General features: G+C 48.4%; 49 protein-coding genes (2 of these 49 cut by a window edge). 29 read left to right on the top strand and 20 right to left on the bottom strand.

Annotated features, from left to right (window positions below):
* The 3 genes from pqqC to pqqA form a co-directional block, all read right to left on the bottom strand.
* A protein-coding gene (gene pqqC, locus ACXAG2_RS15805; RefSeq protein ID WP_474868492.1) for a pyrroloquinoline-quinone synthase PqqC crosses the window boundary here: on the bottom strand, positions 1-19 show its 5' end (the start). The gene continues 737 nt to the left of window position 1, outside the view; 19 of the gene's 756 nt are visible here — the first part of the coding sequence; its start codon is at positions 17-19; the stop codon falls past the left edge of the window.
* A 15-nt stretch (positions 20-34) separates the two neighbouring features.
* Positions 35-958: a pyrroloquinoline quinone biosynthesis protein PqqB gene (pqqB, locus tag ACXAG2_RS15800; RefSeq protein WP_474868490.1), complete on the bottom strand. Its 924-nt coding sequence runs from the start codon at positions 956-958 to the stop codon at positions 35-37.
* 153 nt (positions 959-1,111) lie between these two features.
* A complete protein-coding gene (gene pqqA / locus ACXAG2_RS15795) occupies positions 1,112-1,183 on the bottom strand; it encodes a pyrroloquinoline quinone precursor peptide PqqA (RefSeq protein ID WP_083273040.1) in 72 nt (23 codons plus the stop codon).
* A 574-nt stretch (positions 1,184-1,757) separates the two neighbouring features.
* Here pqqA and ACXAG2_RS15790 point away from each other — a divergent pair.
* The 6 genes from ACXAG2_RS15790 to minE all read left to right on the top strand — a co-directional run bounded on the left by ACXAG2_RS15790 (position 1,758) and on the right by minE (position 7,969).
* Positions 1,758-1,976, top strand: a complete 219-nt coding sequence (locus ACXAG2_RS15790; protein WP_474868487.1) for a hypothetical protein — start codon at positions 1,758-1,760, stop codon at positions 1,974-1,976.
* Positions 1,977-2,389: 413 nt separating this feature from the next.
* On the top strand, positions 2,390-4,267 hold the full coding sequence (locus tag ACXAG2_RS15785; RefSeq protein ID WP_474868484.1) for a DUF885 domain-containing protein: 1,878 nt from the start codon (positions 2,390-2,392) through the stop codon (positions 4,265-4,267).
* A 263-nt stretch (positions 4,268-4,530) separates the two neighbouring features.
* A complete protein-coding gene (locus ACXAG2_RS15780) occupies positions 4,531-5,937 on the top strand; it encodes a zincin-like metallopeptidase domain-containing protein (RefSeq protein WP_474842747.1) in 1,407 nt (468 codons plus the stop codon).
* A gap of 197 nt (positions 5,938-6,134) precedes the next feature.
* On the top strand, positions 6,135-6,875 hold the full coding sequence (gene minC / locus ACXAG2_RS15775; protein ID WP_474868482.1) for a septum site-determining protein MinC: 741 nt from the start codon (positions 6,135-6,137) through the stop codon (positions 6,873-6,875).
* A gap of 30 nt (positions 6,876-6,905) precedes the next feature.
* Positions 6,906-7,715: a septum site-determining protein MinD gene (gene minD / locus ACXAG2_RS15770; RefSeq protein WP_119502091.1), complete on the top strand. Its 810-nt coding sequence runs from the start codon at positions 6,906-6,908 to the stop codon at positions 7,713-7,715.
* Entirely contained in the window at positions 7,715-7,969 is a 255-nt protein-coding gene (minE, locus tag ACXAG2_RS15765) for a cell division topological specificity factor MinE (RefSeq protein WP_119502090.1), read from the top strand. The genes minD and minE overlap by 1 nt, the downstream gene beginning before the upstream one ends.
* Before the next feature lie 3 nt (positions 7,970-7,972).
* Here the strand turns inward: minE and ACXAG2_RS15760 are convergent, their stop codons facing one another.
* The 3 genes from ACXAG2_RS15760 to ACXAG2_RS15750 form a co-directional block, all read right to left on the bottom strand.
* Complete coding sequence (locus tag ACXAG2_RS15760) at positions 7,973-8,575, bottom strand: acyl carrier protein phosphodiesterase (protein WP_474868479.1); 603 nt, start codon at positions 8,573-8,575, stop codon at positions 7,973-7,975.
* A 54-nt stretch (positions 8,576-8,629) separates the two neighbouring features.
* On the bottom strand, positions 8,630-10,177 hold the full coding sequence (locus tag ACXAG2_RS15755; RefSeq protein ID WP_474868476.1) for a S10 family peptidase: 1,548 nt from the start codon (positions 10,175-10,177) through the stop codon (positions 8,630-8,632).
* Between the two features lie 73 nt (positions 10,178-10,250).
* On the bottom strand, positions 10,251-11,555 hold the full coding sequence (locus ACXAG2_RS15750; RefSeq protein ID WP_474868472.1) for a M20/M25/M40 family metallo-hydrolase: 1,305 nt from the start codon (positions 11,553-11,555) through the stop codon (positions 10,251-10,253).
* Positions 11,556-11,896: 341 nt separating this feature from the next.
* Between ACXAG2_RS15750 and ACXAG2_RS15745 the strand changes: the two genes are divergently transcribed.
* The 7 genes from ACXAG2_RS15745 (at position 11,897) to ACXAG2_RS15715 (ending at position 20,935) form a co-directional block, all read left to right on the top strand.
* The gene (locus ACXAG2_RS15745) at positions 11,897-12,625 is read left to right on the top strand and encodes a class I SAM-dependent methyltransferase (protein WP_474868470.1); all 729 of its coding nucleotides are present in this window, start codon (positions 11,897-11,899) and stop codon (positions 12,623-12,625) included.
* An 87-nt stretch (positions 12,626-12,712) separates the two neighbouring features.
* Positions 12,713-13,342: a uracil phosphoribosyltransferase gene (upp, locus tag ACXAG2_RS15740; RefSeq protein WP_349588219.1), complete on the top strand. Its 630-nt coding sequence runs from the start codon at positions 12,713-12,715 to the stop codon at positions 13,340-13,342.
* Between the two features lie 736 nt (positions 13,343-14,078).
* Positions 14,079-16,898, top strand: coding sequence for a TonB-dependent receptor plug domain-containing protein (locus tag ACXAG2_RS15735; protein WP_474868466.1), 2,820 nt, complete (start codon positions 14,079-14,081; stop codon positions 16,896-16,898).
* A gap of 30 nt (positions 16,899-16,928) precedes the next feature.
* Positions 16,929-18,527: a M20/M25/M40 family metallo-hydrolase gene (locus ACXAG2_RS15730; protein ID WP_474842732.1), complete on the top strand. Its 1,599-nt coding sequence runs from the start codon at positions 16,929-16,931 to the stop codon at positions 18,525-18,527.
* A gap of 56 nt (positions 18,528-18,583) precedes the next feature.
* Positions 18,584-20,182 carry a peptidase dimerization domain-containing protein gene (locus tag ACXAG2_RS15725; protein WP_474868463.1) on the top strand — a complete coding sequence of 533 codons (1,599 nt, stop codon included), beginning with the start codon at positions 18,584-18,586 and terminating at the stop codon, positions 20,180-20,182.
* Positions 20,183-20,201: 19 nt separating this feature from the next.
* Positions 20,202-20,342 carry a hypothetical protein gene (locus tag ACXAG2_RS15720; protein WP_474868460.1) on the top strand — a complete coding sequence of 47 codons (141 nt, stop codon included), beginning with the start codon at positions 20,202-20,204 and terminating at the stop codon, positions 20,340-20,342.
* Between the two features lie 236 nt (positions 20,343-20,578).
* On the top strand, positions 20,579-20,935 hold the full coding sequence (locus ACXAG2_RS15715) for a hypothetical protein (RefSeq protein WP_474868458.1): 357 nt from the start codon (positions 20,579-20,581) through the stop codon (positions 20,933-20,935).
* A gap of 64 nt (positions 20,936-20,999) precedes the next feature.
* Here ACXAG2_RS15715 and ACXAG2_RS15710 read toward each other — a convergent pair whose 3' ends face one another.
* On the bottom strand, positions 21,000-22,433 hold the full coding sequence (locus ACXAG2_RS15710; RefSeq protein WP_474868455.1) for a hypothetical protein: 1,434 nt from the start codon (positions 22,431-22,433) through the stop codon (positions 21,000-21,002).
* A 237-nt stretch (positions 22,434-22,670) separates the two neighbouring features.
* Complete coding sequence (locus ACXAG2_RS15705) at positions 22,671-23,528, bottom strand: LysR family transcriptional regulator (RefSeq protein WP_474842722.1); 858 nt, start codon at positions 23,526-23,528, stop codon at positions 22,671-22,673.
* Positions 23,529-23,664: 136 nt separating this feature from the next.
* On the opposite strand from ACXAG2_RS15705, the gene glyA reads away from it, so the two are divergent.
* From glyA to ACXAG2_RS15690, 3 genes are all read left to right on the top strand, one after another.
* Entirely contained in the window at positions 23,665-24,912 is a 1,248-nt protein-coding gene (gene glyA / locus ACXAG2_RS15700; RefSeq protein ID WP_474868558.1) for a serine hydroxymethyltransferase, read from the top strand.
* A gap of 169 nt (positions 24,913-25,081) precedes the next feature.
* The gene (locus ACXAG2_RS15695; RefSeq protein WP_474868452.1) at positions 25,082-26,110 is read left to right on the top strand and encodes a LacI family DNA-binding transcriptional regulator; all 1,029 of its coding nucleotides are present in this window, start codon (positions 25,082-25,084) and stop codon (positions 26,108-26,110) included.
* Positions 26,111-26,564: 454 nt separating this feature from the next.
* Positions 26,565-29,069, top strand: a complete 2,505-nt coding sequence (locus ACXAG2_RS15690; protein WP_474868449.1) for a TonB-dependent receptor domain-containing protein — start codon at positions 26,565-26,567, stop codon at positions 29,067-29,069.
* A 109-nt stretch (positions 29,070-29,178) separates the two neighbouring features.
* Here ACXAG2_RS15690 and ACXAG2_RS15685 read toward each other — a convergent pair whose 3' ends face one another.
* The 6 genes from ACXAG2_RS15685 to ACXAG2_RS15660 form a co-directional block, all read right to left on the bottom strand.
* Positions 29,179-29,316, bottom strand: a complete 138-nt coding sequence (locus ACXAG2_RS15685; RefSeq protein WP_474847813.1) for a hypothetical protein — start codon at positions 29,314-29,316, stop codon at positions 29,179-29,181.
* 111 nt (positions 29,317-29,427) lie between these two features.
* Entirely contained in the window at positions 29,428-31,005 is a 1,578-nt protein-coding gene (locus ACXAG2_RS15680) for a serine hydrolase (RefSeq protein WP_474868447.1), read from the bottom strand.
* A gap of 127 nt (positions 31,006-31,132) precedes the next feature.
* Positions 31,133-31,723 carry a thymidine kinase gene (locus ACXAG2_RS15675; RefSeq protein ID WP_474868445.1) on the bottom strand — a complete coding sequence of 197 codons (591 nt, stop codon included), beginning with the start codon at positions 31,721-31,723 and terminating at the stop codon, positions 31,133-31,135.
* A gap of 7 nt (positions 31,724-31,730) precedes the next feature.
* The gene (locus tag ACXAG2_RS15670; protein ID WP_474868442.1) at positions 31,731-32,252 is read right to left on the bottom strand and encodes an EAL domain-containing protein; all 522 of its coding nucleotides are present in this window, start codon (positions 32,250-32,252) and stop codon (positions 31,731-31,733) included.
* Positions 32,227-32,664 carry a hypothetical protein gene (locus ACXAG2_RS15665; protein ID WP_474868440.1) on the bottom strand — a complete coding sequence of 146 codons (438 nt, stop codon included), beginning with the start codon at positions 32,662-32,664 and terminating at the stop codon, positions 32,227-32,229. The genes ACXAG2_RS15670 and ACXAG2_RS15665 overlap by 26 nt, the downstream gene beginning before the upstream one ends.
* A 192-nt stretch (positions 32,665-32,856) precedes the next feature.
* A complete protein-coding gene (locus ACXAG2_RS15660; protein WP_474842711.1) occupies positions 32,857-35,100 on the bottom strand; it encodes an acyl-CoA dehydrogenase in 2,244 nt (747 codons plus the stop codon).
* A gap of 291 nt (positions 35,101-35,391) precedes the next feature.
* Between ACXAG2_RS15660 and ACXAG2_RS15655 the strand changes: the two genes are divergently transcribed.
* The 7 genes from ACXAG2_RS15655 (at position 35,392) to ACXAG2_RS15625 (ending at position 42,365) form a co-directional block, all read left to right on the top strand.
* Entirely contained in the window at positions 35,392-37,665 is a 2,274-nt protein-coding gene (locus tag ACXAG2_RS15655) for an efflux RND transporter permease subunit (RefSeq protein ID WP_474868438.1), read from the top strand.
* A complete protein-coding gene (locus ACXAG2_RS15650) occupies positions 37,662-38,459 on the top strand; it encodes an outer membrane lipoprotein-sorting protein (RefSeq protein WP_303572986.1) in 798 nt (265 codons plus the stop codon). The genes ACXAG2_RS15655 and ACXAG2_RS15650 overlap by 4 nt, the downstream gene beginning before the upstream one ends.
* Positions 38,428-39,663 carry a hypothetical protein gene (locus tag ACXAG2_RS15645; RefSeq protein WP_474868436.1) on the top strand — a complete coding sequence of 412 codons (1,236 nt, stop codon included), beginning with the start codon at positions 38,428-38,430 and terminating at the stop codon, positions 39,661-39,663. Before ACXAG2_RS15650 ends, ACXAG2_RS15645 begins: the two co-directional genes overlap by 32 nt.
* A gap of 18 nt (positions 39,664-39,681) precedes the next feature.
* The gene (locus ACXAG2_RS15640) at positions 39,682-40,254 is read left to right on the top strand and encodes an outer membrane beta-barrel protein (RefSeq protein ID WP_119502070.1); all 573 of its coding nucleotides are present in this window, start codon (positions 39,682-39,684) and stop codon (positions 40,252-40,254) included.
* Positions 40,255-40,336: 82 nt separating this feature from the next.
* Positions 40,337-40,594 carry a DUF3081 domain-containing protein gene (locus tag ACXAG2_RS15635; RefSeq protein WP_474847823.1) on the top strand — a complete coding sequence of 86 codons (258 nt, stop codon included), beginning with the start codon at positions 40,337-40,339 and terminating at the stop codon, positions 40,592-40,594.
* 120 nt (positions 40,595-40,714) lie between these two features.
* A complete protein-coding gene (gene lpxL, locus ACXAG2_RS15630) occupies positions 40,715-41,644 on the top strand; it encodes an LpxL/LpxP family Kdo(2)-lipid IV(A) lauroyl/palmitoleoyl acyltransferase (protein WP_474868433.1) in 930 nt (309 codons plus the stop codon).
* Between the two features lie 106 nt (positions 41,645-41,750).
* Positions 41,751-42,365 (top strand): TcpQ domain-containing protein, encoded by a 615-nt coding sequence (locus ACXAG2_RS15625; RefSeq protein WP_474868430.1) that lies wholly within the window; start codon positions 41,751-41,753, stop codon positions 42,363-42,365.
* A gap of 61 nt (positions 42,366-42,426) precedes the next feature.
* Here the strand turns inward: ACXAG2_RS15625 and glnE are convergent, their stop codons facing one another.
* The gene (gene glnE, locus ACXAG2_RS15620; protein WP_474868428.1) at positions 42,427-45,294 is read right to left on the bottom strand and encodes a bifunctional [glutamate--ammonia ligase]-adenylyl-L-tyrosine phosphorylase/[glutamate--ammonia-ligase] adenylyltransferase; all 2,868 of its coding nucleotides are present in this window, start codon (positions 45,292-45,294) and stop codon (positions 42,427-42,429) included.
* 97 nt (positions 45,295-45,391) lie between these two features.
* On the opposite strand from glnE, the gene ACXAG2_RS15615 reads away from it, so the two are divergent.
* Positions 45,392-46,303 (top strand): DUF350 domain-containing protein, encoded by a 912-nt coding sequence (locus ACXAG2_RS15615; protein WP_119502065.1) that lies wholly within the window; start codon positions 45,392-45,394, stop codon positions 46,301-46,303.
* 2 nt (positions 46,304-46,305) lie between these two features.
* Here ACXAG2_RS15615 and ACXAG2_RS15610 read toward each other — a convergent pair whose 3' ends face one another.
* Positions 46,306-46,656 (bottom strand): GIY-YIG nuclease family protein, encoded by a 351-nt coding sequence (locus ACXAG2_RS15610; RefSeq protein WP_474868426.1) that lies wholly within the window; start codon positions 46,654-46,656, stop codon positions 46,306-46,308.
* Between the two features lie 23 nt (positions 46,657-46,679).
* Between ACXAG2_RS15610 and hldE the strand changes: the two genes are divergently transcribed.
* Both hldE and ACXAG2_RS15600 read left to right on the top strand, forming a co-directional pair.
* Positions 46,680-48,107: a bifunctional D-glycero-beta-D-manno-heptose-7-phosphate kinase/D-glycero-beta-D-manno-heptose 1-phosphate adenylyltransferase HldE gene (gene hldE, locus ACXAG2_RS15605; RefSeq protein WP_474868424.1), complete on the top strand. Its 1,428-nt coding sequence runs from the start codon at positions 46,680-46,682 to the stop codon at positions 48,105-48,107.
* A 106-nt stretch (positions 48,108-48,213) separates the two neighbouring features.
* Entirely contained in the window at positions 48,214-49,311 is a 1,098-nt protein-coding gene (locus ACXAG2_RS15600; protein WP_474868423.1) for an XrtA/PEP-CTERM system-associated ATPase, read from the top strand.
* Between the two features lie 101 nt (positions 49,312-49,412).
* Here ACXAG2_RS15600 and ACXAG2_RS15595 read toward each other — a convergent pair whose 3' ends face one another.
* From ACXAG2_RS15595 to ACXAG2_RS15580, 4 genes are read right to left on the bottom strand one after another with little or no spacing between them, the layout of a single operon-like run.
* Positions 49,413-51,092, bottom strand: coding sequence for a porin family protein (locus tag ACXAG2_RS15595; RefSeq protein ID WP_474868422.1), 1,680 nt, complete (start codon positions 51,090-51,092; stop codon positions 49,413-49,415).
* Entirely contained in the window at positions 51,058-51,969 is a 912-nt protein-coding gene (locus ACXAG2_RS15590) for an XrtA-associated tyrosine autokinase (RefSeq protein WP_474868420.1), read from the bottom strand. The genes ACXAG2_RS15595 and ACXAG2_RS15590 overlap by 35 nt, the downstream gene beginning before the upstream one ends.
* The gene (locus ACXAG2_RS15585; RefSeq protein ID WP_474868417.1) at positions 51,969-53,543 is read right to left on the bottom strand and encodes an XrtA system polysaccharide chain length determinant; all 1,575 of its coding nucleotides are present in this window, start codon (positions 53,541-53,543) and stop codon (positions 51,969-51,971) included. Before ACXAG2_RS15585 ends, ACXAG2_RS15590 begins: the two co-directional genes overlap by 1 nt.
* 25 nt (positions 53,544-53,568) lie before the next feature.
* Positions 53,569-54,156: an XrtA/PEP-CTERM system exopolysaccharide export protein gene (locus ACXAG2_RS15580; RefSeq protein ID WP_474868556.1), complete on the bottom strand. Its 588-nt coding sequence runs from the start codon at positions 54,154-54,156 to the stop codon at positions 53,569-53,571.
* 198 nt (positions 54,157-54,354) lie between these two features.
* On the opposite strand from ACXAG2_RS15580, the gene ACXAG2_RS15575 reads away from it, so the two are divergent.
* The 3 genes in view from ACXAG2_RS15575 to ACXAG2_RS15565 are tightly spaced (at most 54 nt apart) and all read left to right on the top strand, a layout consistent with a single transcriptional unit that may run on beyond the window.
* The gene (locus ACXAG2_RS15575; protein WP_474868416.1) at positions 54,355-55,767 is read left to right on the top strand and encodes a TIGR03013 family XrtA/PEP-CTERM system glycosyltransferase; all 1,413 of its coding nucleotides are present in this window, start codon (positions 54,355-54,357) and stop codon (positions 55,765-55,767) included.
* Between the two features lie 54 nt (positions 55,768-55,821).
* Complete coding sequence (gene xrt / locus ACXAG2_RS15570) at positions 55,822-57,267, top strand: exosortase (RefSeq protein WP_474868414.1); 1,446 nt, start codon at positions 55,822-55,824, stop codon at positions 57,265-57,267.
* 5 nt (positions 57,268-57,272) lie between these two features.
* On the top strand, positions 57,273-57,671 hold the 5' portion of the coding sequence (locus tag ACXAG2_RS15565; protein ID WP_474868412.1) for a GNAT family N-acetyltransferase. It continues 681 nt past the right edge of the window; the window shows 399 of its 1,080 coding nt (coding positions 1-399); it begins with the start codon at positions 57,273-57,275; its stop codon lies beyond the right edge, outside the window.

The following is a 57,671-nucleotide window of genomic DNA, read 5'->3' as shown; positions in this document are numbered from 1 at the left end:
ACCACGGCTGTGCTGTCATTGTCAGTCCTCAGCGTTAAAGCGTAATGTGCATGCCATCGTAAGCAAGCTCAATATGATTGTCTTCGAGGTATTGGTGTGCAGATGAGTCTTCATCCAGTACCGGATTTGTATTATTGATATGGATGAGTACCTTGCGCTCTATGTTGAACCGGTTCAGCAGGGCAACTGCACCGTCTTCACCATTTACCGGCATATGGCCCATCTGCGTTCCCAGACGGTTACTGAATCCGTTTTTAATCATTTCATCGTCAAGCCATAACGTGCCGTCAAACAATACACAATCCGCTTTATCCAGCATACTCTCTACCAGCGGATTTGCCTGAACACAGCCGGGAGCATAGAAAACCGATTTGCCGGAACGGGTATCTTCTATATGCAGGCCGATATTGTTGCCCGGCACAATGTTATCCCGGTATGAGGAATACGGCGGCGCATTTGAAGCCAGCACGACAGGATGAAAACGAAGACCATCAGCACCTTCAGGTGTAAAAGCACTGTCGTACTTTGTATCAATTCCGTGGCGTTGAAGTCCGCCGTGCCAGTGTTTAAGCATCGTGAAAAGAGGAAATGCACCGGTTAAATCTTCATAGACCACGTCAGTGCAATACACCGGCAGCGGCAAACCTTCCCGCAGCGTCAGTAATCCGGTTGTGTGATCAATCTGACTGTCGGTAAGCACAATAGAACGGATAGATGTGCCGCGCTGCTGCTCAGGGTCCGACGGCCACAGTTGAGGTGTTTGATTGATTTGCTGGCGCAGGTCGGGAGACGCGTTGATCAGCACCCAGTCTGTGCCGTTGGAAGAAACCGCTATGCTTGACTGCGTGCGGGCAGACGCATTAATTGAATTCTGCCGTAGCCCTTTGCAGTTTTTGCAGTGACAATTCCACTGGGGAAATCCACCACCGGCACCGGAACCTAAAACGAGAATTTGCATACTTCACCTTTACCGTCTTAGCGTCATATAAGAGGAACAAAAAAGGCTGCCAGTGGCAACCTTTCATCAGGGTGTCAGTCAGCAACGCTGAATGTCACCGGCACCACACCAAAGACCTGCTACTGATATCAACAGCCTGCCTTTGCAGTGCTATTAACGGTTTTTGATGTACAGAGTAACTTCAAAACCTAAACGCATTTCAGTATATTGAGGCTTAGTCCACATGGGGCGGCTCCTGTTTTTATTAACGATGATTTAACATTCGCAATCATTATAGAAAACGACTTTTGGGAAAAAAATCCTACTTTGGCACTAGTTCCCTGATGCTGACTGCTACTTTGGGAGGAAGGCGTTGTCACCTTGCTCTCATGCTTTAACCGTGCCGTTGGCTGTATTGGCTAAGCAGTTTTTTCACGGGGCAATCTGACTGTATGTATCAAATATAGCATCAGGCAAATAGCTTTCCACATCATTATGCTCTCCTACATCGTTACGAAAGGTCTGGAATAAAAGATCCGCCCCTTGCTTTTCGTGAGCTCCTGTTATTGATATAACTTCCGGTTAGATCCAGGGAAGAAATTAATCTCAAACTATCACTGAAAAAATCTATCATTACTCTTGAGATCTTTCTTGAGATAGATCAAAAATTGACCTGTCGGTTTTTGTTAATTTATAAGGAGCCCAAGTTCCGGAACAGGGATTGTCCAGTGGCAATAAATTAGGTAAATAAATCTTTTCTATGATGTGATCTTTCGCAGGTAGTGAGACGAAAGAATAGGATTCTACCCGGAGAGTAAAAATGAGTATTCCTGTTATCCGTCCGACCCTTGCCGATCAGGCGTTACGTGTTGAACAATCACACATCTGGCTTCATTGTTTCCGCACATGTGCCAAGTGTGAATCTCTGTCTGATACGCTTACTGCCTATGATTTTAATGATGGCAGCCGTTTGATCCTTGATTCAAGCCATCCCTTTCCTCAACCTGTAAAAAGTAAGGCAGTTTTACGTATCGCCTGATTTTCTTTCCTCCAACCGGTTATCTTAACCGGACTGACTTTGAGGTTGTCGTAGTGGTAAACATTCTGTTTACCGTACCTCATTGTCCAATGGTGTAGCCCAAAACAATTCCTGCTGCCTGCCTTCCGGTAGACATACCATTTGAAAAATCCTACGCTGATTTTATCCGGACTGATGCCTTCATTACTGTTTATTATTTCTGAAATTACCTTGGAGATATATTGAAAGTTTACAGGGTGGGTTTCAAATTCTGTTCTCTTTTCCAGTTTTATCCGGGTACTCTGTCACTTTGCCTGATCTGACACACAATAAAGCGTGATTACGCTGACTTAATAATCCTTTGAGATCAACTGCACGGTAAGTGGCAGGGTGATCAGTCACAATAGACAGAATAATTATAAACGGGAGAAACCATGAAACTCACACCTGTGTACACAGCATTACTGGCAGCGGGCCTGCTTGCCGGTTGTAATGAATCTCAGACTCAGGCAACCGAAACTACCGGCGTCACCTCTGCACAAAAACAGGCGGCAGAAATGGCATTGTCTGAAACGGCGAACACTTACACGATTGCGTTTCTGACACAACAACCGGCTTTGTCAACGATGCTGGCATTGACGCCGGAGCAGGCTGGTGGTCCGTACAACAATAAGTTTCCAGACTACACTGCAAAAGGGATGGCTGCGCTGCAAAAAAGCATGGCAGAAGGCTCTGCGGCCCTTAAAGACATTGATCCGGCAGGGCTGACAGCAGAGGCGCAGACACACCGTAACATTCTAATTAATATCTTTGACTACTATACCGGTGATACCCGTTTCCCTGCAGGCTACATTGATACCTGGGGCGGTCATCTGCCTTATATCATCAACCAGATTTCCGGCCCGTTAATCGACATGCCAAAGCTTATGCAGGTACAACAATCTGTAAGTAATGAGCAGGAAGCTGACGCTTACATCAGCCGCCTGGAGAAAATGGGTGAGTTCGCTGACGGCGTTGTGGCTAAGTTTAAAGCTGACGAAGCGAAGGGCATCGTTTTACCTAAAAAACTGCATCCGAAGACCATCGCTTTTTTTAATAATTTTCTCGCCAGTGAACCTGCAGATCATGAACTGGTAAAAACCTTCGCAGAAAAGCTCACACAAGCAGAAGGCATTGATGATAAGCAACGTGAAGCGCTGGTGGCAAAGGCAACCGAACTGGTGACAACGGTTGTTTATCCGGCGTGGAACCGGGCCCGCGATGCGGTGCTTGAGAGCGAAGCACATGCAAGTAAAAGTGACGGTATCTGGGCACAACCGGGGGGCGATGAGTTTTATGCTCATGAAATCCGCTTCCTTGGCGATTCTGTGTGGACGGCAGATGAAATTCATCAGACCGGTCTTGATGAAGTTGACCGGATTTCAGCACAGATGGACACCATTCTGAAAGAAAATGGCTACAGTGAAGGAACGGTGGGGGAGCGGATGATTGCCCTTGCCGGCTTGCCAGGTCAGGTATTTGATGCCACGGACGAAGGGCGTGGTGCGCTGCTGGATTATCTGAATGATGAAATTGATGCAGTGATGGCAAAAGCGCCTTCATTCTACGGCACTATTCCGGAGCAGGCAGTCGAAGTACGCCGTATTCCACCGGTTTCGGAAGCGGGTGAAGCGGGCGGTTTTTACTCGCCGCCTTCCCTGGATGGCGCACGTCCCGGGATTTACTGGATAAACCTACGTGATATGGAAGCGGTGCCGAAATTCGGCCTGAAGACGCTGACTTATCATGAAGCCGTGCCGGGGCACCATTTCCAGATCGCGCTGAACATGGCGCAGGAAGACATAGGTCTGATGCGTCAGAATGCGCCTTACAATGCGTATGTTGAAGGGTGGGCACTGTACTCTGAATACGTTGCCGCAGAGTATATGGGCATGTATGAGGATGATCCGCTGGGGGATTTAGGACGTCTGCAGGCTGAATTGTACCGTGCGGTGCGCCTTGTTGTTGATACCGGCCTGCATCACAAGCACTGGACCAGAGAACAGGCGATTGATTATTTCCATAAAACTACCGGTACATCTTTATCTGATGTTGTGCCTGAAATCGAGCGTTACATGGCATGGCCGGGTCAGGCACTCGGGTATAAGTTGGGCATGCTCACCTTTGTCAAACTGGAAAAAGAAGCAAGGAATGCATTAGGTGACAAATATGACATTAGAGAATTTCATGATGTTGTGCTACTGCCCGGTGCACGACCCATGGCAATGGTGAAAAGCGATGTTGAAAAGTGGGTGGAGTCGAAAAAATATTAATTAAAACATTGCGTTGGATTTAATTGAGGCCGGACTTGTTCCGGCCTTTCTCATTTCTGCGCTTCAGAATGTCACCGGAAATCACCGGTTTTCCCGCAAAAAAACGGGTATGCGTACTTATTAGTATCTACATCTGATTATCATTTTGTATATCGAACACCCATAAGGGTCTGGCTACACTCCGGCCATATCAGGAAAACGACCGTTCCCGGTGGAGCATCGTGCATCAATGCCTGAAGAGAAGATAAAGAAGGATGTAGCCCATGTTGACATTATCGCAGTTTCGAAACAGTTACCCGCTGCAACTGGAATGTTCCCTAGCAACGGGAAGCAGTCCGAAAACATTATTGCGGCTGTCTGCGAAATACAATGGCCGTGATCCTTTCAGACGCTTCGTCGAACAAACGGCGACCAGTAACCGGCCAATCCATTTTTTAGGCAATGACCGGAGCCTGGACGCCAGCGTGGCGAACTTAAGTGAGATAAGTAAGCAGATTGCAGACATTGAAGAATGGCTGGGTTTATCTTATCAGGACATTCTGAAAAAGATTTCGGGTGCATACAGTGATACACCGGTGAGTAAAATTTTTGATTTACAGGCACCGGGAAAGTGGGAAGGTGTAACCCGCAGTGAAATGCAGACATTACTGAAAGAGCTGCATTTCTGGGTGGTGTATATCAACGATCTGGACATTGTCCGTAAAGACGTGAGTTCCGCAAAGAGCTTACATTACTTCTTGCGGCGCCATCCGGTAGGAAGTTGTCAGACACTGGCTGATGTTGTGCTGTTAAACAATGACAGCTGGGATCTGGATGAAACCCGCTATCAGGATATTCTGGCTGATTTAATCGCCAGAGATGACGACTGTATTTTGCGCTGGATAGAACAACCTGAACCGGTAGCTCATTTTAATATCCGCTCAAAAGTGCCTTATAACTCCATGCTGACCTGGGTCATGTTGTCGCTGACGTCACGGACCTACGGCTATACCAGTAATTTGTGGGGCACTAAAATTCAGTGGAAAAAACAGGGCTTTAAATTACGCAAAGATGCGAGGCCGTCACCGGTATTTCATTACTATTCCATGCCGTCGGCAGAATTGTCGTGGGGAGAGGGCGATGAAGGGGCTGCGCAGAAAGGTCGCCGTATTTCATTGGTTTACAATGCCAGTGAGCTGGTGGATTACAAAGGCATGCCCTACGAAGAAGGATTCGTTGAACCCTTATCCACATTGAAGAACCGGATAGACAGATTGAATGTGGATATCAGGGAAGGTGACGAGCCCCGTTTCCACCCGCAGGAAGATTATATCGAAATGCCGCCTGAAACCGGACTGTATGCCAAGCATGTCACAGAAGCCTGGTATCAGGCCATCTTACCGTTACTGATCCGCTGGGCCGGTCATCAGAAACGGCTGGATGTGGGACGACATTTGCTGAACCCGGTGCAGTACGACGCCTATTCCACACTGGTCACAGAGGTCGCCACGTCGAATTTGTCAGCGCGCTTTGGTCTCGACAGAAAGCCATGCCAGACCAGTGTTCAGCGTATTGGTAACTGGCTGGACGAATTGCCTTCCAAAGAGCGTTTCGCGGTTGTAGCCAGTGCATCTGAGTGTGCAAACCGCCTTTGTCACTATCTCTTCCCTGACAACCGTCAGGAAGACTAAAATAGCCTGTGCAGCCACTCTTCATGGTGGTTGCACGGACTTATTTGCTATTTTTGGCGTTTTTTTGTCCGTTTATCGTATTTTTCCCGGAGTTTGTATTGCCGTAGAACGGGAATTTGATAGAGTTGTGCAATCTGTCACCGCCTTGTCATTTCTGGCTTGCAGCGGGATAATAACGATAATTCAGGATGCGCTTCATGTCACAACAGTGCTTTCGTATGAAAGGCACCACGCTTACCAGTATTGTACTGGAAGTCCTTCATTTCGAACCGGATGAATTTGACACGCAACTGGCGACGAAAATTGCCAGTGCGCCACATTTTTTCACCCGTTCTTCGCTTATTCTCCATCTCAACGCTACAATGTCGGCAACAGAGTTCGAGTTGCTGGTTGCTTTATGCCGCCGTCATCAGCTACAGCCGATGGCGATAAAGGGTGAAACCGACGGGTTAAAAGCGACGATAAACGATCTTGGTCTGGCTGATATCAGTCAGAGTAAGTTAAGTGAGCGTTCACTGACAGAAGCAAAGCCCGCCGAACCGGAACCGGAGCAGACGCCTGAGCCGGTCACTGAAACCGTAACAATCACCAAAACCACAGAAGTACTTAAGCCGGCAAAAATTGTTGCCCGCCCTGTACGCTCCGGACAGCAGGTGTATGCGGATGGCAGTGATCTGGTGATACTGGGCGCCGTAAGTGAAGGGGCTGAAATCCTGGCGGACGGAAATATTCACGTCTACGGTACCCTGCGCGGTCGCGCGCTGGCGGGCGTAAAAGGTAATACTGAAGCACGAATTTTTTGCCAGAACATGGAAGCTGAGCTGGTATCTATCGCCGGCAGATTCGTGATGCAGGAAAACATACAAAATAAGTGCTGGAAACAACCAGCGCAGGCATATTTAGATGCAGATGCACTTCTTATAGAAGCATTAACCTAACGCAGTGCAGACGCTATTGGGGAATAGTAAATGGCTAAAATTATTGTAGTAACTTCAGGAAAGGGTGGGGTTGGCAAAACAACGTCCAGCGCCGCCATTGCTACAGGTCTGGCACTGGCCGGACACAAAACCGTGGTGATAGATTTCGATGTGGGTTTACGGAATCTTGATCTGATCATGGGCTGCGAGCGACGTGTGGTGTATGACTTTGTTAATGTCATTAATAAAGAAGCCACGCTGAATCAGGCACTGATTAAAGACAAACGTACCGACAACCTGTACATCCTGCCTGCGTCACAGACCAGAGACAAAGATGCACTGACAATGGAAGGTGTCCAGAAGGTACTTAACGATTTATCCGAAGATTATGACTTTATCATTTGTGATTCGCCGGCAGGTATTGAGCAGGGCGCGCAAATGGCACTTTACTTTGCTGATGAGGCTATCGTGGTTACCAACCCGGAAGTCTCTTCAGTGCGGGATTCTGACCGTATCCTGGGTATTTTACAGAGCAAATCTATGCGTGCAGAACAGGGTAAATCAGTGAAAGAGCACTTGTTGCTGACCCGTTATAACCCGCAACGTGTTGCCACCGCAGAAATGCTGAGTGTTGCTGACGTGGAAGAAATTCTGGCCGTTCCGCTGCTGGGTGTTATTCCGGAGTCTGAGGCGGTTCTGAAAGCGTCTAACCAGGGTACACCGGTCATCCTTGATGATGAATCGAATGCCGGTCAGGCTTACTCTGACGCGGTTCGGAGACTGCTGGGCGAAACGGTAGAGCACCGCTTCCTGGACGTTCAAAAGAAAGGTTTCTTTAAGCGACTGCTGGGAGGTAAATAATGGGTATTTTCGATTATCTGCTGAAAAAAGGTAAGCCTAACACTGCCGCAGTAGCCAAGGAACGCTTGCAGATCATCGTCGCCCATGAGCGCCGTAAACGTTCTCAACCGGATTACCTGCCAATGATGCAGCAGGAAATTCTGCAAGTTATCCGCAAATATGTGCAAATTGCTGATGATGATGTATCGGTGCAACTGGAAAACAGTGACGACTGCAGTGTACTGGAACTGAATATCACTCTGCCTGAGAATTAAATCTCAGACGTTATCGAAGTGAAGGGCCTCCGGGCCCTTTTCTTTTATGTGCTTTCTGAGTGCTTCAAAAAATGCCGGAAAATCTGCAAGCAATGTGTCGTAAACCGGCAATATTTCCTCAAGACTGTTTTCAAACCGGTGTTTAAACCGTATGCGGGATGCAGTGCGGTTCAGTGCCATGCTCACCCCGTCCAGTGAGGCATACACATCCAGCCAGCGATTGTTAATCATACTGCCGGTAACCTGCTGCATGCGTGGTGGCATTTGTCCGGTCCGCTGACCCAGCAGGTGGTATCTGTCAGCGCAGAAGTCGTCAAAAGATTGCTGTGAAAATTGCCTCCAGTGGCAAATCAGAAAGTGGTCAAATAACACGTCCAGGGTTATACCGGCAAACCGTCGCCTTTCAGGGCTGAATGTTTTCTTTATGTCCCGTACCCAGGGGTGACTGTCAGTAAATTTATCTACGGCCATGTGATTACGCAGGGCAATATAAACCGGAGCTGGCAGTGAGGTGGTATCCAGTCCTTTCTGAAAATCTCCCAGCAGGTTGCCAAAACAGGAGTCGGGTGTGGGACGGGCAAGAAAAAGGTGAGCGAGATAGTTCATCTGAGGCGTAGTGAATAACAGCCATTCCTGTTAAGGAATGGCTTCACAGTTGTCTCAGCGGTCGTATTTTGCTGCCTGGTCTTTAGCCGGCAGGCTGTCGCTGATAAATGTCCGGATGTCATCGTTGGCGGTTTTCAAATCTTCGTATCGTAAATACATCATATGGCCACTGCGATAACCTTTAAAGCGCAGACGGTCTTTCATTTTGCCACTCGGGTCTAACTGAGTCATGGTGTATTTGGCATCAAAGTAATTGGTGGCGCCGTCGTAATAACCCGACTGAATCATCACGTTCAGGTACGGATTTGTTGCCATGGCCTGACGTAAATCTTTACCGGTGTGATTGTTCTCACGATCCCAGGGATGCACCGGACCAAACATATTGTATTTGGTGTCAGTCACAAACTTCAGATCATTGCGGAGATAGTCGTTAATCGCCGGAGTGAAAGAATGCAGCCAGGATGTCAGTTCAGCGTTGTAGTCCGGCCCGTCACCCAGCTCTTTTTCATCAATACCCAGGTAACGACTGTCCAGCCGGCCAATGGTTTTACCTTCATCACGGAGCAGAGCTTTCCAGAAATACCAGGTGCTGACGTCGAGATTACTTTGTGCAATTTCCTGTTCGCTTAAACCGGAATACGCGGCAAATTGCTTAATAACCTGCTGTTTTTCGGATTCGTCGATCCATGCGCCTTTTGCCAGTGCCGGTAAAAGGGTATTCAGCGTCCAGGTTTCGACTTCCGGAAGAAACGCTTCAAGATCTTTGTTCTGGTATTCAGCCGCCAGTTTTTTGTGAAACCACGCTGCGGCAGCAAAATAGGGCAGGCGGTTAGCGGCTTCTACCGGTCCGTCGCGGTTAATGCCTAATTCTGTAGGAGAGACCAGAATCACGCCGTTCAGGTACATCCACTGCTGTTCCTGCAGCGCCAGCGCCAGTCCGGACACCCGGGTTGTACCATAGCTTTCGCCAATCAGGAATTTTGGTGAGCGCCAGCGGCTCTGACGGGAAACAAATGTATTGATCCACTCTGCCAGATATTTCACATCGGCATTAACGCCAAAGAATTGAGATTTTTGCTGCTCTTTTGACGGCATTTTGCCTTCAGCGTCAGGCAATACGCGGCTGTATCCTGTATTCACCGGATTCACATAAACGATGTCCGCCACATCCAGAATGGAGTAGGGATTGGTTTTCACACCGTAAGGTTGTAAAGGGTAGCCCTCTTCGTCGATATTCAGCACTTTCGGGCCGGTATAGGCGATGTGCATCCACACGGAAGCGGAACCCGGACCACCGTTAAAACTGATCACCAGCGGGCGTGTGGCAGTATCTTTTACGTCATTCCTCTGATAATAAGTATATTGCAAAGTGGCGGTGGGGTTTCCCTCTTCATCCCACACCGGTTGCATACCGGCAGTGGCCGTATAACTGACTTTCTCGCCGCGGATGGTGGTTTTATGCTTGGTTACGGTGGCGGATTCAACCGGAATGCTGCGTTTGGTTTCAACCGTTTGTTCTGCGGCCAGTGCAGGGGGAATGGCCAGTGTTGCTGACACGCCGAGTACCAGTGCCAGTGCGGAGACGGAACGACGAAGTTTCATAGTATTTCCTCTGTCTTTTTGTTGTTAGACGGGCGCTGTAACCGCGCCCTTTGTATTATTGTGACTTCTGTTTTTATTGCTGTTTCAGGCGGTACAGTAAAATGGCTGCCCGCTTGGACTGAGAAGGCAGTGCTTCAAGGTTGCCGGTTTCATTCACAGTATGACCCGCAGAACCGCTCATGCCCAGTCCGTCAATGGCCATTTCAACGTATGCTGAAGTAAAAGATACATCGGCGGCGCCTGCATTCAGCGGGTTGACCGGTGCCACTTTACCCTGACCTAAATCTTCACTGACATTGCTGTAAATTTCCAGCAGGGCTTTGTTACCGTCTGTTGGTGCCAGAGCGGGATATCCCTCACCGAATTCAATGGTACTTTGGGTTTTTGGCAGGGATGCCGCGACGATTTCCCGCATTTTATCTTTCACGTGGTTAACCTGGTCTTCCGAAATAGCACGGATATCCCCGGTGACAATGGTAGTTTCAGCCACTACGTTGTTCTTGCCAAAGGTGGTGCCGCTGTTTGCTTTGCGGTCGTGGGTGACGGCTGTTCCGCCCATGATACGGCCGGGATTATACGTCAGCAGTTCTTCGCTGCGCAGATCCGTATAGAAGGTGTTTAAAATTCGCGAAGCTTCATAAATAGAACCGGCACCCACGTTATCTTTAAAGATTTGAGAGGAATGAGAGGGAACGCCGGTAACAGTGAGCGTCCAGTCGATAGAGCCACGGCGTGAAATGTTTGCTGTGGCGGGGTTACCGTCACCATTTTCAAACCCGATTGCAATATCAGCCCATTTTGCACCGTCGGTCAGGGCCTTTTTCGACAATTCCAGCGGGCGGCCACTCAGTTCTTCATCACCGGTCATGACCACCAGAATATTCATGTTTTTCAGCTCACCGGCATCATGTAAGGCCCGCAAGGCTTGCAAAATAACCACATCACCGCCTTTCATATCAGCAATGCCGGGGCCCCGTGCCTGTGTGTCGCTGATTTTTTCGAAAGTCTGAAACGGGCTGTCCGGTTCGAATACCGTATCGAGATGTCCGATAAGCAGCATTTTTGGGCCCGTCCCGCCATTCAGTTCTGCAACCAGATGTCCGGCACGGCCAAATGCCGAACCGTCTTCAAAACGGGCATCAAAACCCAGTGCTTTGAATTCAGGAATAAGAACATCTGCCACTTTTTTCACACCGGCAAAATTCATCGTGCCGCTGTTAATATTGACGATATCTTCAAGCAACTTCAGGGCTGCGGGATTAGTTTTATCGATGTAGTCAGCGAGTTGCTGCTCTTTATCTGAAAGTGCTGCCATGGACTGGGTTGCAAATAAAGACAGACCGAGCAAAATAGCGTGTTTCTTAAAGCCCTTTTTCATAGTTCCCTTCTTTTCTTGTTGTGTGTGCAGATGCGCTGTGGCGACGTGGTTGTGCGCCACAGTGTAATCTGCCTAAGCTACCCAACAGAGGAACAGAAATGCAAAGCTTTAACGACTAACTTGCGAAAGTCTCCGGTGAAGCTAATTGTCCTCTGCAGCTAATGGGTAAAGTGATATTTCGCTGAAAGTCGCAGATAGCAGGGTAGCGCGTATTTAAATTTTTATTGAACTGTGTAATCTGGAACTCCGTAGCAATGTAAACAGGTAAACATTCAGGTGACCGTTTACCCGGCCCGGTTCACTCCGTTTTGGATGAAATCATCTACCCCCTCAGGATCGCAATGGATAGCATTAAGCTCGTAAAAAATACCAGGGAAGAAACCGCTGTTATTGAGGCGCATATTCGTGAAGTCGCAGGCACTACCGGTGAACTTAAAATACTGGAAGCCGGCTGCGGGCAAAAATGGCCTCTTAAGCTGGAAGGGATCCCCCGTCATATCACCGGCGTTGATATTGATGAGGCTGCACTGGCTCTGAGGCAGCAAATTCACGGCGATTTGCAGAATATCATCACCGGCGATTTGCGCGCTTTGTCTTTACCTGCAGCACATTTCGACGTTATTTATACTTCTTACGTGCTCGAACATATCGAGAATATCGATAAAGTACTGGAGAACTTCGCCTTGTGGCTGAAACCGGGAGGCGTTATCGTGATTAAAGTGCCGGACCGTGACACGGTTTACGGTTTTCTTGCCCGCCATACGCCGCACTGGCTCCATGTTGCCTATTACAGATATATAAAAGGTAAAAAGCATGCCGGTAAGCCCGGTCACATCCCTTATCCTATTGTTTACGATCCTCAGTTGTCCCGCTCCGGTATCAAGGCTTTTTGCGCAAAGCACCAGCTCACGCTATGCAAAGAAATGGGGAAGAATAATTACCTGCGAAAGCGGGCCAAAAAAGATAAGATTGTTCGTGTAGTGGCACAAATGATCAGTAAACTGTCAGGCAATAAGCTGGCCTGGCATTACAACGACATTATTTTTATCATTCAAAAACCAGCCAGTTAGTGCCATTATCCGGCTAACTGTTATGCGTGTTCTCAAGGGACACGCATGATGCCTTTTATCCATCATAGTCTTACTCAGGAGCACGTCATGGCTGTTCATGAAATCAAGCACCCGTTAATCCAGCATAAAATCGGTCTGATGAGAGAAGCGTCGGTCTCGAGTAAAGATTTTCGTGAATTAGCCAGTGAAGTAGGCAATCTGCTGACTTACGAGGCCACACGTGACTTGCCCACAGAAACAGCACAAATCGAAGGGTGGACCGGTGAGAAACTCAATGTTGAACAGATCAAAGGAAAGAAAATCACTATTGTCCCTATCCTGCGCGCTGGTCTGGGTATGCTGGACGGGGTACTACAGTTAATCCCGAATGCCCGTATCAGCGTGGTGGGGTTATACCGGGACGAGCAAACCCTTGAGCCAGTACCTTATTTTGACAAGGTCGTAAAAGATATTGATGCCAGGACCGCGCTGATTGTCGACCCCATGCTGGCCACCGGGGGCACGCTCATCGCGACTATCGATTTGCTGAAACAGAAAGGGTGTGAGCACATCATGGGGTTATTTCTGGTTGCTGCTCCAGAAGGGATTGAAGCTGTACAGAAAGTGCACCCGGATGTTGATATTTATACGGCATCCATAGATGAGCGGCTGAATGAGAAGGGGTACATCCTGCCTGGACTGGGGGATGCCGGCGATAAAATTTTCGGCACGCGGTAACAAATTGCTTAAAAGGACTTACCTGAGCTGATTTCTCTCTTATCTACGAATTCCAAAATGGTGCAAAAGAATCATTAATTTGAATAACTATGCCCAGTGCGGATGCTTTATTTACCTTCCAGTACCACGTTACTGACACAATTTGACGGGTTATACGATCAAAGGTGTCAGTATTTCCTCCTTTTAATTCTGTATTTCAACGCAGCATTAACGCCAGAGTTGTTAATTTTATCCCTATATTTAATATTTATTGATATATACATCCTAAAATTGGCCAGGTGTTACACTGTATCAGTATATCTTTGCCTCCTGTGCAATTTCATTAACGGTGCATCAAATGAGTGCGAATTATTCTTTAGTATAAAGTAAGCTAATTTGCACATAAGAATTTTTTATGCATTTTAATGTGCATAAACATTTTTAATTTCTGCATAAGTGACAATATTTATAAAACTTATATGTTGATCGTTTGTAAATAAGTCTTTCTTATGTTCGTAACGCGCTGAATTTACGAATATAAATCTTTATTCCCTTGTTAAAAATTCCATGCGAATAATTATTCTCTGATAAAAATTACTTAAATCAATGTTTTAGGTACGGCATGTGCAATACCTCTCCTGCAACAAGCACATTTACTGAGTAAAGCTGAAAAATAAACCGCGCCAGTTCTGTAGTCGGACGCACCTCAAATAATCAGCAGTTGAAAGCAAGCACAGCTTAAACAGGAGATACACATATGAAGGTGAACACCCCATTCCCCACCCGAAAACTTTATCTGGCGGTAGCGATTGCGAGCAGTTTGTCATCCCAGGCCTTCGCACAGGAAAGCGAAACGTCTGTACCGGCAGCAGAAGAACAAAAAGTTGAGTCCATTCAGGTGACCGGTTCACGGGTTTCCCGTGACGGTTACGATACCCCTACACCGGTTGCATCAATGTCTGAAGAAGATATTAATACCTTCGCACCCAACAGTGTGGCTGACTTTGTCAACACTATGCCGTCGGTATCAGGCAGTTCCACAGCCTCAACCAGTTCCGGTTCACTGAGTAACGGTGCTTCCGGTATTGCCGCATTAAACCTGCGGGCACTGGGAACAGGCCGTACACTGGTATTATTTGATGGTCAGCGTTCTGTGGTATCAGCGTCAACCGGTCAGGTCGACACAAACACATTCCCTCAGTCGCTGATCAAGCGCGTAGAAATCGTTACCGGCGGTGCCTCTTCTGTTTACGGTTCTGATGCCATCTCCGGGGTGGTGAACTTCATTCTTGATAAAGAGTACACCGGTTTTAAATCGCAGGTGGAATACGGCGAAACGACTTACGGCGACCGTGAAAACAGCAAAATCGTACTGACTTACGGTTCTGAACTGGGCAACGGCGATGGCCACCTGTTACTCAGTGGTGAGGTCTTCCGTGCTAACGGCATTCACTATACCACCCGTGATTATGCCGAGCAGGGCAACGTGGCGATGATCAATCCGGACACATCTGAAGGCGCGCCGTATTTCTATACCGGCAGCGGTATCGGTATTTCTAACTACACCCCGGGCGGTTTAATTGCGTCAGGCCCGCTGGCCGGCACATACTTCGGTGTTGACGGTGCGGTAGGTCAACTGGCAACCGGCGCAACATCCGGACAATGGATGCAGGGCGGCGACTGGGAATACACCACGTCGGGTATGCTCGGCACAAACTCTCTGGCAGCAGACCTCGACAGGAAAAACCTGTTTGGACGGTTAAGCTGGATGTTCGGTGAAACCGAAGTGTTCCTGCAAGGTTCTTACGCCGAGTATGAAGGCTTAAGTTACTACATAAATCCCACTACGAAAGGTGTGACCATTTACGCGGACAATGCGTATCTGCCTGAGTCTGTGGCTACCCAAATGGCTACCCTGGGACTGGATAGTTTCTCTTTGAATACCAGTAACGTGGATATGCCGGCATCAGGTTCGAATAACAAACGTGATACCACCCGTATTGTTGGCGGGGCAAAAGGTGAATTTGCACTGTCTGACAAGTACTTCCTGTGGGATGTGTATTACCAGCACGGTAAAACTAATACCGACGAACATATGACACCGACCTACAATACCTCACGTTTATCTCTGGCGACAGATGCTGTGGTTGACCCGGATACCGGTAATATTGTGTGTCGTTCTACGCTGACTGATCCTACAAATGGCTGTGTACCGCTGAACCGGATGGGTGTTGGCGTTGCAAGCGAAGAAGCACTGGCTTATGTACTGGGCCAGCCGCGTCGTAAACAGGAGTTTATCCAGGACGTTGCGGCAATTAACTTCAGTACATCCGATATCGACGGTTGGGCGGGCCCCATTTCTCTGGCTTTCGGTGTTGAGTACCGTAAAGAAGAAATGGATGGCTCGGTCGATGAGGAATATTCATCAGGCTGGAAGTACGGTAACTATAAAGTGACCGAAGGTTCTTACAATGTAAAAGAAGCCTACCTGGAAGCCCTGGTGCCGGTTATTGAAGATTTAGATTTTAACGGCGCTGTACGTTATACCGATTACAGTACCTCCGGCGGTGTGACCACCTGGAAAACCGGTTTCACATGGTCGCCAATTGACGATGCGACTTTCCGCATCACCAAGTCTAAAGATATTCGTGCACCAAATTTGTCTGAGCTTTATGCCGCAGGTACGGCACGTTCTAACTCGGTCACCATCAACGGCGCGTCTGTGCCTATGGTACAGAACCTTCAGGGTAACCCTAATGTGTCTCCGGAAGAAGCGGATTCATTTGGCTTAGGTGTGGTGTTACGCCCAAGTTTCCTGGAAGGTTTCTCTGCAACCATTGATTACTACGAAGTGGAAGTTGACGGTGTTATCGGTTATGTCACAGCAGATACTACCGCTGAATACTGTGTAGAGTACAGTGTTCAGAAGTACTGTGACAACATGATTTATGATGAGTCAGGTACGCTGCAAACCATTAACCTGCTGTACGACAACCTGAACTCCATGTCTGCTAAAGGTGTGGACTACGATGTGACTTACCGCTTCGCTATGGGCGATCTGTACAGTGGTATTCCCGGTGACGTAAAACTGCGCTTCCTGGCCACCAATTATCTTGAAGCCATCACCGATGACGGTACTACCGCCATTGACCAAGCGGGCTCAAACGCAGGCTCAACGCCGGACTGGAAGTTTCGTGCTTCTGTCACTTACGACCTGGACGATATGCGTTTTGACTTAACTGCCCGTGGCATCAGTGAAGGCACGTTAAGCAACGCATACATTGAGTGTTCAACAGATTGTCCGGTAAGCAGCGCGCCTTACTACACCATTAACGACAATACCGTAGCCAGCAAAGTGTTCTTCGATGCCTACGCATCAAAAACATTCAGCTTTGACAACACCGGTGACTTTGAACTGTATCTGCAAATTAAGAATCTGTTCAATACCGATCCTGCGGTTGTTACTTATCCGGCTTATCAGGGGTCTGAGAACCGTCCGGGCTATCTGGCAACAAACCGTTCTTTATATGACGTACTTGGCCGCGAATTCAAAATTGGCTTCCGTGTGAACATGTAATCAATGCCCGCAATGAAAAAGGAAAACAGAATGTTTAAAAGAAGCATGACAAGTGCGCTAATCGGACTTTCTCTGGCGGGATTGTCGCTGGCAGCAGATGCTGCCACCGGCATGTCGCAGAATGAGCGCATGGATGCGAAAAAAGCGTTAATTAAAGCCATTGACGGTAAAGCCAAACAGGCGCAAATCATGAACGATATGATTTTCAGCTTTGGTGAGCTTGGCTTTCAGGAATTCCAGACCTCGAAGTATTTAACCGACCTGCTGAAGGAAAATGGGTTTACTGTAGAGCAGGGGATTTCCGGCATCCCTACCGCCTGGATGGCAACCTGGGGTGAAGGTGAACCGGTCATTGCACTGGGATCAGACATTGACGGAATTCCTAAAGCGTCGCAGAAACCCGGTGTGGCTTACCATGATCCAATTATCGAAGGTGCACCGGGCCACGGTGAAGGGCATAACTCAGGTCAGGTGGTAAATATTATTGCCATTCTGGCCGTGAAAGAGTTCATGGAAGAACATGGCCTGAAAGGCACTATTAAAGTGTGGCCGGGCGTAGCAGAAGAGCAGTTGGGTACTAAAGCCTATTATGTTCGTGACGGCTACTTTAAAGATGTCGACGCCGTATTGTTCTCACACGTATCTAACGGTTTTGGCACAAGCTGGGGAGGCGGCCGCGGTAATGGCCTGATTTCTGTTCAGTACAACTTCTACGGTGAATCCGCTCACAGTGCCGGTTCACCCTGGCGTGGCCGCAGTGCGCTGGATGCTGTGGAGTTAATGGAAGTGGGTATGAGCTATCGCCGTGAGCACTTACGTCTGTCACAGCGTACGCACTCTATCGTGGTTGACGGCGGCGACCAGCCAAACGTTGTACCACCAAAAGCGAGCCGCTGGTATTTCTTCCGTGAAACCGACTATCCGCATATTAAATCCCTGTGGGAAATCGGTGACAAAATGGCAGAAGGGGCGTCATTGATGTCTAACACCACCTGGGACTCTGTTGTTCTGGGTTCTGCCTGGCCGCAGCACATGAATAAGGCCATTGCTGAAGACGCTTATGAGAATATCAAACTGGTAGGTATGCCAGAGTGGTCGGCTGATGATATTGCGCTGGCCAAAGCGTTGCAAAAAGAGATTGGTGTGGAGCCGGAAGGACTGAATACCGAAATTAATGAGCTGACTGATCCACCTGATCTTAAGAAGAACATGGGAGGCGGCTCAGATGATATCGGTGATATCTCCTGGCAGGTGCCCACCATTACACTGCGCTACCCGGCAAACATTCCTAACTTGCCTGGCCACAACTGGTCTAATGCTGTAGCGATGGCAACGCCAATCGCTCATAAAGGGGTAGTTGCAGGTGCGAAAGCTCAGGCGCTGACCTTATTTGACCTGCTTACCGATGAATCGCTGATGGATGCTGCCCGTGATTACTACGAGAACGTGCAGACCAAAGATGCCTCTTACACGCCGTTGTTGCGCGAACAGGATCAACCGGCCGTGCACCTGAACAAAGGTATTATGGCGGAGTTTAAAGGCGATATGTCTGAGTTTTATTACGACCCTGAAAAGTACGACACGTACCTTGAACAGCTGGGTATTTCTTATCCCACTGTACGCGAGTAACTGTCATAACGAATGCAGGCGGTATTGCCGCCTGCCAGATTTATTCAGGAGTGTTTATGAAACGTTTTTACCGTAATGCACTGACAGCGGCACTGTTATCTGCAGGCATGATGATGACCGCCTCTGCCACCACGCTGACAGAAGCGCAGCGGGATGCTGCGAAAACAGAACTGGTGAGTGCTGTTGATAAACAGGCCAAGCTGGCGCAGGTCATGAACGATATGATTTTCAGCTTTGGCGAGCTGGGTTTTCAGGAAACGGAAACTTCGGCGTATCTGACTAAATTTCTGACAGAGCAGGGTTTTGACGTAGAGCAGGGCATTTCCGGTATTCCTACTGCCTGGTATGCCAAATGGGGTTCAGGTAAACCGGTGATAGCGCTGGGCACCGATCTTGACGGTATACCTAAAGCTTCACAGAAGCCTGGTGTGGCTTATCACGATCCCATTGTAGAAGGTGCCCCCGGTCACGGTGAAGGTCATAACTCCGGTCAGGTTGTGAATATTATCGCCGCGCTGGCGATGAAAGATTACATGATCAAAAACAACATTGAAGGCACCATTGTACTCTGGCCGGGCGTTGCTGAAGAGCAACTGGCTACCAAAGCGTACTATGTTCGCGACGGTTATTTTGATGATGTGGATGCTGTGTTGTATTCCCATGTGGGCAGCGGCTTCGGTACTTTCTACGGTAATCCGTTTTTTTCCGGGCTGGTGTCGGTTAAATATAATTTTTACGGTGAATCTGCTCACAGTGCGGGTTCACCCTGGCGCGGACGCAGTGCGCTGGATGCGGTTGAGCTGATGAGCGTTGGCATGAACTACCGCCGCGAGCACTTGCGGATTGCGCAGCGCACGCACTCGGTGATTGTGGACGGTGGTGACCAGCCGAATGTTGTGCCACCCAAAGCAACCGCCTGGTATTACTTCCGTGAAATGGACTACCCCCATATTAAAGCGCTGTGGGAAGTCGGTGATAAAATGGCGGAAGGTGCAGCACTGATGACCAACACCAGTTGGGACTCGGTGGTAATGGGCACCGCATGGCCGGGCCATTTCAACAAACCCCTGGCGCTGGCAGCCTATGAGAATATCAAGAAAATAGGCATGCCTGAATGGTCGGAAGATGATCAGACGTTAGCGAAAGCGCTGCAGAAAGAAATTGGTTCAGAGGTTACCGGCCTGCCGGAAAAAGTGATGCCTATTTTTGAGCCGCCTCCGCTGGAAAAACTCACTGGCGGTGGTTCTGATGATGTGGGCGATATCGCCTGGACTGTGCCGACAATCTTTATGTTGTATCCGTCGAACATTCCAAATCTGCCTGGCCACAACTGGGCGAATGCGGTATCGATGGCAACGCCTATTGCCCATAAAGGCATTATTGCCGGCGCGAAAGCACATGCTATGACGATGGTCGATTTATTCACTGATCCGGCACTGTTGCCGCAGATGCAGGACTATTTCGATAACGTGCAGACCAAAGACGTGAAGTATCAGTCTTTACTCCGTGACGGCGATGAGCCGCAAATTAATCTCAACGAAAACATCATGAAGCAGTATCGCGGTGAAATGCGTAAGTTCTACTACGATCCTGAAAAGTACGACACCTATCTGGAACAGCTGGGCGTGTCGTATCCCATGGTGCGGGATGAGTAAATAAGAGGGAAATGCAGTGATGTCTGACAAGAACCGGACCGGATGCCCTCATTGCTTTGACCTTGAAAAAGAGGCAAGGGAAGTCATGTTTCTTGTCGGATTGATCCTGCTGATGATTTTTTTAACTTTTCCGCTGCCGCCGGCAATTGCGGCAGGATAAACAAAGCGATGCAGCGGAAAGATAACCGGGTCCACCACTTTAGTTAAAGCGGTAAGACGGCCCCCGCAGCGGGGGCATTTCATGTGTACGTGCTCTGTTGAGCGTTTCGGGCAACCATCTGGTTGCCTTTTTTTTACTTTTTTGTCACAAAATACCCGCCCGCGGGTTCTGGGGGGCTGTGAAATGGTTGTTCAGTGGTGCCATGATGGCCGGCCGCCGGCGCACTAACCGTATACATGAGCGCCAGTATTCCTCTGCGTTATATGCAGCACGAAGAGCGTAAAGCCGCTCTGAAAAAAGAGCGGAACAGAACCGTTACAGCGACGCTGATTGCCGGTGCGCTGTGGACAGCGGCCTATGAGTTTACAACGGGGTGGGCGGGGCCGGTTCTGATGTACCAGGTGATGATGGGCATCATCATTGTACAAACCATCAAGATGCAAAATATGATTCTGGCCGATCAACAATCTGCCGGGCAGGCAAGGCAAAGATCCGTCGGGGTATTTTGCGGACGGTTCGGACTCTATGCAGGATTACTGATGGGCAATGCTGCTATGTTCTACGGGTTGTATGAGAGCGGGAGACTCATTTAAGTCTCCTCAGCCAGACAGCTCAGCGACTTTGATGTACCTGTTTGCCTTAAACCAGCCTTATATGCTATTTATTTTTCGCCCATAAATTCTGATGCTTTTTAAAGCTGAAAAAGTTGAAGGGCTCCCAGAGACCGGGCACCAAATCATCGATGGCATCAGGGGTAAAGTTGCCCGACAACTGACTCATTATTTCACTCAACCTGTCTTTCCCCATACGCATTAACTTTTTCCGGTTGGCGGGAAAGTACAGGTTTCTTCCCTTAGGAATGATTTCTTGCGCACCGCTTGAAATGTACTTTTGATTTCTTGTTACCACTTTGCACAGAGGTTCTGCCGGATTAGGGGGATTGAGCCCAATCACGATGGCGCATTCATATTGATCTTTTTCCTGACCTTTTTCATTGACCGGAATATAGGTAACACCGAAACCTTGCGGGAAGTAACCTACAAGCTCAATGAAATCCTGAGCTAACTGTTTATTTAAGCCATCTTTTTTCGCAAGTTGCTCAATCAGCATATAACCTTTCGGCAAGCTTTTGCGCGAATAGTCTGATTTGGTTGAAAGTACAATAGAAACATAAATTTGTGGAATTTTAACTATCTCTCCCAGGCCTGTTTTGGAAACAAACGCGTCTTTTACTAATTGATACAGAAATTCGCCGGCGTCTTTATGGGTCTGGACGAACCGGTCTCTTTCTTCCTTATCATTTCCTACATAATCAGGTAGCCCTAAGCCTTCTGAAATGTATTTGAGCGTAAAATGGTAGTTAAGCTTCAACAGCGCTTTTCGTTGTGCGTCATCTAATAACCGGAATTCACTTAAATCACCATTCTCACCTTTGAGGATGGTTTGCGCGGCGGGACTCTGTAAGCCGATATCCTGCAAAAGTGCGGCAAGGATTAGGGGACGTCCCAGCTCAATTTTCCATTTATCACGCCAATAACGGTTTCCGCGAAAGCGGGATGCGGCTTCGCGATACTTCGACAGATATTTATTAGCAATAGTGTCGTGTGCCAGAAGCCTGTCGGCTAAGCGTAATGTCAGTACGGCCTTATACAAAGGCTTAAGGCGCATATGAAGGCGGGCAAAATTACCCGACGGGCCCCGGGTAAGCAACATCAGCGTTCCAAGCAGCTTTGCACTGGACTGCTGTGTTTCCTGCCAGTTGTCGCCTTCACAAAGTTCGATGATTTTTGTGCTTACGTCGTTCAACCTTTCTAAACGTGCAAGCCTTTCTTCTTTGAGTTTTTCTTTATGATTCTTTATTTGTCGTGCAAGTTGCTCTGCCAGTACTTTTCTTTTTTTATTTCCTTCAATTTTACTGAGTTGCGTTTTTAAATCTTCAACTTGCTTTTCCAGGGCCGGAGTAAGGGAAAAGTAATCACTGGCATCTTCGAAAACGGAGCCGAAGCCGGTTTCATGAGGGTAAATCATGTTGATGAGTTGTTTTACTTGCTGTGTGTAAATACTGTCGGGGTTCTGGCTTTGTGCGCTCACCGCTTTCCTTTCAATTACTTCTGCGAAATTGCCTGATGTTACTCTCAGCAATTCAAGGCAGACAGGGCTATGGGTACCTGAACTGACACCATGCCTTGTTTTTACTACCTTACTTCTTATCGGATTCCTGAATGATACCGGAAATTCCCACAGATTTTGCTAATTCTTTATTAACATGTAGTTGCTGCAATAATTCTCTATTAACAAGGTCGGAACGGGAGACTCTTTTAAGTCTCCTCAGCAGGCAGACAGTTCAGTCACCATGGTTTTGGCCAGCAGTTCTATGGCTTCAGAGCGTACTTTCTGCGGATTCACCAGACACACACCAATATGACCCAGCTCCGGTAGCGCGGGAGACGGGGACAAAATATGCAAGCCGTTCGGCACAGTACTTCTCGCCAGTACGGTAATGCCCAGTCCTTCATTGATGGCGGTCTGAATACCGTTGAGATCGCCGATGGTGTACACAATTTGCCACTGCTTACGGTGCTTTCCTAACAGGTTGGTTGCACGTTTTCGGTAAATACAGGGGGCCGGGGCGGCGATAATGGGCAGCTTTTCAGGAATGCTGTTAACAAAGCGCTGACTGCCAACCCACACCAGCTGGTCTGTCACGATGTAACCATCCTGGTCGGGATCGGGCATCTCCTGCAGTGACAGGATTAAATCAAACTGGTTTTTCAGTGGTTCACACAGCAAATCTTTACTCAGCGCACAGTGCACTTCCAGAGAGACTTCCGGATAAGACTGGGTAAACCGGCGAATGATCTTAGGCATCAGGGTCGTGGAAAATTCACTGGGGATCCCCAGTTTAATATTCCCGCTGACCTGAGGACGACCAAATTCAGCCATTGCCTGGTCATTCAGCATGAGTATTTTCATACCGAATTCCAGCAGCTTGCTGCCTGCCAGCGTCAGAGTAAGACGGTTGCCTTCGCGGGAAAACAGTTTTTCCCCCACCATTTCTTCAAGTTTTTTGATTTGCAGGCTGATAGCTGGTTGTGTGCGTTTTAAACGTTCCGCACATAAAGTGTAGCTACCCGTCTGCGCAATCGTCACAAATGAACGTAAGAAGTCCACGGACAAATTTTTCATGGCTACACTCCAAAATAAAAATAGGCAGGCAACCCTATTTTGGAAACTTATGGCTCTATTGTTTTTATTAATTTTATTTATTGCGATACCAGAATTAGCATAAAGAAAATCAAAACACAATGGAGTTATCATGAAGCTGCTGAATGAATCGCTGAATAATGTGGATCCTGAAATCGCTGCGGTAATCGAAAAAGAGACCCGGCGTCAGGAAGATCATATCGAACTGATCGCATCTGAAAATTACACCAGCCGGGCGGTAATGGTGGCACAGGGAAGTCAGTTAACCAACAAGTACGCTGAGGGGTATCCGGCGAAACGTTATTATGGCGGCTGTGAAGAAGTGGATGTTGCCGAACAACTTGCTATCGACCGCGCTAAAGCCTTATTCGGCGCAGATTACGCCAATGTTCAGCCGCACTCAGGCTCGCAGGCTAATGCGGCGGTTTACATGGCGTTGCTTTCTCCGGGCGATACCATTTTAGGTCTCAGCCTCGATCACGGCGGTCACCTGACACACGGTGCAAAGCCGAATTTTTCCGGTAAATTGTACAACGCTGTGCAATACGGTATTAACCCGGAATCCGGTGAAATTGACTATGAACAGGTTGCAGAGCTGGCAGAAATCCACAAGCCAAAAATGATTGTTGCCGGCTTCTCGGCGTATTCCCGCATCGTTGACTGGCAGCGTTTCAGAGATATCGCCGACAGTGTTGGTGCGTGGTTAATGGTGGATATGGCTCATGTTGCCGGCCTGGTGGCCGCCGGTGTGTATCCTAACCCTGTGAAAGCGGCACATGTGGTTACCACCACTACTCATAAAACATTGCGGGGGCCGCGGGGAGGGTTAATCCTTTGTCAGTCTGCTCCCGAACTGGAAAAGAAATTCAATTCACTGATTTTTCCGGGTATTCAGGGCGGTCCGCTTATGCATGTCATCGCAGCCAAAGCGGTGGCGTTAAAAGAAGCCATGTCTGATGACTATAAGGTGTATCAGCAACAGGTGGTAGACAACGCCAGAGCGATGGCAGAAGTCTTTATTGAGCGTGGCTTTGATGTGGTATCCGGCGGCACTGATAACCACATGTTTCTGTTGAGCCTGATCAGCAAAGGCATGACCGGTAAAGCAGCCGATGCGTTGCTTAACAGTGTGAATATAACTGTTAATAAGAACACGGTGCCTGATGATCCCCAGTCTCCATTTGTCACCAGTGGTATTCGCATCGGCACTCCGGCCGTCACTTCACGGGGCTTCACTAAAGCAGATTGTCAGCAACTGGCCGGATGGATGTGTGATTTGCTTAGTGCACCGGACTGCACAGACATGGCTGCAACCATTAAACAGAAGGTGGCTGAACTTACTGCAGCAAGGCCCGTTTACAGCTAGTTTTCCTGTTAAATTACTACTTCACCGGTACGATGGCGGTAAAAATTGAAAATAAAGTCGTACCGGTTACCATCACTGTGCTAAAATTTTAAAAAAATGTTAATCGATTAAGATTGCACCCGTTTAATTATGCCTGCCGGCATTCAGTACAGTGACCTTTGCCGTAACAATGAAAAAAGTAAAACTGACTTTAAAAGATGTGGCTGAAAAGCTGGGCGTTTCTACCGCAACCATCTCTAATGCTTTTAACCGCCCGGACCAGCTTTCTGCCGCCAGGCGTGATGACATTCTGGCTGCCTGTAAAGAGATAGGTTACAGCGGGCCTAATAAGGCAGCGCAGATCCTCCGTAAAGGTCAGTCTAATATTGTGGCGCTGGTGCTTGCCGATAACATTGAATACATGGTCAGTGACCCTGTTGCATCTACCTTCATCCGTGGCGTTTCCTCCGTGCTGCAGGACGCTCAAAAGCATTTACTCTTGTATGCCGGTAATGCACAAACTATTACCGATGTGGCCGATTTCGTTGACGGCTTTATCTGCTATGGTGCGCCCCAAAACCCGAAACTAGGGGAAGAACTACGGCAATTAAGTAAACCGGTGGTCACGGTAGACTTCAACCTTGAAGGCTGCCCCTCAGTGAACATCGATAACGAGAGTGCCGCTTATCAGATTGCGATGGAAGCGCTGGAAGAAGGTGAGCGGGCCGCTATTCTGGGACTGAAACTTATCGACTCACCTGTGACCTGCAGGGTGTACGACAGTCCGCTGCTGGACTCAGACAGTGCAATTTCTCATCGCCGGCTTGATGGATATTTCAGGGCGATGAAACGCAAAAATTGCGACATTAATAATGAATGGATTTGGCATATTCCGGAGAGCGGGGGAAATTTTGCCCGTCAGGCCGCCAATGAAGTGCTGAGTATTTCACCCCGCCCGCAAACCGTACTGTGCATGAGTGACATGATTGCGCTGGAGTTGTTGCAATGTGCGCTCAGCAAGGGTATTAAAGTGCCGCAGGAACTGAAAATTACCGGCTTTGACGGTATTGACGAAGCCCGCCGCACCCGTCCTGTTCTCACCACGGTTTGCCAGTCGAGCATCGAAAAGGGGGAAACTGCCGCAAAGCTGCTACTGGAAGGTGAGCAGGCTGACTCTGTAATACTCGATTTCGAACTTCTTAACGGCGGTACAATTTGATATCGCTTCCGGTGTCTTAGTACCGCTACCGGCATCGCTTCAGACTGCCGTCTCTTTCTTTTTGTAAAACTGCTTTTTTTGTTGCACCTTTTCATCCGCTGCACCGGCCGGCGTCAGCCTGGCCGGACAATTAAAGCGGTACCTGCCTTCATAATTGCCTGCCTCTTTGCACTTATCTTAATCAAATAAGATTAAATTGTTATCCCTTTGGGTATATTTTAAAACAGGTTAATAAAATTTTATCAATCATAAATTGCTGATTTATATTGATTGTATCGTGTCGTTTATTGTCTTTATTATATAAATTCTTCACATTGTATTTACACTGGAAAGTTTTTAGATTAAATTCTTAAACGATTAAGTCTGGTTGCAATGAAGGTGGGAATAAGCTGCCCGTTAGAAAAGTGACCGGATTGTTAGCCTGTAAACACTCAAACACTCTCCCGGAGAAAACATGATTAAGCGTTATGCATTCAGTAGATTAGCGTTGGCTGTCAGCGCAGTCATAGCCAGTCCCGTTTTTGCTCAGGACAATACTGACGCTGAAACCCAGGATAAAGCCAAATACGAACAAATCGTTGTGACTGCAACCCCTGGTGGTGCCACCATGCAGGAAGCCAGCGTGTCGGTCAGTTCCTTTAACGAAGACGATATTGTAAAACTTGCGCCACGCTCTACTGCTGAAGTGTTCCGTGCTATTCCGGGGATTCGTGCTGAGTCTTCAGGTGGTGGCGGTAACGCGAACATCACTATCCGTGGTATCCCTCTGGCTACCGGCGGTTCCAAATTTCTGCAAATTCATGAAGATGGCTTACCGGTACTGGAATACGGTGATATCAACTTTGGTAATGCTGATAACTTCATCCGTTATGACTGGTCAGTGGCTAATGTAGAAGCCGTTCGCGGTGGCTCTGCGTCGACTTTCGCCAGTAACTCGCCGGGTGGTGTTATCAATATGATCAGCAACACCGGTGAAATCGGTGGTGGTGCTATCGGTACATCTTTTGGTGTGGATTACGATGAAATGCGCCTGGATTTCCGTTACGGCGGTGAAATCAGCGACGACCTGTATTATCACATTGCCGGCTTTGCCCGCGGTGGTGAAGGTACCCGTGACACCGGTTATCACGGTGATAAAGGCGGCCAGGTGAAATTTAATATCACTAAGCTGCTGGATAACGGTCACATCCGTTTCTACTACAAAAACCTGGACGACAAAGTCTCCACTTATCTGCCATCTCCGGTACTGGTTAAAGGTGACGGCGAGTACGGTCCTGTTCCCGGTTTTGATGCCAGTTCACAGGCCCTGAACTCAGTGTATAACACGAATATTTCTACTTTTGACAGCTACGGAAATCCGGAAAACCGTGACGTACGCGACGGCATTTCATCGGAAGTTAATTCATTCGGCGTGGAAGTAGACCTGGAAGTTGCGGACAATCTGTTCCTGCTAAACAAATTCCGTATTTCGGATGTTTCCGGTGGATTCATTGCACCTTTCACTGACGGTTTCCCTGCCGGCCCGGGCGATGTATCAAACTTCGCTGCTGCGCTTTGTTCCGGCGCGCTTGATGGTGAAGGTAATGCGCTGAACTGCGACAGCACCACGGTTACTCTGGCGAATGGTCCGGGTGCAGGTGAAGTGTATACCGGCGAAGCATTTACTAACTTACAGTTTGATGCCCGTCTCAATGACCTGGGTAACATGATTAACGATCTGAGCCTGCGTAAAGAGTTTGATAACGGCGTATCACTGACAGTAGGTTATTACTATTCAAATCAGGATATTGCGACGAGCTGGGCAAGCTGGCAAACCTTTATCCAGACGCTGGACGGTGACAACTCGCAGTTGCTGAATATTACAGATGCTGATGGTACTGAACTGGTATCCAACGGCCTGCTGTCAGCCAGCTTCCTGTCATATGAGTGGGATCTGAACTATGTGACAACTGCACCCTACATGAACGTAGGCTTTGAACTGTCAGACAACATTCTTATTGATGCTTCAGTGCGTTACGACAGTGTTGATGCATCGGGTGAACTGATCAGCTCTTGCTGTGGCGGCAATGCCGATTACGACATTAACGGAAACGGTGTTATTGAACAGATTGAAGATGCGTCTGCGCAGAACAGCGGCTTCATCAGCGGCGGTGTGATTAACCTGAACCGCGCCGGTGCGTCATCGCAAATTGTTGACTACAGTGCCAATAACACTTCCTATTCACTGGGTGGTTCTTATTTACTGAGCGAAACGCAAACCCTGTTCGCCCGCTACTCGAAAGGTGGTCGTGCACTGGCAGACCGTCTGCTGCAAATTGGCGGCACACTGAATACTGATGGCAGCCTGACCAACACAACCTCCGGCTTCGATACAACGAAGCAACTTGAAATTGGTTATAAGTATGGCACCCGTGATCTGATGCTGAACGCTACGCTGTTCGACACAGTGACGGAAGATACTCAGGCTGAAGTGACCAGCGGTCTGACGTTCATGCGCGAATATGAAGCAACAGGTCTGGAATTTGAAGGACGCTGGAATGCAACTGATAACTTCGTGCTGTCCGGTAACCTCACATGGACAGATGCTGAAATCAGCAAAGACGCGAATGATGCAACGCTGGTGGGTAACACACCCCGTCGTCAGGCTGACTGGATCTGGACAATTACACCGGAATACGTTACTGATTTCTGGTCAGTGGGTGCATCTCTGCAAGGCTCTACCGAGTACTATGTTCAGGACAACAATGACCTGAAACAGGATGCTTATAACCTGGTGAATGTATTTGCCACTTACTGGGTTAATGACCAGTTCTCAGTTTCTCTGAACGTAAACAACGCCACTGATGAGTTTGTTATTACAGAATCTGAAGAAGGCTCTGCAGCAGTAGGCAGCTACATCCGTGCCCGCCCGCTGAACGGCCGTACTACTGTGGTATCTCTGAAGTACCTGTTCGACTGATTCACTCTCCCTGTGAAATAGCATTGCCCGCACCGGTTTCCGGTGCGGGCTTTTTTTATTTCCGGTGTTGCCGGTATTTTCGGACAGAGGAGTGACCTTAAAGTCACCTTTACGCCCGCTTACCTTTGACCGGTGCGCACGCCACACATACCTGATCGCCATAGTAATTATTCTGATAATTACAGGTCATTGCCGGGGTAGATTGTGTTTTATTTTTGCTTACCAGTTTTTGAATCATTTTAGCCATAATCTGCTCCTTGTTAAGTTGGGTACAGATTATGTGATTTTATAAAACGATTGAAATCTTAAATACTAATCGCTCTAATCGCTTTCCTGATGATTCTGCATCCCGGCCGGGCTATTCCTTATCAACAGTAAAAACCATATCCCGCCATTCATGGTTGGTTATTTCACGTTCTGTAAACGGGTAGAGGGTGAAGCCGGTGACTTCCCGCTTTACATTTACCTGATAACGGATAAAGGCGTCACTGGCTGCGTTCTGGTTGTCCCAGCGGATCACAAATGTATGATCTTCAAAGGGCTCCAGTCTGCCGGTGAGTGTGGGCATTTTGTCAGATTTGATCCGCAGGGTGTCGCCTTCAGGGTAAACGGTCATCAGGCCAAACCATTCGTCGCTGAATTGTCCGGCGTAGGTGTTTTGCGGTAACAGCACTTTATTGCTGCCAGAGGGAGTCGTGTGTCTGGCCAGATATTTCTCTTCCTGCTTATCCTGATAAGCCCGGTATTCATCTATCCAGTTTCTCTTATTACTTTCAGGCAGGTAAGCTTTGAGGATGGTTTGCATGACAGCGCCGCGGGCACCGTAGTTGGAGCCGTTATTCAGTACCACCACACCCAGTTGTTGATCCGGTACGAAAGCCACATACGTCTGATAACCGGATAAGGTGCCGGTATGAGAGATTACCTTATGGCCGAAAATATCCATAAGCCGCCAGCCGAGGCCATACGCCTTAAAATGCATGTGGTCCCATTCTTCGTCAGTGTCATCAACAGACAACAGGGTTTGCGGCGTCAGCATGGTGTTGTATGCATCTTCTGAGAGAATGGTTTCACCGCCGGCACTTTTACCTTCATCCAGCCACATCTGAATCCACTTCAGCATACCCGTCGCATTACAGCTGACGCCGCCGGCAGCAGCAGAGATAATGCCTTTTTCTGCCAACTGGTTACGGGGAATGGGATAGATGCCTCTCTCATCATTGTGGCCGTAACTGATGGCGCGGTTTTCGAGCACATAGCCCGGCACATCACCACCAAAGCAGTCCATACCAAGGGGAGCAAATACACGGTTTTGTAAGCGGAATTCCCAGCTGTCTTCCGTCAGGTGCGCCACTATTTCCCCGGCTGTGATATACATCACATTGGAATAGGCGTATTCACTGCGAAAACTGTATTGAGGCGTCAGAAAGCGCAGGTTATGCACGATATCCTGACGGCTGAACCCGGAGGGCTCCGGCCATAACATGCTGTCTCCGGCACCTGAACCCAAACCGCTGCGGTGTGTTAACAGATCGGTGATATCCATTTCGCGGCTGGCAAACGGGTCGGCCATCCGGAAACCGGGTAGCACGTCTTCGACTTTTGTGTGCCAGTTAAGTTTTTCTTCGTCTACCAGTTGTGCCACGGTGGTGGCTGTAAATGCTTTGCTGACAGAAGCCAGCCTGAACCAGGTGTCAGGTGTCACTGGCAGCCCCTGCTCTTTATCTCTGAGACCATGTCCGGCGAGGTACACAATCTTGCCGTCTTTCACAATGCCCACGCTCATGCCCGGGGTGTAAAATTCTGACAAAGCACGGTCAATGGTATCCGGCAGTGTTTTCAAATCAGATGGCAACTGGTTTACCGGTTGCGTATCAGCCGCAGCCTGAGCTGCAATGAGGGTGGCACATAAGCCGGTGAGAAAAAGCCTGCGCAAGTGGTGTACTCCTTTATCTTTTCACACCACTGTTGAAAATATTGAGAGGCTTGTCAACTGTCAGAGGTTCAGTGACACGGGGTGGCGGATTAACGACCCGGCGCTGCAGGAAACCGCTGATGCGGATCTACGCCGACGGTTGATCCCATACCAGCTGTTTGAAGTGTTTGCGGCACATAGATTCATAACGATCATTACCGCCAATCTCAACCTGATTACCGCCGGTGACAGGCTGGCCCTGTTCATCCATCCGCACCACAAATGTGGCTTTGCGACCGCAGTGACAGACTGTTTTCAACTCAGTAAATTTATCAGCCCAGGCCAGCAGATAATGGCTGCCTTCGAAGGTTTCACCGAGGAAATCTGTTCGGAGTCCGTAGGCCAGCACGGGAATATCCAGTTCGTCGACAATTTCTACCAGTTGTCTTACCTGCGCCTTAGTCAGAAACTGCGCTTCATCAATAAATACGCAGTCCAGCGGCTGGGCACGGTGAGCCTTAAATACCTGCCGGAACAAGTTATCTTCGTTACCGTATAAACTGGCGTCGGCCTGCAAACCAATTCTTGATGTGACCTTACCCACATCATAGCGGTCATCGATTGCCGTTGTGAAAATCAGTACATGCATACCCCGTTCACGGTAGTTGTAAGCAGACTGGAGCAGTGAGGTAGATTTCCCTGCATTCATTGCAGAGTAGTAAAAGTAAAGTTGAGCCATGTGATTATTATTGTTCTGTTTCGAGCCGGCCGGTCAGTGCCTCTGCACGCTCAGGCCTGGCGAAGTAAAATCCTTGCAGGTAGTCTACACCCATCGCCTTAAGCCTTGTAGCCTGTTCTTCTGTTTCTACTCCTTCGGCAACGGTTTTACAGCCGAACTCGCCGGCAATCAGCAAGGTCGCACGGATAATCGGGCCGCCTGCTGAGTTAAGGTTATGAATAAACGACCGGTCAATTTTAATGTGATCAAAATGCAGGAGCTGAAGCTGACTCAGCGATGAAAAGCCGGTACCGAAATCGTCTATGGAAACGGCTACTCGGCGATTTTTGATGGCATTTACCTGTGCCGCAAGCTTTTGTTTATTGTCCGCGAAAACAGATTCTGTAATTTCCAGATGCAACCTGGAAGGCGCAAGGCCCGTATGACTGAGTGCTTCGTCGAGCTTGAGAATGAAGTTATCTTCCATAAGCTGAATCACCGATACGTTCACCGAAACGGCAACGTCAGGGGCTTTCCAGCCTGCTGGCACCGAGCACTGCCGCTGCACCGCCCGCCAGGGCTGACAGCACTACAACAGTGGTAGCCAGCTCCATAATATCCATCAGCGGGTACAGGGTAACGCAATAGAGCGCCCAGATGATGGCTGTCAGTGTGACACCAATGGCGAACCGGAAAAATGCGGGACGGGGAGATTTGTCTTTCTGCCTGAGGACTTTCATCCAGAAGATGGCATCAAGAAAGCGAAGCAGTAAAACAGACACCATGATCAACCAGAAGAGTCGTTTGACTGAATGGGTTTCCGGTGTATCGAACCCGAATGTCAGCGCACTGATGGCAGCGACAGAGATAATCATGCCGTTAAAGGCATTGGAGTGCAGCAGGTGCACAACATCCCTTAACGCGGCATCATTCAGTGTGGAGTGGTGGAATATGGGGCGCACTACTTAATCCTGTCAGCTGGACGGCCCTGTCACATTTTATATGTATTCACCGGGAGATGACGGAGAAGCGTACCGCCCGGGTAAACCGGAAAAGTTCCTGCTAAAAGGTATAGTGCAAAACCGGCAAAAAGCAATAAAAAAGGTGACCGTAGTCACCTTTTAAATCAATGCTGTAGAGCAGTATTCAGAATATCAGGCAGCGTCTTTCTTCGCTGAAGAATCGCTTTTTTCCTGAGATAACGGCTCCAGGTCAAAGTTGAACTCGTCAACCCGGACAGCCAGCTTACGCTTCTCATTGTAATCGTGAAGCATTTCAGCTTCCTGAGCCGTTACAACACCGCGCTCCTGTAACTTATTCAGTGCGTTTTCAAACGACAGGAACGGGATGACCGGTTCCTTACGCAGCGCCTTCTGTACTTTACCTAACAGATGGGCGACAGCATGTTTCGCTTTAAACGCCTGCTCGTTGATGTCGTTACCGTCACCGGCAACAGGACGAACCAGGTGCGTCAGTTGTGCTTTGATGCTGTTATCCTGCATGGATGCCAGTGCCAGTTCACAGGACAGCTTATCGCTGATCCCGCTGACTGAATTGGTATACGTACAGGTCAGCAGGCGCATCAGACCACGGGTTGCTGTATTCGGGAAGTTACCGATGAAATCAACCAGTGCCTGTTCAGCCTGTTGCAGCGTCCACTCCATAGCGTACTCGAAGTAAGGCTGTGCCAGTTTACGGTCTTCTACACGTTGCTCATAGAAGCGGATGGCTGCCATGGCGCCGTACAGATAACTCATTACATCACCCAGACGGGCTGACAGCAATTCTGCTTTTTTCAGATCACCGCCCAGTACCGCCAGCGATAAATCGGCCATAGGAGCCAGTTTTGCTGACAATGCATTAAGACGCTTCTCGTACTTTGTCACTTCCGGCAGTGCAGACTCTGCACCGCGCAGGAAGGGCAGGTAGCTCTTACCTAAGCTGCGGAACGCATTTTTCACACTGAAACTGACCGTTTTCTTCAATACTTTATTGAATTCGCCGTCGGCAGAGTGGTCGTCACTGTGAATAAGATCCACCATCTCTTTCAGGTATGGATGGCAACGCATTGCACCCTGGCCGAAGATCATCAGGTTACGTGTCAGAATGTTGGCACCTTCCACCGTAATGGCAATCGGTAATGAACTGTAGCCGCCGGATAACGTATTTTGCGGACCGCGCTGAATGGCTTTACCCGCCAGGATATCCATTGCCGAGTTCATTACGTCACGACCCAGCTCAGTCATATGGTATTTGGCAATCGCAGTCACTACTGACGGCTTCAGGCCTAAACCCAAACCTTCTGTTGTCAGAACACGCATAGACTCCAGCAGGAATGTTTTACCGGCGATATCTGCCAGTTTGCCCTGAATACCTTCGAAACGGCCAATTGGCAGTCCGAATTGTTCACGCACAAAGCTGTATTCTGCAGACGCTTTCAGTGCCGCCTGACCTGTTGCAACGCCCATGGCCGGTAATGAAATACCACGACCTGCACCTAAGCAGCTCACCAGCATTTGCCAGCCGCGGCCGATGTTTTTCTGACCGCCGATAATGAAATCCATAGGAATAAATACATCATTACCACGGGTCGTACCGTTGTAGAAACGTTGTCCCATAGGATCGTGACGGTTACCCAGTTCTACGCCGGGGTGAGATTTTGGCAGCAGGGCACAGGTAATACCCAGCTCAAGTTTTTCACCCAGCAGTTGATCAGGGTCGAAAACTTTAAATGCGAGGCCCAGTACGGTAGCGATTGGCGCAAGCGTGATATAACGCTTGTCCCAGCTGACTTTCAGACCAATAACTTCTTTACCTTCCCATTCACCCTTCGTGACGATAGCTGCATCAGGAATGCCACCGGCATCTGAACCGGCTTCAGGGCTGGTCAGTGCAAAACAGGGAATGTCATCACCCACTGCAAGGCGGGGCAGATAGTAGTCCTGCTGCTCTTTTGTACCATAGTGCATCAGCAGTTCGCCCGGACCTAACGAGTTAGGCACCATAACGGTTACGGCAATAGCACCACTTTTCGCAGCGATAGTTGCAACGATGGTTGAGTTGGCGTAAGGACTGAATTCCAGACCACCAAATTTCTTCGGAATGATCATAGAGAAGAAACGGTGTTTCTTCAGGAACGCTAAAATCTCATCCGGAATGTGCTTACCATTTGCCAGCTCGAAATCATCGATTAATCCCAGCAATTCCTGCACAGGGCCGTCAATAAATGCCTGTTCATCGGCACTTAATTTCGCCTGTGGAATGGCACGCAGGGCTTGCATATCTGGTTTGCCCTGATAGATAGAGGCTTCTAACCAGATATCACCGGCGTCCAATGCTTCCTGCTCTGTCACAGAAATAGGTGGAAGAACTTTTTTCAGGCTTTTTCGAATACTCATATTACTCATCCGCTCATCTGACCAGTTGTATTCTTCTAATACTACATGACATTTTCTAAAGATCAAATGTTATGTAAGCAGTCTGTTAAATGAGATACCTGAGCCAGTACGCGGGTTTATTTACCTGCTTGTTTTCGTGGTGTTTTTTTAAACATTAAATTTCTTTTTGGAAATCCTGCGTATAAGGGCAAATACTTATACTCTGTGCTTTTAGCAGATACACTGTGAAACAGAACAGATAAAAGGACATGACATTTTATGCAAACACTCCCGGCCTGGGCGCGGTGGTGCATGGAAAAACCGAAAACAGTCATCGCACTGTTTCTGCTGGCGTGCGTCATCACCGGTTTCGGAGCCGGTAATCTTTATTTCCGCGGAGACTATAAAGTTTTCTTTGAGCCTGATGATCCTCAGAAACTGGCTTATGAAGAAATGCAGAATGTTTTCAGCAAAAGCGAAAATGTTACCTTCCTCATTTTGCCGGATAGTGAAAACGTCTATCAGCCGGAAACCTTCGAACTTATCCATGCCCTCACAGAGGATGCCTGGCATATTCCCATGTCTAACCGGGTGGAATCACTGTCGAATTATCAGTATACCTTTGCCGATGAGGAAGGGCTGGTGGTGCAGGATCTTATTCGCAAAGGGCAAACGGATGAGGCCCATATCAGATGGGTGAGGGAAGTTATTGAACCCATCCAAAATTTACGCGGGCGGCTTATCTCCGACAACGAAGAGATGGCGGTGATCAATGTCACAATTCAGCTACCCGAAGGCGACCAGACTCCCAAGATAATGAAGATCGGGGCGTTCGCCAGAGAGTTAAAAGAGAAATATGAAACCGCCTACCCGGGCCATAAAATTTATCTGTCCGGGATTGTGACAATGAATGACGCATTCGCGCTGACAGCGCAGGATGATGCGTCTACCCTGATCCCGCTTATGTTTATCATCATTGCGGTGATGATTGCACTATTAACACGCTCAAAAGCAGCATCAGCAGTAGTGCTCGTGGTTGTTGGCGGCACGATTGTGATGACGATGGGAATTGCCGGCTGGTGGGGAATTTTTCTGAGTCCCTCTACGGTCAATGTGCCGACCATGGTCACAACGCTTGCTGTCGCTGATTGCCTACACATTATTGTGACTTACCGGCAAAAAATTCAGCAGGGTCTGGCGAAGGAACAGGCACTGGCTGAAAGTATTGTGCTAAACCTCAAGGCGGTTTTACTTACCAGCGGTACCACAGCAATTGGCTTTTTAATGCTGAATTTTGCGGAAGTACCTATTTTATCTCACCTTGGAAATTTAACCGCCGTCGGGGTTGTACTGGCCTGTATTTTGTCTTTGACCGTGCTGCCGGCTATGCTCACTTTACTGCCAGCCCCCCGCGTTAAAGAACAAAATGGCGACGACACTCAGGTTAAAAAACTGGGTGGATGGGTTATCAGCAATCACCGCCGTATTCTGCCTTATTCGGTCATCGTTCTCACTGTGTCGCTGCTGTTCTGCCTGAATAATCGCCTGAATGATGTGGCTGTGGAATACTTCGATTTATCATCACCGTTTCGTCAGTCCGTTGAAATCCAAAAGAAATATATGGGCGGCATGTCGAATATTGATTTTGCTGTTTATACCGGTGAGCCCTATGGCATCAATGACCCGGCGGTGATGAAAGAGGTGGATGCACTGGCCAAATGGTTGCGCTCGCAGCCGGAAGTCAAACATGTGCTGAGTTTTGCTGACATCATCAAGCGCCTCAACATGAATATGCATGATGATGATCCGGCATATTTCACCTTACCTGAATCTAAAGATCTCGCTGCACAGTACCTGTTACTGTACGAAATGTCCTTGCCATATGGTCTCGATCTGAATAACCAGATAGATATCGACAAGTCCGGTGTTCGCATTATTGCCGTGCTGGAAAACCTCGGAAGTGAGGAGTTCACCGAATTTGAGGCGCGGACCAAACGGTGGTTTGGTAAACTGGCACCAGAATTGCGTCTGGAAGCGGCCAGTCCCGCCTTGATGTTCGCGCACATCGGTGCCAGAAACATGGAAAGCATGGTGTGGGGCTCAGTGGCTGCGCTGGTGGTGATTTCACTGTTAATCACTCTTGCACTGCGGTCCTGGCGACTGGGAATAGTCAGCCTGATGGCTAACTTAATGCCGGCTGGTGTGGGCTTTGGAATATGGGGCATGATGTCCGGCGAAATCAATATGGCGCTGTCAGTAGAACTGAGTATGACCATGGGGATTATCGTCGACGACTCTGTACATTTTCTGCTGAAATACCAGGCTGCAAGAAAAGATAATATGAGCGTGCGGGATTCCGTGGAATACGCATTCCGCACCGTAGGCCGGGCCATGATCACCACAACAGTGGTGCTGGCTGCCGGCTTTGGTGTACTGCTGTTGTCTGATTTCCGCCTGAACTCAGACATGGGGTTAATGACAAACATTATCTTCATTGCAGCATTATTTATTGATTTACTCTTCCTGCCCTCATTCCTAATGTGGCTGGATAAAGATAAAAACAAAACAACGAGGGAAGCTACATGAGACAATTACGCAAGCTCTCTTTAGCGTCACTGGCACTGAGTGTGGTGCTGACGACTCCGGTTATTGCAGATGAAGCTTCTGAGAAAGAAGGCCTTCGTATTGCGACAGCGAGAAAAGATGTTAACCGTGGCTGGGAAAATACAGTTGCCAGTATTACCATGACCCTGCGCAATGCCCAGGGGCAGGAAGCCCAGCGGGAAATGCGGGTGAAAACGCTGGAAGTACCCACCGACGGTGATAAGGCGCTGACAATATTTGATTCACCGCGGGATTTAAGCGGCACCGCATTTTTAAGCTTCAGTCATGTTGATGCACCTGACGAGCAGTGGATTTTTCTGCCTGCTGTGAAGCGTGTCCGCCGGATTTCTACCAGCAACAAATCCGGTCCGTTTCTGGGCAGCGAATATGCCTTTGAAGACATGACGTCCTTTGAAATCCCTAAGTTCTCTTACGACTTACTCCGTGAGGACAAGTATCAGGGGGATGATGTCTACGTACTCGAACAAACCCCTATGGATGAATATTCAGGCTATTCAAAACAAATTTTATGGATTGATAAAGAACATTACCGGCCCCGCAAGGTTGAGTTTTTCGACCGCAAGGGTGAAGCGCTTAAAGTACTCGAATTTGAAGATTACAAACTATTTGAGGGGGAGTTCTGGCGACCTCTGCGTAGTTTTATGTACAATCTGCAAACACAAAAATCTACCGAACTGGTTACACACAAACTGGAATTTGGCACAGAATTAGAGGAATCGGACTTTGACAGTAACAGTTTACGCCGGGCGCGCTAACCCCGTCAGACGTTTGTCACTTGTTGCCGCCACACTGGGATTTTCTGCCGGTGCAATGGCTGACATGTCAGATATTGACATTAGTGGCTCAGCCGGTGTGGAAACCCGCTACTTTCTTCAGGATGCAGCGTATCCCGGGCAACCCCGCTCTCAGGCTTCCGTGTTTTTAGAACCTGAAATGTACACGGAATGGAACGACGGCATCGACAGTATACTGTTCAAGCCTTTTGCCCGTCTGGACCAGGAAGATGAGCAGCGCACACACTTTGATTTACGTGAATTAATGTGGATGCACGCAGCTGATAACTGGGAAACCCGTGTCGGCGTAAGCAAGGTATTCTGGGGACAAACGGAATCCATTCACCTGGTCGACATTATTAATCAGACCGACATGGTAGAAAACATCGACGGCGAAGATAAGCTTGGTCAGCCGATGATCAACCTTAACGTGTTCGGCGACTGGGGAACATTGTCCGGTTTTGTCCTGCCATATTTTCGTGAACGTACCTTCCCGGGTGAAGACGGCCGCTTACGTCCGCCTGTTGAAATTCGTGAAAATTCGGCGTTGTATGAATCTGATGATGAACAGAACCATGTGGATTTTGCACTGAGATGGCAACGTTCTCTGGGGGACTGGGAAATTGGCCTGTCTTATTTCGACGGTACAACCCGTGAACCTGAGTTGCTGCAGGCAACCGATGAAAACAGCACGCCGTTTATTCAGCCTTACTATGCCCAAATTGAACAATACGGCGTGGATTTACTGAAAGTGCAGGGCGCCTGGTTGCTCAAGTTTGAAGGGATTTACCGCGCAGGGCAAAGTGAAGATTTTGCCGCCGCAGTGGCCGGCTTTGAGCGCACTTCGGTGGGCGTTTTCGGTACCTCTTATGATCTGGGTGTGCTGATGGAATATCAGTATGATGAGCGTGAAGATAATTTCTTCGCCACCGGTCAGAACGACCTGATGCTGGGACTACGCTGGGTCTGGAATGATATCGACGGTACAGAAATCTTATCCGGCTTCATTCAGGATTTGGATGAAAGTGATACCTACAGTGCTTTTGTTGAAGCTTCAAGCCGTATGACTGACAACTGGCGCTGGAAGATGGACGCTTACTTCTTCTCTTCCGATCAAACCGACGACACGTTTTACTACATGCGCCGTGACGACCACGTACAGGTAGCGCTGGAATATTATTTCTAAGGAAAGGAATTGCAGAGTATGAAAAAAGGAATAGTAACCGCCTTGCTGTTACCGGTGTTAAGTCTTGCAGGCCTTAGTTTCAACGCGCAGGCCACCGAAAGAATGTACGGGCTGGCGACGGTGGGTTATACCGATGCAGAATTTGGCGACACTGAAAATAAAGGCGTGGCGTACAGTCTTGCGCTGGGTCACCAGTTCAGCAGTAAATGGTATGTAGAAGCCGGCTACCAGAATTTACTGGATGAAGAAGGCGATACCGATGCGCTGAAAGCCCAGGGCCTTTATCTGGCAGTGCTGGGTAAAGCGGGCGGGCGTACCGGCGAGTTATACTACAAACTGGGCGTCATGAATGTGGATGTTCAGGGTTTGCAAAGCATTGAAACAGGCAGTTGCCAGGTTAGTGATATTGATTCAATCCCTGAAGGCTTTTGTGCTTACGATGATGGCATTATTGCCGGCATGGCCGGATTGGGCTTTGACTATCACGTCGGTCTGAACAGCATGCTGCGAATGGAAGCATTATACGTTCGTGGACAGGACGATTTCGCTGCCACCGTGCTGAACCTCGGTTTTCGCTACAACTTTAATTAGTCCCTTCGCTGTACGTAAAAGTAATCCATCAGCGGCTGTTACCGTATGAATAGTATGACAGTTGCTGATGGAGTATCTCCCGATGAAAAATGAACTGGAAAGTAAATTTCTGCTTCAGGTGTTCGATAAAATTCGCCAGAGCGGCGAGAAGAAAGACGATAAATATTTGCTTAACGGTATTGTGGCATTCACCGACCATGATGGTTACACCTTATTTATTGAAGATGCTAAGGTGAAGTTGCAGTTCGGCTTTCACAACCAGTACCGTTTTGATTATCCGTCTCAGGATGCTTATGATCAGTTCGAGAAAAAACTGAAAGAAATCGATAAGCAGTATTAGCCTGTTCTGATCGTTTAAGCAGACTCATCGGAGTTTTCCTGCTTTCTTTCGCCTGCCGGTATGCTGGCAGGCGACAAATGAGTACAATAAGCAGCAAATAATTATCCGGATGGTTTGTTTTTGTCTGCTGCTATAAAACCCCCTGTTTTCAAATTTTCCTATCTCGGCCCTAAATATTGGGGCGTCTGGCTGGGTGCCGGCGTGCTTTATCTCTTATTGTGGCTTCCGTTTCCTGTGATCCGCACGCTTGGTGCCGGAACAGGAAAACTCATCGCCCGGCTGTTACCCAAGCGGGTAAATGTAGCCAGACGAAACCTGGCCCTTATGTACCCTGAATTGTCAGCCGGTGAGCAATCAAGGTTGCTGGAAGAAAATATCCGTTGTACGGGAATGGCGCTGTTCGAAACCGGCATGGGCTGGTGGTGGCCGGCGTGGCGGATTAAGAAACACTTTACCGTTGAAGGTTTCGAGCATGTCGAAGCGGCGCTGGCTCAGGGAAGGGGCGTATTTGGTATGGCGCTTCACAACATGAACCTGGAGTTTGCCTGTCGTGGATTGGGCTATGTCCATCCTGCTGTGGGCTTTTATCGAAAGCATGATAATCCGCTGATGGATTATCTTCAGTATCATGGCCGTGCGCGCTCAAATAAGTACATGGTACATAAACGTAATGCTAAAGCCCTGCTCGCAGCGATGGCGGAAAAAGAGCTGTGTTTGTATCTCCCTGATCAGGATTACGGCCGGGCGCAAAGTATCTTTGTACCCTTTGGCGGAGTGAAAGATACGGCAACCACCACGGCAACCCTGATGTTCGTCAGAAGAACTGACAGTGTGCCGCTGATCATCACTTCTCAGTACACGCGGGATGGTTATAAAGTGAAATTTTATCCGCCTCTGGAAGCATTGCGTGAACTGGAAGATGTGCCTGCTTTAACGTTGCTGAATCAGCACATTGAAAAAATTATCGCTGAACAGCCTGAAAGCTATTTGTGGGCGCACAAGCGATTTAAAACACGTCCTGATCCGGATACTCCATCGCTTTACGACTGATGGCTATTTAGTTGTTTAGTAAGATTTTTTCCTCACAAAGTAGCCGTGAAGTCCATTTTCCGTCTATACTGAAACGGGAATAACATGCGCTGTCCGGATGTATTGTATGGCCACTAAACAAAGACAATCAGATGCTGCCTTCTGGGCAAAACACATTGGCGTGGCGCTAGCCACGCTGGTGGTCGCCGGCATTGTGGTTGTGCTTTACGAGCAAAACAAATCATCAGCTCCGCAAAAACCTGAAGAGGAAAAGTCCATTTCACAGGGGCTCAGTGAGTTTTACCGTGAATACCGGATGACGGCCAGCGATCCTATTGAAGATCAGGAAAGCGACTTTGTGGTGGAATTGAACAACGAGGGCGGCAGCCTGGACAGTCAGTTGTCCGGTATGTCCAGCGAACTGAAACCGGCTAATAACCGCTGGGTCGGTGAACACAAGAACCGGAGCTTTAAGCCCGGCAATACCTTACGTGAAGCCATTACCCGTTATGCCCAGCAGGAAGGGATGCAGGTTATCTGGGATCTTGACCAGGACTTTGTCATCAAGTATCACTTTCAGATTGATAACACCATCGTCGGTTCATTATCGGACATTGCCAGTGCCATTGATTCAAACTTTGAAAGCGGAGTAGGCACGTATGTGTGCCCGCAACAACGTTCTCTGGTGGTAACCGATGAAGTGACGCCCTTTCTGAAGAAAAACTGCAACGTTGTAAACTAACATGTCAGTTCAGAGCCCCCGGTGCCCGGGGCTGAAAGGGGCGCCGGCAGAAAGCTTCAGTTCAGGCAAAGACGTCCTGCCAGATTTTCTGTACACCGGCTCTGATATCACTTAAATCCTCTTTTCCTGCATACCTGTGGTCAGCCAGCGTTAACTGGTGATATCTGTCACGCAAATCCAGATACGCTTCCTGTAGCTGACTGGCGGTATCCTCAGTGATTAATCCCGCTTTGCCGGTTTGTTCAATAATGCGAAGATTATCAGGAAAATCCATCAGGCCCGGGTGCTGCGAGGCATAGCCCAGTACCCAGAACTGAGCCATAAACTCAATATCTGTGATCCCGCCGCGACACTGTTTAAGGTCGAGTCCTTCCGCATTATCTTTGAGCAGGTGCTCCCGCATTTTTACCCGCATCTCAGTGATGTCTTTTGCCAGAGAGCCTGTGTCTCTGGGTTTGGCGAGAATCGTTCTGCGGATATCTTCGAAAGACTCAATCACCGCCGCATCGCCGGTAATGGCTCTGGCTCTCACCAGCGCCTGATGTTCCCAGGTCCAGGCGTCTTCCTGCTGATATTTTCTGAATCCGTTGAGATGGCAGCTTAACAGGCCGGCATTGCCCGACGGCCGTAGTCGCAGATCGGTTTCGTACAGTTGTCCGGAAAGGGTTTTAGTGTTCAGCAGATGCATGATGCGCTGAGCCAGCTTAATATAGAACTGAGTGGCATCCAGCGTTCGCTTGCCGGTAGTGTGGCTGTCCTGCGGGGCGTTATGTAAAAACACTAAATCAAGATCGGAGCCGTAGCCCAGTTCAAACCCGCCAAGCTTGCCGTAGCCCACAATAGCAAAACCGGTTTCTCCTTCCTGCAGGTGAGACGGCGGACCGTAACGCTCTGTGGTGTGCTGCCAGGCGCTGTTGAGAACACTCTCCAGTACGACTTCTGCCAGAGCCGTTAACTTGTCACTGACACTGGCTACCGGAAGAGATCCGCTGATATCACTGGCGGCAATGCGCAACTGCTGACAAAGCTTAAACTGACGCCATGTATCCATCAGCAGTTCTACGTCTTCAGGCTCAACACGCAGCAGGCTCTGGCGCAATTCGTCACGGTAAGTATCCAGGCTTTGCCGGTATCCTGTTTTTTGCTGTTGCAGATAAAGTGGCGTCAGCAGTTCGTCCAGCAGAAGAGGGAATCGTTGAATTTGTTCAGCAATCCAGTTACTGCGGTCACACAGTTTCATTAACTGGCGCAGTACATCGGGATTCTCCAGTAACAAATCCAGGTAAGTGGTACGCCCGGTAATCGCACTGATCACATTCAGCACCCGCTGCAGCACGGTTATCATTTTTTCCGGCGCTTCTTCCGACAGAACATACAGGACTTCCGGCATCAGTTTGTTCAGCGTATCCCTGCCACGCTGTCCCAGCCGCGTATGAGTCAGTTTTTCTTTAAAATTGCTGAGGATTGAAAAAATAGTGCGGCCGTCTTCTCCGTCAAACCGTGGTGTGGTCAGTGCACAAAATTCGTCTTCTGTCAGTTCAAGATCCCAGGCGTCCCTGCAGCGCAGAAACACAGAGTCATCTGCGTCATGATTGTCTTCACTGCTGTCGATAAGCTCGCGGAAACGGGTATGAACGCCATGACACACCTTTTCCAGTTCCTGAAGAAAATCATCGTATGAGGAAAAGCCTGTCACTTCTGCGAGTACTGTCCGGCGGAATTCATCAGCCGGAAGGAGCTGAGTTTGCTCATCGTTAATCTGTTGCAGGGTATGCTCGGTTTTCCGCAGGAAAAGATAATGACTGTACAGGGTTTCTATATCATCTTTTTCGGCCAGTGCTAATGCAGCGATGGCGGAGAGTGTGTCGTGTAACCCTTTAACCTGCAAGTCAGGCTCGCGGCCTCCGTGAATCAGCTGGAAGCTCTGGGCAAAGAATTCAATTTCCCTGATGCCGCCGGCACCCAGTTTTATGTTGCCGGTAAGTTGTCTGCGGCGCTGTTCGCTGGCAATTAACCCCTTCATTTCCCGCAGTGACTCTATTGTCGTGAAATCCAGGTACCGGCGGTAAGTAAAGGGTTTAAGAATACTTTCAACCTCAGCACGGTAGGGAGAAGGGGGATTCAGTACGCGGGCCTTAATCATGGCGAAGCGTTCCCAGTGCCGTCCCTGCTCCTGATAGTAATCTTCAAACGCGGCCATATGCATAACCAGCGGTCCGCTGTCACCGAATGGTCTGAGGCGCATGTCTACCCGGAAGACCTGACCGTCCGGCGTGATTTTATTGAGAACATTAATGAGCTTCTGAGCAAGCTTAATGAAAAATTGCTGATGCTCCATAGTTCTTCGTCCGCCTGAGGTTTCGCCTTTTTCCGGATAAACGAAGATTAAATCGATATCTGACGAAAAATTCAGTTCTCTGCCGCCGAGTTTTCCCATACCTAAAATCAGCATGGGCTGCGGGCCTTCGCTCCCTTCAGGTGTGCCGAAACTACGGCAGTGAGTGCTGTAAAGCGCGTCATATGCACAAAGGATCAACGCGTCCGCCAGCGCGGATACCTGTTGTAAGGACGTTTCTATGGATTGCCGGTTCAGCAGATCCCGCCAGGCAATTCTGGCCATGTATTGATTACGGAAGCGGCGTAAAACGCGCATCATTCCGGCTTCATCAAGGTCGTTTAAAAGTGGCTTCAGGCTGTCACTGAAAGCTTCAGCGGTTACCGGAACCGGAGCGTCTGACAGGCAAAATTCAAGGTTTTCCACATCCTGCATACACTGACGAAAGATGAACTCACTGCAGCCTGTTGCCGCTATGACTTCTGCCTGATGTAACTGAATTTGCTCACTCAGAGAATGCCGCTCATTCAGAGCCTGCCAGCAAGCTGTTCCCTTTTCAGTGATAATCCTGTTTTTTACTTCCTTCGTAGGCATAATACATGTTTTCGTCAGAGTGAATGTGCACCGAGTCTGGCACAAGATGCACAGGGTCTCCAGTCCTGTTTAACGTTGAATACGGAGTTAATATTTCATGGATGCACTGGTAAAGCTGAACCCGCTGCCCCACGATTTATGGGTTTATCTGCTGATAGATTTTGGTCTGGCTTTATTGCTGTTAATGGTCATGAAATGGTTGTCCGGTGCGTTCCGCAAGCGCTCTGTAGTAGAAGAGCTGGGTGTGCAGGATAACTTCGCTTTCGGGATCAGCATGGCCGGCGGCATGTTGTCACTGTGTATCGTTGTTGGCTCAGTGGTGGGTCGTCACGTGGGGCAGGGATATCTGGAAGCAACAAAAGGGATGCTGATTTTTGGTTTAACCGGGGTATTACTGGTTAAATTCGGCCGTTATGCCCATGACAAAATTGTGCTGAATAAGCTGGATACCATGGACTTAATCGGAGAGCGCAGTGTCAGTGTTGCCCTTGTTGATGCTGCCAGTCTGATAGCCAGCGCCATTATTTTACGCAGTATGATGTTGTGGGTGGATGGCAGCGATATGAACGCGATTATCGCCATTGTGACCGGCTTTACTGTGGTGCTGGCCCTATTGCTGATGATGACCAGGGTGTATGAAATCCGGTATGCACGGGATAATCAGAACGACTCATTTCAGGGGGCGCTGCGAAAAGGACAACTGGCACTGGCGGTGGAACATGCGGGCAACCTGTTAGGTATCGCGATGATTGTGTCGTCGGCAAGCCACCTGCTGACTTATCATCCGTCAGGCTATGTCAGTAATATTACCGGCTGGCTGGCCACCGGCGTGGTGCTGTCCCTCGCATTACTGGTGCTGGTCACCATCAGTAAGAAGTTATTGCTGTTCGGCCTGAACTACCGCCAGGAGGTGGATCAGCAGCATAACATCGGCGTGGCCTGTCTTGAGTTAACGTTGAGTATCGGGATCGCACTCATTGTGAACGGTGTACTGGCGTTTCTGGATTAAGCTCAGCACGTTTTGAATTGCGAAGTGCAGTCCGGGAAGTCGCCGGGAAGGGCTTTTTTACCGTCAAGCAGGGCGGTTTTCTGCCTTTTACTGAGCTGCTTAAGCCAGTATTCCACTTTCATCGCCGCAGATTTGTCTGTGGCAGATACCACCATCCGGAACACCAGTGGCGCTTTGCCTTTAAGCGCCTTTGCGCCACCTTGTATTTCTCCTCTGTGCTGACGGATCCGTCTGGCCGGGTCTGTTGTGACACCGGTATAGAATTGTCCCAGGCGGTTTTCCACCATATACACATACCATGACGGTGCCTGTGTCTGCTCTTTTACTTTGATGGCTGGTATACTCTGCTGCAACTTTGAAGATAGTCAGAAAAAACATGATTCTACCAGACTTTAGCACAACCCGTATTTTGATTGCCGGCGATATCATGCTTGACCGCTACTGGACTGGCGGAACCGCCCGTATTTCGCCGGAAGCGCCGGTGCCTGTGGTTAACGTAAACAGCACAGAAGACCGGCCGGGCGGGGCAGCTAACGTGGCAATTAATGCCGCTACACTGGGTGCAAAGGTGACGCTGCTGGGTTTGTGCGGCAATGATGATAACGCCGGTATACTCGAACAGCGCCTTTCATTGCACGGTATTTCTCACAAGCTGGTGCGCTGTGAAGGTTACGATACCATTACGAAATTACGGGTGATGAGCCGGAATCAGCAGCTGTTAAGACTGGATTTCGAAAAGAGCTTTGCTGAAGCTGACAAAGCAGCGCTGACTCAGGCTTTTTATAAGGCGCTTCCGGAGCATGACTTGGTCGTATTATCAGACTATGCAAAAGGCTGTCTGACTGATGCGCAGGCATTTATTCAGGCTGCAAAAGAAGCCGGTAAGCAGGTCATAATCGATCCTAAAGGGAATGATTTCAGCCGCTATGCAGGCGCCACGTTAATTACACCTAACCGTGCAGAACTTGAAGCGGTGAAAGGCAGAGCAGACAGTGAAGAAGTTTTAGCTGCTCAGGTTGAATCCTTAAGAGACAGCTTGTCGCTGGAGTCTGTGTTGCTGACCCGTTCAGAGCAGGGCATGACCTTATTTAAACAGGGCGACAGTCCGTTTCATTTGCCGGCAAAGGCCAAAGAAGTGTATGACGTTACCGGTGCCGGTGACACGGTGGTATCTGTACTTGCCGTATCAATGGCGGCAGGCAGCAGTATGGCTGATGCCTGTGTGCTGGCGAATCTGGCTGCCAGTATTGTGGTTGGTAAATCAGGTACATCCACAGTATCGACTACAGAACTTGCTGTGGCGCTGGGAGAGCAGGCCAGCCATCTTGATGGTGGTGTGATGACTGAAGAACAATTGCGTCTGGCGATGAGGCAAGCCCGTCACCGTGGTGAGAGAATTGTCATGACGAACGGTTGTTTCGATATTCTGCATGCGGGTCATGTGAGCTATCTGCAAGCCGCTGCAAAATTAGGTGATCGTCTGATTGTGGCAGTAAACGATGATGCTTCGGTCAGCCGTCTTAAAGGGCCAGGACGCCCTGTTAACAACGTGAGCCGGCGTATGGCCGTGCTTGCAGGGCTCGCCGCGGTAGACTGGGTGGTGCCGTTCAGTGAAGATACGCCGCAGCGCCTGATAGCCGGCCTGCTGCCGGATATCCTCGTTAAAGGCGGTGACTACAAAGTGGAAGAGATTGCCGGCGGCAAAGAAGTCATGGAAAACGGCGGCGAAGTGCGGGTATTGCACTTTGAAGAAGGTGTATCTACCACCGGAATCATCAGCCAGATCGTCAGCGGGCAACAATAAGCTCTTTTATTCGCCAATTTGTCCGGTTAAGGCATGGCGGTTAACCCAGCTTTACGATACCCTTGATGCACACAAGAAGTGGTTTTCAGTATCAGCGGTATAATACATGTACGAAAGTTTTTATGGACTTGATTCCAAGCCGTTCCAGCTAACGCCGGATCCGGCTTTTTTCTTCGCCAGTAAATGGCACAAGCGGGCGATGTCATACCTGCAATACGGGTTGTCTCAGGCGGAAGGATTTATCGTTATCACCGGAGACATCGGTACGGGTAAAACCACTATCGCAAACAGTCTGCTGGCTGAAATTGAAGACGATATTGTTGCTGCACAAATTGTGACACCAAAACTGACACCGGATGAACTGGTGAAGATGGTTGCATCTAAATTCGGTATCAATGTGGCCGGCCTGACTAAAGCCGATATTCTTAAAGAGCTGGAAACGTTTCTGTTTGATTTAAGCAAGCAGGGTCGTCGTGCGCTGTTACTGGTGGATGAAGCGCAAAACCTGCCGCTGGAAACCATCGAAGAGCTGCGTATGCTGTCCAATTTCCAGCAGTTCGGAAAACCGTTACTACAAAGCTTCCTGCTTGGTCAGGAAGAGCTTCAGCCAATTCTGCGCGCACCGAATATGGAGCAGTTCCGTCAACGTATCGTGGCCTCCTGCCACCTGGCCCCGTTGATGGAAGAAGAGACAAAACGTTACATTGAGTACCGCATGCACCATGCGGGCTGGAATGGTGAGTCTTTGTTTTCAGACGAAGCCTTTTCCCGTATTCATCAATTTACCCGCGGTGTACCCCGCAAAATTAACACGCTGATGGACCGTATACTGTTGTTCGGATTCCTTGAGGAACTGGAAACGCTGGACGAAGAAGCGGTAAATACCGTCATCGACGAAGTTAAAGATGAAATGTTTTTGCCGGATGCGCCGGTGATGGACGATGAGTCTGATGATATCGACGAAGATATGGATTTATCTGAAGTGGTTGCCAGTCTGAAAAAGAAAGGCCCTCATCAGAAGCTGGTGACGCCAAAAGGCAAAGAAGTGCAGGATGCTGAGTATTATAAGGCCATGCTGGCTGAGCTGGTGGATGCGCTGGATGACGCTATTGCGCACAAGGTAAAATTGACTCAGTACATTGATAAAATATTGAAAAATAAATATCAGAATGTTGCTCAACTGAAAGAAGAAGATGAAGGCTGAAATCGCGGAACAGGGGGTCAGGCTTAAGCCGGAATAGCGATTCTTAATCCAATAAAAAACGCCGCAATTGCGGCGTTTTTTTTAACTTTCCGGCGTAGATGTTATTCAAAATCGTAGCGGATCGTTATGTTAATCCGGCGTTCATCATAATTAGCACCGTACGCACTGGTTGCCAGAGTCCCTGAGCGGGTTACATAGCCTCCTTCTATATCGGCACTGATGTTTCTACCGAAAGACCGGCGAAGACCCAGCGACGCGAACCACTGTTCGCTGTCACGTTCTGCCCCGTCTCTGGTTTGATCAATAACGCCATAACGAATACTGGTAAGAAAGCTGGAATGACGGCTCAACTTGTAGTTACTGCTAAGTTCAGCTGTGTAGGTTGTGCGTTGTTGAGCTACGTCGAGGTATTCATCATCGGAAAATTGCAAGTTTACCAAAACAGTTCCCCGGCGGCCCTGAAAGCCGAACTCGCCATTCGCGGCTTTTCTGAGGAAAATAGAGTTGGACAATTCGAGGCCCGTAGTAACAAATTGAAGAAACTGTTCGTCCTCTTCCAGTGTGTAATCGAGTGAAGGTGCCTGGAAGCATGCGTCTGCTGTGAAATCTCCGGTCGGGCAGACAAATACTCCTAACGATTGAGGGGTGGCGATCAATTGGCTGAACGAGGTGACCATCTCCGTGTACTTGAGTGCTCCACGTAGTTTGCGGGTATTATAGATGATACCTACATTCGTTGAACGACCATAAAAACGGCGGCCGATAGATGCCTCAACGCTGGTTCGGGGCGTTAAGGCCCACGCTGCATCGATACCCACGAAGACATCACCATCATCACGCAGTACATCTGAGTTTACTTTGTTAGCCGTGACAGATATATAACGGCCAGCAGCCTCACGATAGACTACGCCTAATCCGTAGCTTTTAAACTCGCGTTCGTTAGAAAATTCATCTACCCTGGCAACAAGTTCATTGGCGTCATAGCTGGCAGTTGCACGAACCCCCCAGTCGTTGTAGACCATACTATCCAGTGAGCCAATCACATATTTCCCAGTGTAGTCACCATTGCCTGACTCCTCGGAAGGTTCAAGGTTCGTAATGGTGCCGGATACATTCCAGAAATAATCCTGAGCGCGGGTACCGTTTGTAAGATTCAGGAAACCAATTAAAGAATCATTGTTAAGTCCCGTCAACGGTCTGAATTCAGATTCTTCAGATGTGGTTTTTATGTAGTTTACCGTACCGGCACCACTAACCCATTTCCCTTTAGGAATAGTTAAATCAGCCCCGTATGCTTGTGAGTCGACTCTGGACAAGGATTCCGCATTTAAAAAGTAATCTGAAACGAGAAAGTCTCCAACATTTCCGTTAATGTACTTTTGACTACCGGAAGTCCGGATGTTGAGAATATGCTCTAAGGCTTGCCAATTTGCACGGTATGTAAATTCGGAGAAGGTATCTTTACGAACTACATCTTCAGAGTCGCGCTCAAGGTGAATAACATTGCCAGTTACTATTCCGGAAAAGGTTCGGGAGTTGTAAGCAATTTTAGCTTCAGGCTTAACCGAGAATGATGTTAACTCCTCATTCCGTACCTCTGAGTGACGATTCTGGAAAATTGTTGAGCTTTCCAGAGATGCTGACGTACTTAACCCCTGAGCGTATGACAGATTTGTAGCAATTAACAAAGATACCGGCGCTAATACCGGTAACCATTTTCTTTTTGAACGTAGTTCTCTGCACATGTTAATTGTCTTGCCTTTCGGCGTAGTAGTATCCATAGTAGCCGGTTCCTTCCGGATCGTTATGGACCGACTTGTTAACAACAAAGCCGATTGCCATGTCCGGGTTTAATCGTTCTACCGCATGACGTACATCATTAAGCTTTGATTTGCCTTCCTCGACTACCACAACCGCTTGTCCGGCAAAATTAGCCAGTACCGCTGTTTCAGTGATACCAATTAAGGGAGGTGTATCAAAAATAACGATACGGTCAGGATAGCGGTTAGCAAATTCATTCACAGTTTCAGCCATTTTCTGGCTGGCCAGTAATTCGGTAGTCAGATGGTGAGATTTACCCGCCGGGATGATTTTAAGTTTATCCAGGTTGGTAGGGTAGAGTACATCTGAGATGTCTTCTACTTCACCGGTCAGATATTCCATCAGTCCTTTGCGGCGTTTGAGTCCCAGCGTGTTTAATACGTTAGGCTTGAGCACATCGGCATCTACCAGCAGAACGGTTTTATCCTGTTCTGCAGCGATACTCATCGCAAGGTTACAGGCGGTAAAAGTTTTACCTTCCGACGGGCGACCACTGGTGACCATGATGATGTTGCTGTTATGAAGCGTTGAAGAGATCGGGCCGAAAGCATTGTTGATGAGCTTGCGTTTAATTTCCCGGTATTCTTCGTTAATTTGTTTACGAACCCCGTTTATCGAAATGTGGCCATTTTGTTCAAGCCTTTCAATATCCAGTGTGAGCGGCTCCAGCTGAGTTGGAGAACCACCACGTTTGATCGTTGTAGCGGGACTGGCCTGTTGGTCCTTCTGTTGTTCCGTGACTCTGGGGTCAGCAGCACCACTTTGGGCAGAAAGAGCTTCTTGTTTTTTCTGCGCCTCACGTTGACGTTGAAGGGCTTTTTCAATAGTACTGCTCATTATAAAACACCTTGTAAAAGATCGATGTTAAGCAGTTCTGCACCAACTAATACTCCGTAAACCATTACGAGTAAACCTGACGACAACAGAAACACTGCCATTCGCATCCGGTTTATTTTACGAATTTTCGTGATGTTCAGGTGCGTAACAGTTCCCCAGACAGGATAGTCAGTGATTTGCTGTAGCTGTGACGCACGGATAAGCAGCGGAGAAAGCTGACTTAACAAGAAAGCTAAACCAATACCAAAACCGAAACTCATAAGCAAAACTAAGGTATAAAAAATAACGCGGTATGGGCCGGATGGCTCATTCGGCTTCAGTGGAGGCTCAATAATTCTGAATTGCAATTCCTCGGCGGACACATCTGCTCGTCTGGACAGATCTGCCGACTCCCGTCTTGCAAGCAGGTCTTCGTATTTGCTCTTCGTGATGTCATAGTCACGGTTAAGCGCTGCCGATTCGGCTTCGATTTGCGGAACCAGATCGATTTTAGATTCCAAAGCTGCGATTCGACGTTGCAAGTCCTGCTCTTTAACATTCAGAGCTGCAATTGAGCTTTGATGGCGACTGATTTCAAGCTTAATTTCCTGATTCAGGTCACTCATCGGTACTTCATCATCATCGCCATCGCCGGCATTAAGAAATTCATCAATTTCTTTTTTTCGGGCAGCTTCCAAATTGGCCAGAAGTGCTTTTGACTCAATCACGTCAGGATGCTGGTCAGTAAAGCGTAGCTGTAAATCATCCAGACGCTCTTCCAGCGTTTTTATTCTTTCATCGTAACGGGTTCGCAAGACAGAGTCATTTTGGTTCGTTACAGCAAAACTATCGCCGGCATTTTTTGCCCTCGATAACTGATTTTGCAGGGATTCAACTTGCTGTGTTGTTTGCTTAATCTTGAGCCTGGTAGCTTCCAGGTCATTATTCATGTTTTGCAATGTTGTGTAGAAAGTGCCCTGCAGAGGAAGGATATTATTGTACTGCCGTTTGAATCCGGCAAGTCGCTGCTCTGCCTCAGACAACCTGGATTCGTATTCTGCAATTTGCTCATCGAGGAAACGGTTTGCGGTGTCAGTATCCCGACGGTTGTTACCTAATGCTCCTTCTACGAACAAATTCAGAGTTTCCTGCACCACGGTCTGTGCCATAGCCGGACTTCTATTTTCATAGGCAATAGTAAAAATATTGTCTCTGCCCGTAGAACGTAACTGTATTTGCTGAGACAAATCATTCACCAGGCTATCAAACTGCTGATCAGTAGACGTGGTCAGATCTAAATCGCTTTCACGGGCAATGGTTTCAACATTTGAACGGCTCAGCAAAGTTTTAGCCATCATCTGGATCTCCTGATCCGGATTAGACTGTATGGCCAAACCTTTTAGCAGTGGCTGAAGCACTGACCGTGTATCAACAAACACTACTGCTTGAGAGCGATATACGTCTGGCAATAGTGCTACGTACGCGAAACCCACTGGACAGAGTATCCAGGTGCATATCATAATGATGCGCTTTTTTAACCAAATTCCCTTTAACTGGTCACTCAGTTGACTAAGAGTGCGCTGTAAATCCTGCATTTAATGTCCCAACTACTTTTTACAACTAGAACCAGGCTTCTGGAATGATCACGATGTCGCCAGGCAGAATGTCGACATTCTTGGTAATGTCGCCATTGCGGATGAGTTCATCTATATCGACATCGTAGGTAGTCTGCCGACCATCGACCACGCGAACAAGCTTGGCATCATTACCATCAGCAAATTCTGTTAAACCACCAACAGCAATCATCAGATCTAACAGCGTCATGTTTTCTGTGTAACTGATTGCACGGGGGTTGGTTGCTTCACCAATTACCCGAACCTGTTCGCTTAAGGGACCTGCAAAGTTCTCAACACTGACAGTTACACGGGGGTTGTTAATAAAGGTAGAGAGTTGCTCTTCAAGCTCGCGGGCAAGCATAGAAGGCGTTTTACCGGCTACATCAACATCTTCAACCAGTGAAGTTGTCACTTTACCGTCCGGACGAACGATAAACTGACCAGAAATTTCAGGGTTACGCCAAACAAAAATGGTGAGCGAATCGCCCGGGCCAATGAGATACTGATAATCGTTTACATTGGTTGTCATTGATGGGTGGGCCGTTGCCTCCGGCAACGATGAGTGACTTGTGCATCCAGAAAGGGCTGTCATTGCGCCGACAACCGTCAAACTTAAAACGTGTTTAGACCAGTACATGAGAGTTCATCCTACACTCGATATGATTAATTTTTTTGCCTTAATGTAATTTACCCTACGGCAAATACCACTATAATGCCAACATCTTATGTAGTCTATTACAATAATAACCTTTATCATGAACAAAGATGTTGCAGTATCAGGGGGCCAAGGGTGGCGATAAATAAGCACAACCAGAGTAAACGATCAAATATACTTGTAGTGACCGAAGCTCTGCTCGTGGCGTATATGGCATACATTACGCAGTTCATTTTGGTTCAGATCGGTGTCAGTGAAATAGTCAGTATTGAAAAGCTGGTTGTGAATGTGGGAATGCTGACCGTTTGCATACTCGTTTGCTCACTGTCTGTGGGCCTTTACGAAGCTAAGCTCAGAGAGACTTTCCGCGGTATTATCCGGCGCATATTTGTCAGTGTCGGCTTAAGTTATTTTCTGGTAGAGGTGGTCAGCAGAGCGCTTTTCGACGAACTCACCATGCATTCCTATTTTCTTCCGGCCGCCGTTGCCAGCATCATTATTACGCTGGTGATTTTCCGCTATTTTACAAATCGCCTTGGCTTACTCGGATTAGGCAAAGTGCGCATTGTGGTATTAGGAGCCGGTGAACGGGCTTCTATTATTGAAAAGCGTATGCGCCGTGATGTTGACCGTATCGGATTCGATCTCATGGGATTCATTCCCATACCCGGTGATAACCGTGAAGATGGTATTAAGAAAGAAAAAATTATTCATGTGAAGGTAGACGAAAACTTCCAGCAGTTCATTGCCGAGAATGAAATAGAAGAGATTGTCATCGCTTGCGATCAGCGCCGGGGTACATTGCCCATTGATGTGCTTTTCGAATGCCGATTGCGTGGTATAGAAGTCACAGACCTGCTCGACTTCATGGAGCGCGAGACCGGCCAGATTGTGGTCAATCTGATGTATCCGAGCTGGGTCATTTACTCCAATGGCTTCCATAGTCAGAACTACCTTCGTGATGCTATGGATTACCTGCTTAACGCGTTTCTTGCCTCCTTTGTATTCTTCTTTACCTGGCCATTCATGTTAATTACCGCCACCATCATCTGGCTGGATGATGGACGCCGTACCGGCGCTTCGGTGTTCTACAAACAGGAACGTGTGGGGCTGAATGGTAAGTTGTTTAAAATTATTAAGTTCAGAAGTATGCGGCCTGACGCCGAGAAAGACGGCGCGAAGTGGGCCAGTAAAAATGACGACCGGGTGACCCGGATTGGTCACTTCATCCGTAAGTACCGGGTTGACGAGCTGCCGCAACTGTTCAATGTGTTTAAAGGTGAGATGGCTTTTATCGGTCCGCGCCCTGAACGTCCTGAATTCGTTGAAAAACTTGTTCGTGAAGTACCGTATTATAATCAGCGTCATAACGTTAAGCCGGGCCTGGCAGGCTGGGCGCAGTTAAACTATCCATATGGTGCAAGCGTCGAAGATTCTATGGAAAAACTGAAGTTTGACCTTTATTACGTTAAGCATCAAAGTTTACTGCTGGATATACTTATCCTAATCAGAACCGTAGAAATAGTATTATTCGGCAAAGGTCGCTAACACTACCGGTTCGTTGAGAAACAGGAATGTTGTAGTCAGATCAGGATATATAACATGATAATTAAGACGGGAATGTCAGGTTTCTTGCAGTCACATCCTGCGAGGTTTGTTTTCTTTGCGTTATGTGCATTGACTGTATTGTGGGCAGTAGTCAACTATCCTGTAATGATCACATTATGGCGACATGGTTTTGATGACGGTACCTATTCTCACGCGTTTCTTATCCCCTTTATTTTTCTTTATTTGCTCTATGAGCTCGCCACCAGGGGGGAGCTCGCCCCCCGTCAGGCTATTTTCTGGCCAGCTGTTGTTTCCTTTGTTGTTTTATTTTTCGCATACTATTTTTCCATTGCAGCGCAACTGAGCCTGGTGGTATGGGTACTGTCTCTGGCGTTGCTGGCGAACAGCTTCTGGTTGATGGTGCCTTTCACTGCCGGTCTGGTTTACACTTTAGCGTTTCTGTTGTTTATGTACCCTTTGTGGGGTGCGTTACAGTTTGTACTTCAACATCTTTCCGTCTTTGCTGTAATGAAGATCATGGGGATCACAGGTATTCCGACTTACGTGGAGAATACCTCGGTAATGATTCCTGAAGGTACTTTTGTGATTGCCGGCGGCTGCAGTGGATTACGTTACTTCATTGTGGCTCTGGCTATCGGCTCTTTGTTTGTGTTTCTCAACTTGAGAAATAAAGTATCCATTGCAAAATTCATGACGGTAGCCATTGCCGGCGCTTTGATCACCAACTGGATCAGGATCGTTGCGTTGATTCTCATTGGACATTCTACAAACATGGAAAGCGAGTTGATGCAGGACCACAATAGTTTTGGCTGGTACATATTCGCACCGTTCATTTTTCTTCTTTTCTGGTATGGTGAAAAGCTGGTGAAGAAGGAGCCGGCGGCAGGAGATACGTCAGTTGAGCAACATGCCAGTGGTTTTACTTTGCATAAACCGGTGATTGCTATCTCTGCATGTTTTCTTATTCTGACTTCCGCGGCTCTGCAACTAACCTTAACCGCTGATCCCGCTACAGTTGACCAGACTTGTAAAGGTTTGTCTTCGATTGATGATGATTATGCACCGGTCCTGCCATACAAAGGGACTGTCTGCGTTAAAGAGCAACGATCTCAGGGTTACGCATTTGATACGCTGAGTATATTGTTTGACGGTTCCGACCTGGATGGAAAACCTACACAGTATCAGGTGAAGTCTGTACCTGCAGAATGGCAGGAAACAGACCGGATGACAGACGGTAGCTGGACTATTCAACTGGTCAGTGACGGACGGCAGCTTCATTTATTTGCGCACAGCTTTATTGCGCCCGGCATTCAGGTGGCTTCTGCAGGTGAGATGAAAAAGCAACGTATTGAAAATGCAATAAGTGCTGAGCGGCGCTCTGGCCTGTTATGGGCTCATACTATTTGTGACAGTAACTGTAATGCTTTAACCGGCAAGTGGCAGTTGATCGCTGAAGCTTTTGAATATCAGCGATACTAACCACTATGCACTTGCGCGTTATTGATACACCGGAGGAGGCTTTCAATGTAAAGCCACTCTGGCAGGATTTGTATCAGCGGGCAGAGAATGCACATATTTTCCTCAGTCCTGCGTGGAATCTCACCTGGCTCGACACTTACCGGCACCTGATATCACGGTTACAGTTCCTTTGTGTTTTCCATAGCGATGGTCAAATGATCGCTGTTCTGCCTTTGTATGAACGTAAAGGCGAGCCCTTCCGTTTACGTTTTACCGGCACCGGTGAGCCTGAAGAAAGCGAAGTATTCAGTGAATATCACGATGTGCTGGTATGCAGAGAGCATGTTGATACTGTCACGGCTATTCTTATCGAAGCCATCAAATCAACCGGCAAAGGGCTGGTGCTTAACAACGTAAAACATGAT

It is taken from the genome of Alteromonas sp. ABH4_456, from assembly GCF_056160645.1.
Note: the sequence above shows the minus strand (reverse complement) of the source record. Positions and strands in the feature narration are given on the sequence as shown.

Bases quoted from the DNA above. Each gene is read 5' to 3' on its own strand.
- ACXAG2_RS15685 (WP_474847813.1), bottom strand. From the start codon at position 29,316: ATGGCTAAAATGATTCAAAAACTGGTAAGCAAAAATAAAACACAATCT.
- ACXAG2_RS15660 (WP_474842711.1), bottom strand. From the start codon at position 35,100: ATGAGTATTCGAAAAAGCCTGAAAAAAGTTCTTCCACCTATTTCTGTG.
- ACXAG2_RS15580 (WP_474868556.1), bottom strand. From the start codon at position 54,156: ATGACAGCCCTTTCTGGATGCACAAGTCACTCATCGTTGCCGGAGGCA.
- ACXAG2_RS15595 (WP_474868422.1), bottom strand. From the start codon at position 51,092: ATGGATACTACTACGCCGAAAGGCAAGACAATTAACATGTGCAGAGAA.
- ACXAG2_RS15750 (WP_474868472.1), bottom strand. From the start codon at position 11,555: ATGAAAAAGGGCTTTAAGAAACACGCTATTTTGCTCGGTCTGTCTTTA.
- minD (WP_119502091.1), top strand. From the start codon at position 6,906: ATGGCTAAAATTATTGTAGTAACTTCAGGAAAGGGTGGGGTTGGCAAA.
- upp (WP_349588219.1), top strand. From the start codon at position 12,713: ATGGCTGTTCATGAAATCAAGCACCCGTTAATCCAGCATAAAATCGGT.
- ACXAG2_RS15590 (WP_474868420.1), bottom strand. From the start codon at position 51,969: ATGAGCAGTACTATTGAAAAAGCCCTTCAACGTCAACGTGAGGCGCAG.
- glnE (WP_474868428.1), bottom strand. From the start codon at position 45,294: ATGCCTACGAAGGAAGTAAAAAACAGGATTATCACTGAAAAGGGAACA.
- ACXAG2_RS15625 (WP_474868430.1), top strand. From the start codon at position 41,751: ATGGCCACTAAACAAAGACAATCAGATGCTGCCTTCTGGGCAAAACAC.
- xrt (WP_474868414.1), top strand. From the start codon at position 55,822: ATGATAATTAAGACGGGAATGTCAGGTTTCTTGCAGTCACATCCTGCG.
- ACXAG2_RS15690 (WP_474868449.1), top strand. From the start codon at position 26,565: ATGATTAAGCGTTATGCATTCAGTAGATTAGCGTTGGCTGTCAGCGCA.
- ACXAG2_RS15705 (WP_474842722.1), bottom strand. From the start codon at position 23,528: ATGAAAAATTTGTCCGTGGACTTCTTACGTTCATTTGTGACGATTGCG.
- ACXAG2_RS15585 (WP_474868417.1), bottom strand. From the start codon at position 53,543: ATGCAGGATTTACAGCGCACTCTTAGTCAACTGAGTGACCAGTTAAAG.
- minC (WP_474868482.1), top strand. From the start codon at position 6,135: ATGTCACAACAGTGCTTTCGTATGAAAGGCACCACGCTTACCAGTATT.
- ACXAG2_RS15695 (WP_474868452.1), top strand. From the start codon at position 25,082: ATGAAAAAAGTAAAACTGACTTTAAAAGATGTGGCTGAAAAGCTGGGC.
- ACXAG2_RS15720 (WP_474868460.1), top strand. From the start codon at position 20,202: ATGTCTGACAAGAACCGGACCGGATGCCCTCATTGCTTTGACCTTGAA.
- ACXAG2_RS15735 (WP_474868466.1), top strand. From the start codon at position 14,079: ATGAAGGTGAACACCCCATTCCCCACCCGAAAACTTTATCTGGCGGTA.
- ACXAG2_RS15600 (WP_474868423.1), top strand. From the start codon at position 48,214: ATGTACGAAAGTTTTTATGGACTTGATTCCAAGCCGTTCCAGCTAACG.
- ACXAG2_RS15785 (WP_474868484.1), top strand. From the start codon at position 2,390: ATGAAACTCACACCTGTGTACACAGCATTACTGGCAGCGGGCCTGCTT.
- ACXAG2_RS15760 (WP_474868479.1), bottom strand. From the start codon at position 8,575: ATGAACTATCTCGCTCACCTTTTTCTTGCCCGTCCCACACCCGACTCC.
- ACXAG2_RS15640 (WP_119502070.1), top strand. From the start codon at position 39,682: ATGAAAAAAGGAATAGTAACCGCCTTGCTGTTACCGGTGTTAAGTCTT.
- ACXAG2_RS15755 (WP_474868476.1), bottom strand. From the start codon at position 10,177: ATGAAACTTCGTCGTTCCGTCTCCGCACTGGCACTGGTACTCGGCGTG.
- ACXAG2_RS15745 (WP_474868470.1), top strand. From the start codon at position 11,897: ATGGATAGCATTAAGCTCGTAAAAAATACCAGGGAAGAAACCGCTGTT.
- ACXAG2_RS15635 (WP_474847823.1), top strand. From the start codon at position 40,337: ATGAAAAATGAACTGGAAAGTAAATTTCTGCTTCAGGTGTTCGATAAA.
- ACXAG2_RS15790 (WP_474868487.1), top strand. From the start codon at position 1,758: ATGAGTATTCCTGTTATCCGTCCGACCCTTGCCGATCAGGCGTTACGT.
- ACXAG2_RS15675 (WP_474868445.1), bottom strand. From the start codon at position 31,723: ATGGCTCAACTTTACTTTTACTACTCTGCAATGAATGCAGGGAAATCT.
- minE (WP_119502090.1), top strand. From the start codon at position 7,715: ATGGGTATTTTCGATTATCTGCTGAAAAAAGGTAAGCCTAACACTGCC.
- ACXAG2_RS15715 (WP_474868458.1), top strand. From the start codon at position 20,579: ATGAGCGCCAGTATTCCTCTGCGTTATATGCAGCACGAAGAGCGTAAA.
- ACXAG2_RS15780 (WP_474842747.1), top strand. From the start codon at position 4,531: ATGTTGACATTATCGCAGTTTCGAAACAGTTACCCGCTGCAACTGGAA.
- ACXAG2_RS15650 (WP_303572986.1), top strand. From the start codon at position 37,662: ATGAGACAATTACGCAAGCTCTCTTTAGCGTCACTGGCACTGAGTGTG.
- ACXAG2_RS15725 (WP_474868463.1), top strand. From the start codon at position 18,584: ATGAAACGTTTTTACCGTAATGCACTGACAGCGGCACTGTTATCTGCA.
- ACXAG2_RS15655 (WP_474868438.1), top strand. From the start codon at position 35,392: ATGGAAAAACCGAAAACAGTCATCGCACTGTTTCTGCTGGCGTGCGTC.
- ACXAG2_RS15730 (WP_474842732.1), top strand. From the start codon at position 16,929: ATGTTTAAAAGAAGCATGACAAGTGCGCTAATCGGACTTTCTCTGGCG.
- hldE (WP_474868424.1), top strand. From the start codon at position 46,680: ATGATTCTACCAGACTTTAGCACAACCCGTATTTTGATTGCCGGCGAT.
- pqqB (WP_474868490.1), bottom strand. From the start codon at position 958: ATGCAAATTCTCGTTTTAGGTTCCGGTGCCGGTGGTGGATTTCCCCAG.
- ACXAG2_RS15615 (WP_119502065.1), top strand. From the start codon at position 45,392: ATGGATGCACTGGTAAAGCTGAACCCGCTGCCCCACGATTTATGGGTT.